Origin of the sequence: Paenibacillus aestuarii, from assembly GCF_027789125.1 — a bacterium.
GTDB lineage: Bacteria > Bacillota > Bacilli > Paenibacillales > NBRC-103111 > Paenibacillus_E > Paenibacillus_E aestuarii.
In genome coordinates this window covers 1-57671 of record NZ_JAQFVF010000079.1, presented here as the reverse complement: position 1 = coordinate 57671, position 57671 = coordinate 1, and the positions used below count along the sequence as shown (strand labels likewise).

The 57671-nt window shown below is 47.2% G+C and carries 50 protein-coding genes (1 of these 50 running past the window's edge); 10 read left to right on the top strand and 40 right to left on the bottom strand.

Annotated features, from left to right (window positions below; translation table 11 throughout):
- On the bottom strand, window positions 1-202 hold the start of the coding sequence (gene zwf / locus O9139_RS26710) for a glucose-6-phosphate dehydrogenase (protein ID WP_270884798.1). The gene continues 1373 nt to the left of window position 1, outside the view; the window shows 202 of its 1575 coding nt (coding positions 1-202); the start codon lies at window positions 200-202; its stop codon lies off the left edge, out of view.
- A 177-nt stretch (window positions 203-379) separates the two neighbouring features.
- Here zwf and O9139_RS26705 point away from each other — a divergent pair, with 177 nt between their 5' ends.
- On the top strand, window positions 380-1258 hold the full coding sequence (locus O9139_RS26705) for a LysR family transcriptional regulator (protein ID WP_270884797.1): 879 nt from the start codon (window positions 380-382) through the stop codon (window positions 1256-1258).
- A gap of 73 nt (window positions 1259-1331) precedes the next feature.
- Here the strand turns inward: O9139_RS26705 and O9139_RS26700 are convergent, their stop codons facing one another.
- Window positions 1332-1472 carry a hypothetical protein gene (locus tag O9139_RS26700; RefSeq protein ID WP_270884811.1) on the bottom strand — a complete coding sequence of 47 codons (141 nt, stop codon included), beginning with the start codon at window positions 1470-1472 and terminating at the stop codon, window positions 1332-1334.
- A gap of 22 nt (window positions 1473-1494) precedes the next feature.
- Between O9139_RS26700 and O9139_RS26695 the strand changes: the two genes are divergently transcribed.
- Window positions 1495-1758: a hypothetical protein gene (locus O9139_RS26695; RefSeq protein ID WP_270884796.1), complete on the top strand. Its 264-nt coding sequence runs from the start codon at window positions 1495-1497 to the stop codon at window positions 1756-1758.
- On the opposite strand, the gene O9139_RS26690 is transcribed toward O9139_RS26695, so the two are convergent.
- The 10 genes from O9139_RS26690 to O9139_RS26645 all read right to left on the bottom strand — a co-directional run bounded on the left by O9139_RS26690 (window position 1712) and on the right by O9139_RS26645 (window position 11863).
- Window positions 1712-2479 (bottom strand): SDR family oxidoreductase, encoded by a 768-nt coding sequence (locus O9139_RS26690; RefSeq protein WP_270884795.1) that lies wholly within the window; start codon window positions 2477-2479, stop codon window positions 1712-1714. The two genes, O9139_RS26695 and O9139_RS26690, sit on opposite strands and share 47 nt — an antisense overlap.
- 13 nt (window positions 2480-2492) lie before the next feature.
- Complete coding sequence (locus O9139_RS26685; protein ID WP_270884794.1) at window positions 2493-3968, bottom strand: acyl-CoA reductase; 1476 nt, start codon at window positions 3966-3968, stop codon at window positions 2493-2495.
- A complete protein-coding gene (locus tag O9139_RS26680) occupies window positions 3965-5086 on the bottom strand; it encodes a LuxE/PaaK family acyltransferase (protein WP_270884793.1) in 1122 nt (373 codons plus the stop codon). Before O9139_RS26680 ends, O9139_RS26685 begins: the two co-directional genes overlap by 4 nt.
- A 3-nt stretch (window positions 5087-5089) precedes the next feature.
- Window positions 5090-6427, bottom strand: a complete 1338-nt coding sequence (locus tag O9139_RS26675; RefSeq protein WP_377523494.1) for a uracil-xanthine permease family protein — start codon at window positions 6425-6427, stop codon at window positions 5090-5092.
- Window positions 6424-7113: a thiamine phosphate synthase gene (gene thiE / locus O9139_RS26670; protein ID WP_377523510.1), complete on the bottom strand. Its 690-nt coding sequence runs from the start codon at window positions 7111-7113 to the stop codon at window positions 6424-6426. Before thiE ends, O9139_RS26675 begins: the two co-directional genes overlap by 4 nt.
- Before the next feature lie 14 nt (window positions 7114-7127).
- The gene (thiD, locus tag O9139_RS26665) at window positions 7128-7967 is read right to left on the bottom strand and encodes a bifunctional hydroxymethylpyrimidine kinase/phosphomethylpyrimidine kinase (protein WP_270884790.1); all 840 of its coding nucleotides are present in this window, start codon (window positions 7965-7967) and stop codon (window positions 7128-7130) included.
- 35 nt (window positions 7968-8002) lie between these two features.
- The gene (gene thiM / locus O9139_RS26660; protein ID WP_377523507.1) at window positions 8003-8809 is read right to left on the bottom strand and encodes a hydroxyethylthiazole kinase; all 807 of its coding nucleotides are present in this window, start codon (window positions 8807-8809) and stop codon (window positions 8003-8005) included.
- A gap of 242 nt (window positions 8810-9051) precedes the next feature.
- Window positions 9052-10065, bottom strand: a complete 1014-nt coding sequence (locus O9139_RS26655; RefSeq protein ID WP_270884788.1) for a zinc-binding alcohol dehydrogenase family protein — start codon at window positions 10063-10065, stop codon at window positions 9052-9054.
- The gene (locus O9139_RS26650) at window positions 10062-11018 is read right to left on the bottom strand and encodes an aldo/keto reductase (protein ID WP_270884787.1); all 957 of its coding nucleotides are present in this window, start codon (window positions 11016-11018) and stop codon (window positions 10062-10064) included. Before O9139_RS26650 ends, O9139_RS26655 begins: the two co-directional genes overlap by 4 nt.
- Window positions 11015-11863 carry an amidohydrolase family protein gene (locus O9139_RS26645; protein ID WP_270884810.1) on the bottom strand — a complete coding sequence of 283 codons (849 nt, stop codon included), beginning with the start codon at window positions 11861-11863 and terminating at the stop codon, window positions 11015-11017. Before O9139_RS26645 ends, O9139_RS26650 begins: the two co-directional genes overlap by 4 nt.
- Window positions 11864-12001: 138 nt before the next feature.
- Between O9139_RS26645 and O9139_RS26640 the strand changes: the two genes are divergently transcribed.
- Window positions 12002-12874, top strand: coding sequence for an AraC family transcriptional regulator (locus O9139_RS26640; protein ID WP_270884786.1), 873 nt, complete (start codon window positions 12002-12004; stop codon window positions 12872-12874).
- Window positions 12875-13011: 137 nt separating this feature from the next.
- Here O9139_RS26640 and O9139_RS26635 read toward each other — a convergent pair whose 3' ends face one another.
- The 4 genes from O9139_RS26635 to O9139_RS26620 are packed head-to-tail and all read right to left on the bottom strand — an operon-like array spanning window position 13012 to window position 17899.
- A complete protein-coding gene (locus O9139_RS26635) occupies window positions 13012-14475 on the bottom strand; it encodes a sulfatase family protein (RefSeq protein ID WP_270884785.1) in 1464 nt (487 codons plus the stop codon).
- Window positions 14476-14519: 44 nt separating this feature from the next.
- On the bottom strand, window positions 14520-15371 hold the full coding sequence (locus O9139_RS26630; protein WP_270884784.1) for a carbohydrate ABC transporter permease: 852 nt from the start codon (window positions 15369-15371) through the stop codon (window positions 14520-14522).
- Complete coding sequence (locus O9139_RS26625; RefSeq protein ID WP_270884783.1) at window positions 15371-16321, bottom strand: carbohydrate ABC transporter permease; 951 nt, start codon at window positions 16319-16321, stop codon at window positions 15371-15373. Before O9139_RS26625 ends, O9139_RS26630 begins: the two co-directional genes overlap by 1 nt.
- Window positions 16322-16375: 54 nt before the next feature.
- Complete coding sequence (locus tag O9139_RS26620) at window positions 16376-17899, bottom strand: ABC transporter substrate-binding protein (RefSeq protein WP_270884782.1); 1524 nt, start codon at window positions 17897-17899, stop codon at window positions 16376-16378.
- 237 nt (window positions 17900-18136) lie between these two features.
- Between O9139_RS26620 and O9139_RS26615 the strand changes: the two genes are divergently transcribed.
- A complete protein-coding gene (locus tag O9139_RS26615; RefSeq protein WP_270884781.1) occupies window positions 18137-18934 on the top strand; it encodes an AraC family transcriptional regulator in 798 nt (265 codons plus the stop codon).
- 385 nt (window positions 18935-19319) lie between these two features.
- Here O9139_RS26615 and O9139_RS26610 read toward each other — a convergent pair whose 3' ends face one another.
- The 8 genes from O9139_RS26610 to O9139_RS26575 form a co-directional block, all read right to left on the bottom strand.
- Window positions 19320-20345: an ROK family protein gene (locus O9139_RS26610; protein WP_377523488.1), complete on the bottom strand. Its 1026-nt coding sequence runs from the start codon at window positions 20343-20345 to the stop codon at window positions 19320-19322.
- Window positions 20346-20494: 149 nt separating this feature from the next.
- Complete coding sequence (locus tag O9139_RS26605; RefSeq protein WP_270884780.1) at window positions 20495-22132, bottom strand: extracellular solute-binding protein; 1638 nt, start codon at window positions 22130-22132, stop codon at window positions 20495-20497.
- A 75-nt stretch (window positions 22133-22207) separates the two neighbouring features.
- A complete protein-coding gene (locus O9139_RS26600) occupies window positions 22208-23068 on the bottom strand; it encodes a carbohydrate ABC transporter permease (protein WP_270884779.1) in 861 nt (286 codons plus the stop codon).
- A 13-nt stretch (window positions 23069-23081) separates the two neighbouring features.
- Window positions 23082-24041, bottom strand: a complete 960-nt coding sequence (locus O9139_RS26595) for an ABC transporter permease (protein ID WP_270884808.1) — start codon at window positions 24039-24041, stop codon at window positions 23082-23084.
- A 179-nt stretch (window positions 24042-24220) separates the two neighbouring features.
- Window positions 24221-25321: a mannonate dehydratase gene (uxuA, locus tag O9139_RS26590; RefSeq protein ID WP_270884778.1), complete on the bottom strand. Its 1101-nt coding sequence runs from the start codon at window positions 25319-25321 to the stop codon at window positions 24221-24223.
- A gap of 66 nt (window positions 25322-25387) precedes the next feature.
- Window positions 25388-26467: a Gfo/Idh/MocA family protein gene (locus O9139_RS26585; RefSeq protein ID WP_270884777.1), complete on the bottom strand. Its 1080-nt coding sequence runs from the start codon at window positions 26465-26467 to the stop codon at window positions 25388-25390.
- A gap of 25 nt (window positions 26468-26492) precedes the next feature.
- Window positions 26493-27653, bottom strand: a complete 1161-nt coding sequence (locus O9139_RS26580) for a Gfo/Idh/MocA family protein (RefSeq protein ID WP_270884776.1) — start codon at window positions 27651-27653, stop codon at window positions 26493-26495.
- 19 nt (window positions 27654-27672) lie between these two features.
- The gene (locus O9139_RS26575) at window positions 27673-28359 is read right to left on the bottom strand and encodes a GntR family transcriptional regulator (RefSeq protein ID WP_270884775.1); all 687 of its coding nucleotides are present in this window, start codon (window positions 28357-28359) and stop codon (window positions 27673-27675) included.
- Between the two features lie 347 nt (window positions 28360-28706).
- On the opposite strand from O9139_RS26575, the gene O9139_RS26570 reads away from it, so the two are divergent.
- Window positions 28707-29606: an AraC family transcriptional regulator gene (locus tag O9139_RS26570; protein ID WP_270884774.1), complete on the top strand. Its 900-nt coding sequence runs from the start codon at window positions 28707-28709 to the stop codon at window positions 29604-29606.
- A 518-nt stretch (window positions 29607-30124) separates the two neighbouring features.
- On the opposite strand, the gene O9139_RS26565 is transcribed toward O9139_RS26570, so the two are convergent.
- The 11 genes from O9139_RS26565 to O9139_RS26515 all read right to left on the bottom strand — a co-directional run bounded on the left by O9139_RS26565 (window position 30125) and on the right by O9139_RS26515 (window position 46311).
- Window positions 30125-30442 carry an NIPSNAP family protein gene (locus O9139_RS26565; protein ID WP_270884773.1) on the bottom strand — a complete coding sequence of 106 codons (318 nt, stop codon included), beginning with the start codon at window positions 30440-30442 and terminating at the stop codon, window positions 30125-30127.
- Between the two features lie 78 nt (window positions 30443-30520).
- Window positions 30521-31474, bottom strand: a complete 954-nt coding sequence (locus O9139_RS26560; protein WP_270884772.1) for an aldo/keto reductase — start codon at window positions 31472-31474, stop codon at window positions 30521-30523.
- A gap of 53 nt (window positions 31475-31527) precedes the next feature.
- Window positions 31528-32769: an MFS transporter gene (locus O9139_RS26555; protein WP_270884807.1), complete on the bottom strand. Its 1242-nt coding sequence runs from the start codon at window positions 32767-32769 to the stop codon at window positions 31528-31530.
- A 646-nt stretch (window positions 32770-33415) separates the two neighbouring features.
- Window positions 33416-35608, bottom strand: a complete 2193-nt coding sequence (locus O9139_RS26550) for an alpha-galactosidase (RefSeq protein ID WP_270884771.1) — start codon at window positions 35606-35608, stop codon at window positions 33416-33418.
- A 125-nt stretch (window positions 35609-35733) separates the two neighbouring features.
- Entirely contained in the window at window positions 35734-38784 is a 3051-nt protein-coding gene (locus tag O9139_RS26545) for a glycoside hydrolase family 2 TIM barrel-domain containing protein (RefSeq protein WP_270884770.1), read from the bottom strand.
- Between the two features lie 40 nt (window positions 38785-38824).
- Entirely contained in the window at window positions 38825-39643 is an 819-nt protein-coding gene (locus tag O9139_RS26540) for a carbohydrate ABC transporter permease (protein WP_270884769.1), read from the bottom strand.
- Entirely contained in the window at window positions 39643-40509 is an 867-nt protein-coding gene (locus tag O9139_RS26535; RefSeq protein WP_270884806.1) for a carbohydrate ABC transporter permease, read from the bottom strand. Before O9139_RS26535 ends, O9139_RS26540 begins: the two co-directional genes overlap by 1 nt.
- A gap of 107 nt (window positions 40510-40616) precedes the next feature.
- The gene (locus O9139_RS26530) at window positions 40617-41924 is read right to left on the bottom strand and encodes an ABC transporter substrate-binding protein (RefSeq protein ID WP_270884768.1); all 1308 of its coding nucleotides are present in this window, start codon (window positions 41922-41924) and stop codon (window positions 40617-40619) included.
- 193 nt (window positions 41925-42117) lie between these two features.
- Complete coding sequence (locus O9139_RS26525; protein WP_270884767.1) at window positions 42118-43896, bottom strand: cache domain-containing sensor histidine kinase; 1779 nt, start codon at window positions 43894-43896, stop codon at window positions 42118-42120.
- Window positions 43897-43917: 21 nt separating this feature from the next.
- Window positions 43918-45459 carry a response regulator transcription factor gene (locus O9139_RS26520; RefSeq protein ID WP_270884766.1) on the bottom strand — a complete coding sequence of 514 codons (1542 nt, stop codon included), beginning with the start codon at window positions 45457-45459 and terminating at the stop codon, window positions 43918-43920.
- Window positions 45460-45660: 201 nt separating this feature from the next.
- Window positions 45661-46311: an MBL fold metallo-hydrolase gene (locus tag O9139_RS26515; RefSeq protein WP_270884765.1), complete on the bottom strand. Its 651-nt coding sequence runs from the start codon at window positions 46309-46311 to the stop codon at window positions 45661-45663.
- Window positions 46312-46629: 318 nt separating this feature from the next.
- On the opposite strand from O9139_RS26515, the gene O9139_RS26510 reads away from it, so the two are divergent.
- The 3 genes from O9139_RS26510 to O9139_RS26500 all read left to right on the top strand — a co-directional run bounded on the left by O9139_RS26510 (window position 46630) and on the right by O9139_RS26500 (window position 50298).
- Window positions 46630-47931, top strand: coding sequence for a DEAD/DEAH box helicase (locus tag O9139_RS26510; protein WP_270884764.1), 1302 nt, complete (start codon window positions 46630-46632; stop codon window positions 47929-47931).
- Window positions 47932-48225: 294 nt separating this feature from the next.
- Window positions 48226-49776, top strand: coding sequence for an SAM-dependent methyltransferase (locus tag O9139_RS26505; protein ID WP_270884763.1), 1551 nt, complete (start codon window positions 48226-48228; stop codon window positions 49774-49776).
- A gap of 120 nt (window positions 49777-49896) precedes the next feature.
- On the top strand, window positions 49897-50298 hold the full coding sequence (locus O9139_RS26500) for a VOC family protein (protein WP_270884762.1): 402 nt from the start codon (window positions 49897-49899) through the stop codon (window positions 50296-50298).
- Window positions 50299-50422: 124 nt separating this feature from the next.
- Here O9139_RS26500 and O9139_RS26495 read toward each other — a convergent pair whose 3' ends face one another.
- Complete coding sequence (locus tag O9139_RS26495; protein WP_270884761.1) at window positions 50423-50752, bottom strand: EthD family reductase; 330 nt, start codon at window positions 50750-50752, stop codon at window positions 50423-50425.
- 113 nt (window positions 50753-50865) lie between these two features.
- Window positions 50866-51561: a DUF899 domain-containing protein gene (locus tag O9139_RS26490; protein WP_270884760.1), complete on the bottom strand. Its 696-nt coding sequence runs from the start codon at window positions 51559-51561 to the stop codon at window positions 50866-50868.
- 441 nt (window positions 51562-52002) lie between these two features.
- Here O9139_RS26490 and rlmN point away from each other — a divergent pair, with 441 nt between their 5' ends.
- Window positions 52003-53085: a 23S rRNA (adenine(2503)-C(2))-methyltransferase RlmN gene (gene rlmN / locus O9139_RS26485; protein ID WP_270884759.1), complete on the top strand. Its 1083-nt coding sequence runs from the start codon at window positions 52003-52005 to the stop codon at window positions 53083-53085.
- A gap of 338 nt (window positions 53086-53423) precedes the next feature.
- Here rlmN and O9139_RS26480 read toward each other — a convergent pair whose 3' ends face one another.
- The 3 genes from O9139_RS26480 to O9139_RS26470 all read right to left on the bottom strand — a co-directional run bounded on the left by O9139_RS26480 (window position 53424) and on the right by O9139_RS26470 (window position 56176).
- Window positions 53424-54113 carry a glycosyltransferase gene (locus O9139_RS26480; RefSeq protein WP_270884758.1) on the bottom strand — a complete coding sequence of 230 codons (690 nt, stop codon included), beginning with the start codon at window positions 54111-54113 and terminating at the stop codon, window positions 53424-53426.
- 54 nt (window positions 54114-54167) lie between these two features.
- Complete coding sequence (locus tag O9139_RS26475; protein ID WP_270884757.1) at window positions 54168-54950, bottom strand: glycosyltransferase family 2 protein; 783 nt, start codon at window positions 54948-54950, stop codon at window positions 54168-54170.
- Between the two features lie 371 nt (window positions 54951-55321).
- The gene (locus O9139_RS26470) at window positions 55322-56176 is read right to left on the bottom strand and encodes an alpha-1,2-fucosyltransferase (RefSeq protein ID WP_270884756.1); all 855 of its coding nucleotides are present in this window, start codon (window positions 56174-56176) and stop codon (window positions 55322-55324) included.
- 293 nt (window positions 56177-56469) lie between these two features.
- Between O9139_RS26470 and O9139_RS26465 the strand changes: the two genes are divergently transcribed.
- Complete coding sequence (locus O9139_RS26465; RefSeq protein ID WP_270884755.1) at window positions 56470-57645, top strand: glycosyltransferase family 4 protein; 1176 nt, start codon at window positions 56470-56472, stop codon at window positions 57643-57645.
- The last annotated feature ends 26 nt before the right edge of the window (window positions 57646-57671 follow it).

The window sequence follows — 57671 nt, the reverse complement described above, 5'->3', positions numbered from 1 at the left end:
CTTGACGTCTCGAAAATTCACGAATCGATTGCTCGACGTTCGCCCGAAACGACGCGTCTGTCCATTCTCTCCGGCCAAGACCGATCAGCGAGAACGAAGACGGCAGCTTCTCGTCAAGGAAAAGATTAAACAGTGCCGGGTAAATCTTGCGTTTGGCCAAATCCCCCGTCGCTCCAAACAATACAAATGTTGTTGGTTCCATATTATCAATGCTCCTTCCTATAGAGCTAACTAGTTATTATTCATCCGCGAGAAAGCGACTTGAAGCGACACAACTCCCGCTCGGTAAGATCTTGTTTCTTATCCTTAAGTCCACTATAATACGATTCAAGGTCATATAAGTAATTAATATATTTCACAGGAGCTATATACCAGGTCTATGTCAATCAATTATGAATTGTACAAGGTGTTTTATTGGGCAGCGAAAACCGGAAGCTTCAGCCAGGCCGCCCAAGCGCTATACTTGACCCAGCCCAGTGTCAGCCATGCCGTCAAACAGCTGGAAGACAATTTCGGCATCACGTTATTTTACCGGAATTCCAAAGGCGTTGAACTGACGCAGGAAGGCGCTTATTTGTATTCTTTCATCGAACAAGCGCAAATTCTGATCAACCTGGCCGAAGAAAAAATGGCCGCGCTTAAAAATTTGGAAAACGGCGAGCTGCGAATCGGCGGCAGCGACTCTTTGTTCAAGCATTATTTGCTGCCTTTTTTGGAAAGCTTTCATCAGAACTATCCCGGTATCAATCTTCGCTTGAATCACGGGACGACGCCTGATATCATCACGTTCCTCAAAGAGGGCAAAATTGACCTCGGCGTCGTTCGCATGCCGATCGTGGATAGCCAATTGGAAGTACGCGAAACGTTTCAACTGATGGATTGTTTCGTTGCGGGAGAAAGTTATGCCCATCTGAAACATGAGGCGCTGTCGCTGGCGAAGCTGATGGAGCATCCGATCATTCTGTTTTCGCGTAACAGCCGGGCGCGAATGACGATCACGGAATTATTCCAGAGCTATGGGCTCAAGCTAAAACCGGAAATCGAAGTCGGGAGCGTCGATCTGCTCATCGAATTCGCCAAGCGAGGGCTAGGCATCTCGTATGTGACGCGGCAATTCGTGACCAAAGAGCTGGACGAGGGCTCCTTGTTCGAAATTCAGCTTGACGTCAAGCTTCCTCCTTCCCGCGTCGGCATCATGACCATGCGCAATATGCCTTTGTCCATTCCAGCTAAACGGTTTATCGATCTTGTGCGGTAATGGTTATAGAAATAAAAAAACGAAAGGTGAGCTTTGTGCTCACGCTTTCGTTTTTTTGTTGGCAGCATCGCGTTTACATACCCGGATACCGTCCGCCGAAAGCTTGAGGACTAACGGCATCCATGCGGGCTAAATCTTCTGAAGAAAGTTGAGTATCAACGGCCCCAACGTTTTCTTCTAAATATTTCCGACGTTTTGTCCCTGGTATCGGCATCATAAATGGTTTTATTGCGTACATGAACGAGATGACTTCCGGCAACTTGGAATCCGATCAAAGCTTCACAACCCGATTTCAGCAAATCTTTGAGCAGTCGATCTCGCTGATTGTGTATTTTACGGAAATCTTCTTAAAGGAGCTCGAAACCAGCTACCCGGATTGGTACGATCGTTTAATTGAAGCCATGAATCAGCGCGAAGAGCATGTATTAGCCTTTTATGAAGATCGAGCCGCTCCTATCCCATCACGAGCCCTCCATCGACACGCAGGCATTGACCCGTAATAAATCCCGAAAGATCGGATGCAAGCAGAACAGCTGCATTGGCAATATCCTGCGGAACGGCTAACCGCTGCAGCGGTGTGAGCCTGACGATGTCACGGCGCACATCTTCTTTGGTCTCCCGTGAGGAATCCGTTCCCTGTGTGAGGCCAGGTGCAAGGGCGTTGACCGTAATGTTGAATCGACCGAGCTCCGCCGCCATATTGCGTGTAAAGCCAAGCAGCGCACTCTTGGCGGTTGTGTAATCGTGATAAGGGACGACCGGGAAATCGATCAAATTGGTGACCACATTGATCATCCGGCCAGCCCCCTGCTTTTGCATATGAGGCAGTGCCGCTTTGCATACATGAAAAGCGCCACGCAAACTTCCATCCAATTGTTCCTGGTAATGTTCCCATTCGTGTTCCCAGACGGTACGGCGCTGAGCAGGATTAAAGCTGTAAGGGCTTAGGGCGTTGTTGACAACAATATCTAGGGCTCCATACCGATTTACAGTTTCTTCCACCATGCCCCTAACATCATCCATCGAACGGACATCTGCTTGGTGTGCAATAGCGCTCCCCCCCGCTTCACGAATCCGCTCAACCGTACGCTCAGCAGCATCCTTCCGGCTATGAAAGCCGACAACGATAGAGGCTCCATGTGAGGCCAAGGCAGCTGCGATTTCAGCCCCAATTCCTCGACTGGCGCCGGTGACGAGCGCCGTTTTCGATTTTAGCAGCATGAAGAAGTCTCCTTTATTCAAAGTCAGGATCGTATGACTCCAATCCGTCTTCCATCGTGCGTTCAATATCCGTGAAACGTAATAAATCGATCAGATTGAAACGCCCGTCGTGATGCCAGCCTGCCTTGGCTTGCAGCATCGAACCGATATGACAGAGGCGATTGACGCCGATATTCCCGAGTTCCTCGGCTAATGCGAACATTCGCTGCGGCCCTATCGCTGCCCCGCAGGACTGAAGAAGGCCCGATTGCCCTGCAGGCTCGAGTACGGGAATAACGTCCTCCAACCGGCTGCAGCGATAAATATGAAGCGTACGGTTTAGAGGTGAACCTTCAAAATAAGGTTCATCGTGGTAAACGACCGTCCATTGCGCTTCCTCTGCGCTAGCGTACACCACGCTGCCTTCCCCTGCCGCCTCTTCCAGCCAATAGCGGTTCCGCAAATCCAGGATCGCGTAAGCCTCACCATCTGAAAGCGAGGCGCGCGGCCAGCGAAGCTGCAAACGGCTGAGCTCGGCTGCGATCAAAGCGGCGAAGCTTTGGGCATCTATGCTGCCGCCATCTTCGACATATACGCATTGCGGCGACATACAGCTTTGCTGATCGTAATGGGTAACGTCTGCGGTTAGTCGCGCGATCGTATCATTCATCCGATCCGGCGTTAACGCTTCTCTGCCGATCATGGCGAAGCTTGCCTTCGGCCCGTAGGCTACGAATCTTTTTTCAATGGGCACATGAGCCCGTACGCTCTCGACAGCAGGACGTCCGCCATATACGGTCACAGTGTCCGCTTGGCGAACCGCCTCACGCTCGAGCTCCTCGCTGCCGCCTTTCCAAGGCACAATGGCGATGCTGTCCGCAAGCTTCGCGTCAACTTCTGCTAGCGATTGTGCAAACCAAACGGCCATCAGCGGCTCCGCCATCGATGTCTTTCCCAGCTGGGCGGAGCGAAGCAGCAGCCCCATCGTCATGCTCCAAAGCGAGACACCCGGCACGTTGCCGGAAAACACTTGAAACAAGAGCCTGGGACCGTAAGCTCTGCTAAAGCCTCCGCTCTTGCGCGGACGAAACTCATCCAAAACGAGCGGGTCATCTAATTCTTCACAAATAAAGCGGAGCAGCTCTTTGCGCCGAAATGTTCGCATGTAGCGCTTCAGCTGCAACCGAATCGAATCTGCAGCGTAACCCGTTATAGCAGGCAGCAGCCGTTCGGCGAGCACCCTTTGCGGGTATGAAGGGTTAAGCCATTTTTCGCTGGCTGCAGCAATGCGCTCGACAATATCAGAAGTCGATAATGTCAATAGATACTCGCTGCGATTACGGCTTAGGTTAGCCATAATGGCCTTCAGCTTCTCCCCATTCAATACGGGGATGAGCAGCTCCACCGGACCTTCGGGCGTCATTAACGGAGCTGACGTTGTGGTTTGGATATCCATACCGGCAGGCAAAAAGAATGCCTCGATCCGCGTTGTCTCTTGGTTTGCGTTCATGACGTTGCCAGACCATTGGATTGAATAAACTGCTCGACCGCCAGGGAACAGCCTCTGGCTTCGGATCCGGCAATTCGCCCCATAAGCTCAAAGCTTCCACCGCGCATGACCCCGATATCTTCCGTCAAAATCGCTACACAGGAATTCCAATTCGCCAGGTCAAAATGAGCAAGCACACCGACGGTCCCCTCTGCAGCTGGCAATAGCGTAGTCGGGTCGAGAACAAGCGGACGAAGCCAGGCCGGTCCGCGCTTCATGCTCGTAGATACGCCTGTGAGAATCGTCGTATCGTAATATTGCGAGCAAAGCTCCGTCATACCGTACATATTTACGCAAAGAGAGCGTGGCACTCCAAAACACTGCGCCAACTTCTCGTAAAGCCAGTCCATGGACACTTCCCGCGACTTCCCCTTAAATCCGCCGGTATCAAGGATCCGGCTGCCAGGTGCTAAGCGGAAGCGAATTCCTAATTTTTCCATAGTGTCTAACAGCGGGACGTAAGCAAAAGTAGCACCGAGCAGCAAGACCGGTTCTGCCTCCTCTTCACAAGCCCGCAAGTCCGCTAACAGCTGCTCGACCGCTAAACCGTCGTGCCGGAAGTAACTCTCCGAGCCGCTTGTTCCGAATAGGCGTATAGCTTGGGATAAATAACGCGAAAGCGAGGAGTCGGTATAGATATCCTCAGCAGGCGAAAGCGAGAATACCCTGAGTTTGGCGACCTCCCCCATAACGAAAGGGCGAAATCCCGTGCGCATGGAGGCATCCCAGACTTCAAACGTCGGATGATATTGACGGCCACGCTGTTCAGGATGGGTCGTTCCGCTCGTCATGAAAACAGCAGCCGCATGTTCAGGCGGTTCGCACGAAAGCGGTGAACGCTTGAATGCTTGAATGGGCATCGGTGGAATGTCGCGCCACGAAGCCAGCTGATGGGGCAGCTTTCGCTTCAATTTGGCATAATTGCGATAGGCCGCATTATATTCGCATTGGAAATTAAATATTTTTAGCGCTAACTCGCCGAATTCCTGCTCTGAAGCTGTGGAATCCTCACCCACTTCACTGTGACGATCTATGTAAGCTTTCACATCGTTGATGATCGCTTGGGATTCAAGTCTCATCCATCATTCAGCACCTTTCTTCTTTCGCAGCCATTTCGGCAGACTGGATAAAACCGTCTGCAGCAACAGGACACTACATGCACCGATTAAAATCTGATTCGACAAAATCGTTCCCCAAACGCCTGGCATATCCGTAAAATTGCCTGGCAGCGCGATGGCTAAGAGCAAAGACAACCCTACGATCGTAAAGTTCGCTTCTGTCTTCTCCATTCGCATAAGCAGCGAAATACCTGACATGAATAATCCCGCTGCAGCAGGCAAAAATAAACCGCCGACAACAGCCTCTGGTGTAAGAGCAAGCAGGGCGCCAGCTTTAGGAACGACTCCTAGCACGAGGAACAGGATACCCGCCGCAATTACGGGGTAGCGAGAGCCGCTGCCTGTTAAACGCAGTAAACCTACATTTTGCGCATAGGCCGTTGTCGGAAACCCGCCAAGGAACGCTGAGAGCATCGAGCCCGCTGCTTCACCTGCAAAACCCAAACGAATACGTTTGGCATCTAGACGAATATGAGCCGTTTCGGCAGCAGCCTGATACACGCCCATCGCTTCAATGACAGCGACGAGGTAGGCGATCAGGAAAGTGACAGTCATCCCTCCATTAAATGTCAAAGCACCGTAGGGAAGAAATTCTGGAAACCCCAACCAGCTTTTGCTTGACAAGCTGGAGGTATCCATGATGCCGAGCATCGCCGCAATGACATCTCCTGCCAAGAGGGCGATCAGAAACGCGTAGCGCCGTATCCACCCTCGGCCGAAATGGGAAAGCACAAGTACGATTAAAGCTGTCGGAATGGATAACGATAACGTGGTTGACGATAAGAAACTAGGTGTCCCGGGACTTCCCCCCAAAAATTCGTACATCGTAAAATGGGACAGCGCCACCCCTACGACGCAAATGACTGTTCCTGATACCGCAGGAGTAAACCAACGCTGCAGCTTGCCGATCAATCCGGTAATCGACATGATGAACACAATCGCTGCGCTAATCAGAATGCCTCCAGACGCCGCTGCCAAGCTATTTGCTTTGCCTGCGGAAATCATAAGAGAATCGAAGGCAGCCGAAGGGCCTTGGACAATCGGCAGCTTCGCAAGCCTCGTCGCTTGGGTAAGCGTCACGACACCGGCAGCGATAAAAATGGCATTGACGAGATTGGATGATGCTGCCAGCGGTAAACCAATCATCGCAGCAATAAACAAGGGATCGAGCCATACATTGGATACAAAGACGTGTTGTAAACCAAGCAGAAGGTTCGTAACTATTCGTGGCTTCTCATCCGTAACATCACTTATGTTCATTGGCCGCTCAGTCTCTATCTGGTTAACTGTATTCACGGTCATACCCCCCTTTTATCTGATAAGGCATTTTGAGCAGCGCACGATTCCTGCACAGCTGTATACAACGCGGATGCGGCTGCTTGCGGATCGGCTGAATGGCTAATTGCGGAGATGACCGATACACCGTCTGCCCCAGCTTGGATAATCTCCCACGCATTACTGAGATGAATGCCTCCAATGCCAACCATCGGCAATCCATATCCAGCCTGATGAATGAGCCGGATCACGCCAGTGCCAGAGGCAGACTTGGCATCTTCCTTGGTCCCCGTCGGATAGATCGGCCCAATCCCCAAATAATCCGCTCCTTCCTGTGCAGCCCGTTCCGCTTCTTCCAGATTGTAAGCTGATACACCCAGTATCATCGAGCTGCCAATGCGCTCACGCACACGAAATGCCGGCTCATCCTCCTGCCCAACATGAATGCCATCTGCTTGAACTTCAATCGCCAGATTTATATCATCGTTTACAATAAAAGGAATTCCGGCATCCATACACAATTGTCTTAGCTTTTGCGCCAATTCGTATCGTGCATGACCCTGAAGCGAGCCCTTGCCCTTCTCCCGGTACTGGAAACAGGTGATACCTCCAGCGATCGCTTTACGCAGTACCTCTACGGGATCTTCCTTACAGTTAACACTGCCCATGATAAAATACAGCTGCATGTGCTCGCGCAGCGCTTCCCGCGTCATTGAAACTCTCTCCATTACTCTAGCCTGCCTTTCTTTCGGCTCTCCGCCGAAGCATTCAGCCGCTGCCGATATGCCCAATGATTCGTAGGCCCATGCCCTGCTCCAAGTTCAAGCGAATCCTCAATTGCGGCGTGAATGAAGTTTTTCGCAATAGCCACCGCATCGATGACACTGCTTCCTTTGGCCACTTCGGCCGTAATCGATGCAGCGAACGTGCAGCCTGTACCGTGCGTATGCCGGGTCAGAACTTTGTGACTGGGAAACTCCACGAAAGCGGAACCGTCATATAAGAGATCGACTATTTGGCTCGTTCCTTCCTCATGGCCGCCTTTCATGACAACGTGCTTAACCCCAAGATCAACGAGTCGTTTGGCTGCCTCTTTACGATCATCAAGCGTGCGCACTGTCATGCCGGTCAATACTTCCGCCTCTGGCATATTCGGTGTCACAACCAACGCTTGCGGAAAGAGCTCGTTTTTCATGGCGGCTACAGCTTCATCTTGCAGCAGTTTGGACCCGCCCTTGGCTATCATAACGGGATCAACGACAAGGTTAGTCCACGCATACTCGCGTATTTTCGCTGCGACGCCATATATGATTTCCGGGCTGAATAGCATTCCCGTCTTCACGGCATCCGTACCTAAATCAAGACCGATGGAATCGATTTGTTGAAGTACGGCTTCTACCGAAAGCGGGTATATTCCCTGCACGCCAACCGTATTTTGAGCTGTCACAGCCGTAATGGCCGACATGCCGAACACATGAAGCTCTTGAAAAGTTTTCAAGTCCGCCTGAATACCGGCCCCACCGCCGCTGTCGGACCCTGCTATCGTTAAAGCTCTAGCTATTGTCATATTGAATCACCTCATTATGTAATAAACCTGTTGTCTTACAGCAATTCAACGCGACCCAAACGCACAACATCCTCACCAGTCACTTGGGCCAGCTTATTGAGCAAAGCGATCTGAAAACTGCCAGGTCCTTGGTCAGCCGATTCTTTGGCGGCCAGTTCAGCAGCAACGCCATACGTAACAATCGCAGCAACTGCAGCCTCGAGCGGATTGTTCAGGACGGCTGCGAAAGCACCGATCACGGACGTAAGCAGACAGCCCGTACCTGTCACCCGGGTGAGAATGGCTTCGCCATTCTGGCAGGCATAGGTCGTCGTGCCATCAGATATGATGTCTGTCTTTCCCGTGACAGCGACAACTGTGCCTAATTGACGGGCAGCTTCAATCGCCAGTTGAGTGACGTTCCCGTTACCTTCACCAGCGTCTACACCCTTAATCTCCCAATGATGGCCGACAACCTGCGCCACCTCTGCTGCGTTCCCGCGCAGTACGGAGACGTTCACTTCCTCCATGATCGAACGGGCAGTTAGGGTCCTATACGGGGTTGCACCAGCTCCGACAGGGTCAAAAATAACAGGGACGCCGTGTCCATTGGCCGCTTTACCGGCCAGCTTCATCGCTTCCACCTCAGTCTCATTCAAGGTGCCGATGTTCAGAACGAGTGCACCTGCAATTCTCGCCATATCCTCTACTTCTTGTTTGGCATAGGCCATTACTGGGGATGCCCCCAAGGCGAGCAAGCCATTTGCTGTAAAATTGGTGACGACGACATTCGTAATATTGTGGACGAGCGGATTCGTCTTTCTTACTTGCTCCAAAGCTTTAGCTATCATTTGCTGATTCAACATCCGGTATTGCCTCCCTTAGAAAATATAAAAAGCACTTTGCCAGCGCATAACGACAGGCAAAGTGCTTAAAGAAAACAAAGCTACACTTTATCAAGGATTCCTACGCTGGCATTATCCAACAGGTTCTACGGTCTACGGCGGGTTAGCCGTACTCTCAGCCCGCTTCCACAAGCTCCCGATACATATTTAATTGTTTTTAAGTGTAGTTCAAGTGAGATAAATTTGCAAGAGAATCATGATTACATTTCCACAACTGCTTTAATCACTTTAGATTCCGGTTGTAACCAAGTCAGAAATTGAGGGATCATTTCCTCCAGGGATGAGCGATGTGTGATATAACGGTCGATATCCACGGTGCCCTGCTGAATCGTTGCTTTGACGAACTCAAAGTCTTCTCGGGTCGCATTGCGGCTGCCCATCAGCGTGAGCTCACGCTTATGAAATTCAGGGTCATTGAAGGTAATATCCGATTTGACCAAACCTACGAAAACAAGAGTTCCCCCGTGTGCTGCGTATTGGAACGAATCGGCCATCGACTTGACATTGCCAGTAGCATCGAAAACGACTGTAGGCAGTTCGCCGTTCGTCAAGCTAACGATCTGTTCCATAGGTTGGTGCAGCGCATTCACCGTATGGTTGGCGCCTGCCCACTCCTGACAATAAATCAACCTTTCATCGTTAATGTCTAACGCAATCACAGATGCTCCACGTGCTCTGGCGAAAGCCGCAACCCCCAGACCTATCGGTCCTCCTCCAATCACCAAAGCTTTCTCGCCGGCACGCAGTCCGGAGCGACGTACAGCGTGGGCCCCAATGGCGAGAGGCTCCAGCATCGCAGTCTGATCCAGCGTCAAGCCGTCCGTCTTCACCAGCTGGGATATAGGGACAATAATCTTCTCCCGCATGCCGCCATCGACGTGAACGCCCATCACTTTCAAGTCCACACAGCAGTTCGTCTTCCCGCTTCTACACGCGATGCAAGACCCGCAATGCAAGTAAGGGATGACGCTGACTTGGTCCCCTACTCGTAATCCAGCTGCCTCATCCGCGATGGCTTCAATCGTGCCGGCTAATTCATGACCTAATATTCGCGGGTATGAAAAGAACGGTTGGTTTCCTCGAAAAGCGTGAAGATCGGTTCCACAGATACCGACTCGATGAACCTTAATGATCGCTTGCCCTGCGATTAATTCAGGCTCCGGCATTTCCAACAATTTAAATTGTTCTACTTGTGCACATACAATGCCCTTCATACGCTACCTCCCTGCGAAAATTCGTGATTATACTCAGCAAGACCGCTCAGCCATGTCTTATTATGTATAGGTTCGAGAATCGCCAGAACTTGGTTCAGCAATTCCTGGTCGATCGGCTCCTCAATCCACTGCAAATTGCGGACGATATTCGCCGGATTCGCTGAGCTGACCAGCGTAGTCGGAATGCTGTCATTATTTACCGAGAACTGAATAGCAAGTCTGGCCAAGCTCGCCCCCTGCTTGTCGCAGAACTCGTCCGCCTTGCGGCACACATCTTTGATTTCCTTCGTCGCCGGATGCCAGTCCGGAACCATCTTCGAGCCTAGCAATCCCATCGAAAGCGGCGAGGCATTTACCAACCCTACACCGCGCTGCTCAAGATAAGGTACGATACGGAGAAGGGAGGTATCGTTCAGCGAATAATGACAATAAGACAGGACGACGTCCAATTTCGTGTGCGCTAGAGCTTTTTCAAAAACGGCAAGAGGCAGACCGGATACCCCCGAGAAGCGGATTTTCCCTGAGGCTTTCAGCTTCTCCAAGGCACCGAAAGCTTCTTCTGCGACACGATCAAAACGAACAAATTCGATATCATGCAAAAAAAGCACATCTAAATAATCGGTTTGCAGCCGGCTCAAGCTCTCATCCACACTCTGCAGAATCCGCTTCTCGGAGAAGTCAAATTCATCATGTCCATAGCGTCCAGCTTTGGAAGAGAGAAGAAAGCGCTCACGTGGAATCTGAGCAATCGCTTGGCCAAGCACTGTTTCCGCTTTTGTTAAACCGTAATAAGGGGATACGTCAATGAAATTGATACCGCCATCAACAGCAGCGTGTACAGTCCGAATACTTTCAGCATCATCCGTTTCATGAAAGACGGAGCCTAGAGACGAGGCGCCAAAGCTTAAGATTGATACATCCAATCCTGTATTTCCTAATTTACGATACTTCATCGTGCAGTCTCCTCCTTTAGCTTATAGAATCGTTGCGCGTTGCCGCCAAATAATAACGCTCGCTCTCGTTCCCCCCATGAAGCCGGAATGGCTTGCAGGAGCACTTCAATGACTTGGTCATAATTGGCTGAAAGCAAACAAACCGGCCAGTCGCTTCCGAACATCACACGTTTCGGACCAAATATTTCCAGTATGGATTGGATATAGACCGTGAAATCCTCAATCTGCCAACGATGATGTTCAGCTTCCGTAACCATACCCGATAGCTTGCAATACAGATTCGGATGCTCTGCCAAACGCTTCATCTGACGAAGCCACGGCTCCAACTCGCCTTGGGCGATCTTCGGTTTGGCCAAATGATCGATCACGCCTCGGAGATCTGGTGTCAAATTGACTAACTTCACGACTTGCTGTAATTGATCGCATCTAAGCAGCAAGTCTATAGGAATATCAAGGGCCGCATATGTTCGAAGAGCATGAATATAGCTTGGTTCAAAAATGATACTTATGTCATGCATATCTTGAATCATCGTTCGAAAACCAACAAATTTGGGACGCTGTGTAAATCGCTGAAATTGGCTGAAATGATTCGGGTCATGAAGATCCAACCAGCCGACGACGCCTAGAATCGACGGGTTATCTTCTGCCAAAGCAAGAAGAAACTCGGTTTCTTCTAGTGTCGGCGCCGCTTGAACGACAATACTTCCGTGAAGTTGATGCGCTTTCAAATGAGGGGACAGATGCTCTGGCAAAAAGTCTCTGTACAATGCAGTCAGTTCCGGCGTGATCCATCCATAATCGTCGCGATGCATGACCCAATAGTGTTGATGTGCATCAATTCTCAGCATGCTAGGCCTCCTATTTTGTCGCCGTATATGTATCATTGTACCAAGAATAGGAAGCTTGTTAATTCTTTGTCTTTGCACAAACATACTCGATTTTGATATTCTATGTACGACATCTCATTATGGAGGTTCCACAAGATGCGAATTCCTATTGTCAAAAACTTTTTTAACGATCCTCTCCTTCCATTAGAAATCGTATATAAGGACAGAAAGCCTCCGAATCAAGAACTACCCGATCATCTTCACGATCGCTATGAGTTGGTCTATGTCTATGGGGGAAAGGGGACATTTTTCTTAAATCAAATGATCTATGAGATGAATGAAGGCGACATCTTCATTATTCCTGGCAATACGATTCATCGCGCCTTGCCGGATGGCGATTGCCCCATTACTTCGACAGCCGTTTTCTTTGCGCCACAGATGATCGGGCATCATGCATTAAGTGATACGTTTACGAATATGTTCATCTTCGAACGAGCTCGCAAATTAAAAAGATACAAGCTTGCAAGCCCGCTATCCTTGCGCCCATTCATCGAAGAAACGCTCCAACAGATGCAGCAAGAGCTGGAAAGACGCGAAGCAGGTTTTCGTTACGCGATACATTTGCACTTAAACAGCCTCTTACTAAGCTTAAATCGCCTTACGCTTCAGGAGTCCTATCAGCATCCTGCGGACGGAGGCGTGGGGCCTACATGGCTGCTGCATATGCTTCAACATCTGGATCAATGCCATACAGATCCTGCTGTAGGACTATCGTATTTGGCCAAACAAGCGTCGGTCTCAGCCGCACATTTATCTAGAGTTTTCAAACAATTAACGGGGATGAACATCACGGACTATGTGAATGCAAAAAGGATTTCGACCGCCAAAGAGCTGCTTATGGCAACCGATTTGGGTATCGATATCATTGCATATAATTGCGGCTATGAGAGCTTGCCGTATTTCCATCATTTATTTAAGAAATTCACCGGTGTCACACCTGGCGCTTATCGGAGAAGGCAGATCAATTGACTCCATGTTTCGCAATTCATTTCGGCGCTGAAAAAAGCAGCCCCCAAGAGATTTCTCTCAGAGGCCGCTATTCACGGATGCTATTTTGTGGAAATATATCGTCAAGGGAAGACGATGCTCGACCTTCATTCCTTTAATTACTGGAACTCTGCCGGATGCCGACGCTTAAGCTCAGGTATCGCGTACTCTCTTCCCGTCTGCTCCAACCAGCCGATGTAACCTTTTAGATGCCCTTTAGCATGGTAAGGACCGCCTTCCTTCATAACCGTCCAAAGAGGATCATTATCGAAAGGCATCGTGTCCATCATCTGATCGTGCCATTCATTTAAGTAGTAAACCGCTTCCTGACATAGACTCCGGTTTTCACCCGCCAGATTGACCTGCTCATGCGGATCTTCTTTTAGATTGAAGAGCATTTCCTTGTCAAACAAATGATAGCCGTCATGATAAGTCCGCACGTACAAATAATCGCCAAAGCGAACACTACGCTGACATACATGCGCGCATTGCGAGACTACCAAGTAGTCCCGACCACATGCGTCGCCTGATTGCAGAGCAGCCGCATAGCTGGTGCCGTCCCATGACGGAGCTTTAGACTTTCCGAGCAGGTCGGCTATCGTCGGTAGAATATCAAGATGGTAGTGCAGGCCTGTATCCTCATGGTTCTTCATCATGCCCGGCCAGCGGATGATCATCGGAATCCGGCAGGTGCCTTGATCAGCGGTTCCATGTTCACCATAGATGCCAAGTTCCCCCATATTTTCACCGTGGTCGGCTGTAATGATCACGACCAGGTCATCCATTACCCCCTGCCGCTCGAGCTCACTGAATAACATGCCGATATGATCGTCCATATAGCGAATGCCGCAATCGTATCCATCAATAACACGACGCAATCCTTCCCGGTCCGTGAAATCTCCAGGGTGTCGCGGGAATTTCGGGTTCGTTTTATTGTCGAACATACTGATCTCACGCGCGCTGTGCGGGCCCACCTTAAGCGTGGTATGCTGCTTGAGCACCTCATCTGTGATCCACGCAGGCAGCGGATCGTTCGCGAACGGATTCCCAAATTCCACTGGCGCGCGGTACGGAGTGTGTGGATCCCAATAATTGACATAGAGGAACCAATCATCCTGCTGCGCATTTTGCTGAATCCAATTCAGTACTACTGGGGTAACTTCTTCGGCGGATTCCATGCCCCCCTTGCCCGTATTATGAATTTCATTGAAGCCGGCATAAAACGTCCAAGCCGAATGTCTTTCACCGAAAGGGCTGACGAGCGCCGTCTTCATGCCGGCGGAGCGGAATAATGCCGGAAAGCATTCGCTCGTTAAGCGGCTTCGGAACTGGCGCTCCTCGCCTTCATGACGAACGTCGCCCGCTGTACCGCCATGTCCAACGACACCATTGTGAATGCCGAATTGACCGGTCATCAGGGCTGTCCTCGAAGGAAAGCAGGGTGCGTCTGACGTATAATAATTGGTAAATCTGACGCCTTCGGCAGCGATTTTATCAATATTAGGTGAAGTGTTCCGTTGATATCCGTAGCAGCCTAAATGATCAGGTCTTGTAGAATCCAAATCAAGCAACAATATTCTCATCTGTTCAACTCTCCCTATTTTTGAAATCAAGTATTCAGATACGCCTACCCTTTGACAGCTCCGGCGATGCCATCAACAAAATAACGCTGCAGAAACAAGAAGATGACAATGATCGGCACGATGGCGATCGTTCCTCCTGCAGCAATGCCGGTCCAATCCACAATGTTCTCCCCCCGCAGCGCATACAACCCGACTGCAAGCGGCCTGATCGCCGGATTGCTCAAGGTTAGAATTAGCGGTAGCAAAAAGGAGTTCCACGTCCAAATAAATTGCATAATGATGGCGCTTCCTACGATAGGCTTGGCAAGCGGCAGCATAATTTGGGTGAATGTCCGAATAAATCCGCTGCCATCGATAATCGCCGAGTCTTCCAGCTCCTTCGGAATTTGGCGAAAAAAACCGGCGAACAAAAGGACAAACACAAGATGGCTGCCTCCGGATTCGGCTAAAATAACGCCAGTAAGCGAGTTCATCAAACCAAGGTTTTTGATCAACTCAAAAATCGGAATAATCGCGAATTCCAACGGGACGAAGATGCTCGCTGCAAACAAGCCCACGACCGCCTTTTTCCCGAAAAACGTATAGCGGCCGAGTGCATAACCGCATGTAGCTGTTACGAATAAAACGATGACCGTCACAAAGAAGACAATAACGAGCGAGTTGATGAAATATTGTTCAAAATGCCCCTCTCTCCAAGCTCGGGTGAAGTTGGAAACGTCCAGGGAGGAAGGGATCAGACTCAAGCCCTTGGTAAAAAAATCGTCCTTCGACTTGAATGAAGCCGAAATCATCCAAAGAAACGGATATACCCAAATGAACGCCAGGCAAATCAAAATGGCATGAAGGCATAATTGTGCGGCGGTAGCCAAAGAACGCTTTACCGTTATGTCACGCATCACTCCCGCTCCTCCCCTGGCTTCTTAAATCTGCGACTGGTCATCGTCTGAATAACGGCAATCACGACAATCGTCAAGGCAAAGAACATGCCGGCAGCGGAAGCATAACCGAGTCTGGGTAATCCTAGTTCACTTGAAAAAGCGTAACGGTAAATGTACGTGGAAACGACATCTGTGGCAAAAAACGGGCCGCCGTCTGTCATGGTCTTAATGAGATCGAATACCTTCAGCGCACCGGCAATATTAAGCAGCAGAATGACGGCTCCAATTGGCAAAATAAGGGGGAGTGTAATATGTACAAATGTCCGCACATGATTCGCACCATCCACGCGCGCAGCTTCATAAAGCTCGCGTGGCACACTTTGCAAGCCAGCCAACCAGTACACCATGTTAATGCCGAGATTTTTCCAGACATAGATGATCACGACGGTGAACATCGCCCACTTGGCATCCGTTAACCAGTTGATAGGTTGTTGGATCACATGGAGCTTCATCAGCAAATAATTGACAGCGCCGTCCGCGCCCCAAATATATACCATGATAATCCCGATGATGGAGGCTGTTGTCACGACAGGAAGAAACACAAGGGTGCGGTATCCGCTCGCAAATCGCAGCTTAGGATTGTTCAACATGACGGCGATTAACAGAGAAATGATTAATTGCAGCGGAACCGCTCCCAGCATAAATTTGAAGCTGTTGGCGTAAGCTCCCCAGAAGTAAGAATCGCTCATCACTTCCTGGTAGTTTTGCAAACCGATGAACGTCTTCGCGCTAAGCCCTGACCAATCGAGAAGCGAGTAGTACCAACTAATGATGATTGGCCATCCGATGAACATCGTGTATAAGATCATATTGGGAGCGATAAAAAGCCAGCACCACAAATGTATTCGATTACGCTTAGCTTTTCGCTTACGTGTTTGTAAAGCGAGTCCCGCTGCGGGCAGCATCATACACATCCTCCTTCTCCGCTTGACTCAAGGATGAAGGTCTTCCATGTTTCATCCTTACTGTTTCAACGCCTTGTAGTCGTCCATGCTGTAGTTTTTCATGGCATCCCAGTTCGGGAACTCGAAGTCCTTAACTTCAATTTTGTCCCCCTTCTTTTGGGCTGCTTCGATCGCAGCTGTCCAAGCTTTATCCAACTGTTTGGATAGATCACTCAGCTTGCTTGGCTCATCCTTCACAGCTCCGGCCACAACTCCGGCGAGCAACTCGCCAAGATTCGGATGCACATCTTTAAACTCAGCAAATACATCCGCTGCAGCCCCGTTCAGGATGGCCGGGTCGGGAATGATGCGGCCGTACTCCATGCAAAGGTCATAATACTGCTTTAACTGTGCGGCTTTGGCATACTTCTCGTTGACCCCTTTAATTGGAGAAAACGAGTCGCCGGATTCGACCTTCTGCGGTTGGAACCAATCGCTTGAATAATATTCTTTCAAGTAGAGCGCCGCTTCTTTCTGATGCTTCGACTTCGCAGACAGACCGAGCCATGCCCCAGAGTTCGTCATAGGAATCGATCCGTTTCGACCGCTATCCGGTACTGGAGGCGGCATAACCCCGTAATCGAGATCAGGATTGTCCTTATTCCAAACCCCAATATTCCAAGCACCTTGGACGATAAAGCCCGCCTGCCCTTGAGCAAACAAAGCTCGGGCCTCCGGAGCTGTGAGACTCATCGTTTTCGGATGATAGCTGCCATCTGTGGCCATCCCTTTAAACAAATTAAACACATCGAGAACTGGCTTCGAGTCGTAGGTCGTCTTTTTAGTAACAAGACTGATCGGCGAGTTGGCATTTAAACCACTGCCGCCTAGAGAAGACCAATCTTGAGCGGTAGATAACCAACGGTTCGTCTGCTTGCCGCCTTCAATAATCCCGTAATACTTTCCTTTTCCGGCCATCGTTATTTTCTTAGCTGCATCGCGAAATTCGCTGTACGTCTTCGGAGGCTTCGCCGGGTCGAGCCCCGCTTCACTAAACAGCTTCTTATTATAAAAAACGAGCGTCCCCGGTAATGATAAGGCTTCAGGCGTGGAGTATATTTTTCCGCCTACCATTGTCGTACCTTCCAGAAACGTGCCGTCAACGAACATATTTTTGAAGCTGTCGTCAATGTAAGGATCAAGCGGTTGGTACCATCCGTCCTTAACCAGTGTGGCTAGTTTCATGCCTGTCGGAACAGGGAACAGATCTGGCGCGTCATCCGATTTTACGGCGGTCAGGATCGTGTTTTTGAATTGGTCGATCGTAAGCTGGGTGTATTCAATCTTAATGTTGGGGTATTTCTCCATGAACTTCTTGTGGAAATTCTCACGAATGGCCTTCGTACTGTCGCTCCAATCCATCACACGCAGCGTGATTTGCTGCTGCGTACCGTTTGACTGTTCGGCTGGCTTCGCAGCCTGCGTCGTACCGGCCGGTTGTTTGCTTTCTCCGGTCGAGCCCGTAGAAGTACATGCCACAAGCGACATCACGACCATGACGGTTGCCGTAGAGATCAAGGTTTGGCGGGCTAATCGCTTCAAGAATAATAACCTCCCCATCTTTTACTATTTTCGTCCGGAGATTTTTTTGAAAACGCTCTCCTTACTGTGAATAGTACTAAACGATCGTGAGAAGCGTCCATGCACATTACATGGATCATGTGTACAATTCTCTTGCGATCTTATGACGAAACGCCTTATTCCTCATAGGATTATTGAATTTTTTTATGTATACTGCTAATGTCTAGCTATACACTAACTGAAAGGAACATCGTACATATGTTGTCCCTTCATTCCGTGCACTTTGACAACCGCATTCCGAATTGGCGATCCAGTTTACTCTTGCTTAGTCATAACGTACTCGTGTTGATGATCGACGGAAAAGTCAAATACACGATTAACGATCGTACCGTGATTGGGGAAAAAGGAGAACTTCTGTTCATACCCGTTAACACATTGCGGGCAGGTGAGAATGTTGAAGGCGAGCATCAGAAGATCACCGTCTTGTTCTATCATGGGGAAGAGGATTCGCAGGAACTTCCTATTATTGGAAAATCCCAATTCGGCAAGTGTAAAATACGTAACTTCGAGTATTTCAAGCAGCGTTTTGAGAAGCTGTATCTCGAAATGGTTGGAGACGGCAAGTTCACTCGATACTTTGTTAACGGCATTTTACAGGAACTAGTCGGCATGGCTGCTCGTGAATTTGAACTTGTGGAAGCAACGCCTGTCAAGCTTAAGCTTGCGAACGAACTGCAAAAATATTTGGTCACTCACTACAGACAACCTATACATATCGATCAACTAGCTGCTCTCATCCATCGTTCGTCCAACTATACAATATCCATGTTCCGTGAAGTTATGGGGGTATCCCCCATTCAATATGTCCACCTCTTGAGGATGAAAGAAGCTTGCAATCTGTTGACGAATACCGACCTCTCGGTAACAGAGATCTCGAATTACTTGGGTTATTATGATCATTCCTATTTCTTCCGCATATTCAAGAAATATACTTCCGTGTCTCCCACAGTCTATAGGCATTCGGGATCCATCCCTCCGTCACTGCCATTTTATTAGCAAGAAGGTCAACGGTTCGCCCCTGACAGAAGGTGGTGTGGCAGCAGTCCGAATTAGCCCGACTAATTGCGGTCAGTACCGGTGAAGAGCGGCAGTCGTCAGGATTTGCCCACTTACAGCGGTTATTTGGGCTCGCTGACGGCAATTTCATGTCCATAAGTGGGCAAAATCGGACTGGAGGGTGGATGAACATAAGACGGCTCCGTTTGTACACCGTAGGTCAAAATGGATTGTGTAAACCAACCCATTTCAGAGCTACATACAAAGGAGCCGTTACTATGACTAAACGTATCCAAAGATACAATTGCTGTGGCTGTCGCCGACTTTGATGACGCCTTGGAGATAAAGTACATATTTCTCGTAAGGGTGTAGCACTAGATTACCTCTAATAATCCATAATCATTAAATTACGCGATAAATATTGCAAACCGCTTAAATAATCCTGCTTCAAATTACTCGTAACCAATAATGGCAGGTGATCTTGTGGGATATAATTCGAGCTTTTATTTCGGATACTGCTCAAAAGCGCTTCGTCTATTTCATCATTGCCAAAGACGATAGCCCGTGGGTTGAGGATAGCAGCGTATGTGGCGATTAAACGGGCAATGGCATCAATCTTGCCAGCACTTTCAAAATCCATCCGCTGGTTGCTCTCCCCTTGATGCAACGCTTCCAGGAAAGATCGGTCGTCATACAGGGGCACAAACGAAATTTCGCCAGTGAAGAACGTACTCCCCCTCACAACATCACCGTTGATCATCATACCCGAACCTGGTCCGTACGGACTAAAATACAGATAAACCAAAGATTCTTCCTCTAACTCAAAGTTTGATGCATAGCCAAGCACTGATGCATTCATATCGTTTTCAACCACGACCGGTATTTGGAATTTGGATTCGAATCTCTCTTGAAAATTATAGTTCAAGTATTGCTCATAGGGCGGACTAAAAATGACTCGTCCATTCTTCACAGCACCAGGCATTCCAATAGCGATGGAACGTATTCTTGGATATTTCTCGATCAACAACTCAACATGATTTTCAAGCAGTTGAACATTATGCTGTAGAACATTAGGAGTTGTCCCTTGCTCCTTGATCTCCCCGAAGCTATTGAATACAGCGTAATTGATCTCCGTTTTTTCGACGAATAGGGCAAGACCTGACATATATTCAGGGTTGTAAGCGTATCGCTTTGCTCGCCTGCCGCCACTGGAATCATCATCGCCTTTATAAAAGATTTCCCCATCTACCTCCATCTGATGAAGAAACTTGCTGATCGTGGGAAAACTAATGCCCAGCCGCTGACACAGTTCCGCTTTCGTCAGACTTCCCATCATCGTGAGCGCCCCACGAATGCGCTGGGTGATAGCCCTCTTTACTTCTTTGGGCGAAGTATACAAATCCGTCACCATGTTCAACCACCTTTCATCGTGTAGCTATCTTCTTTTACTTATTAAACACGTTTAATAAGTAAGGTCAGTATAGCAGAAATCTATGCCATTGCCCAGCTAACGAAAAAAAAGAAACCGCCGAAGCGGTTTCTAGACTACCCATTCACTTATTATTTACCATTCTGCGCCTTATAATTCTTAATAAACTCGTCTTCAACCGCCTTGCCGCCCTGATCCATGTACTGTTGAACCAATGATTTGTATAGGCCATCCACTTCAGTCGGTTTAGCAACAATTAGTTTGGCAAGCATTTGTGCTGAAAGATTTTTCAGCGCTGCGTTGTTTTTAGCATCAGCTGCATTCGGTATTGAATAGAAGTAGGTAGAATAATAGTCAACCATACTTACACTCAACGCCTTCTCTACATCTTTTTCATAACCCGGATATCCTGCAGAAATTGCGGAATCATTCTTTTTCTGATCGCCAAGTTCGATACCGTTGGAAAGAATATCATAGTCGAGGTTGTTCGCAACAGTCATCATCTTATCGCCTGAATTTGTCGTTCCTGTCTGTTTGGGAACCCCATTAACCATGTTGTAATCCACGCCTTCTTGACCGTTCTGGAGGAAGAGGGTTACCTTAGGGTCACTCATCCAGTTGAGGTACTGTATGGCAAGATCAACATTTTTACTTGTTTTAGGTATGATGATATACATACCATTTGGGCTGTATCCATTCTTTGGATGTTTGCCCGCATCATTCTGCCATGGATCGATCGGAATAAGCTGAGCTCCAGGAACATTTTTGACAAGGTTAGCGTAGTTGCCGGGAGCTGTTCGGTACGGACCATCCCAGTTCGTCTGGAAGGCTCCGACTTTACCATTGGAAATATCTGCATCCAACAGTTTTCCATCCTTGTCCGTTGCGAAATTCGGACTAACCAGACCTGCATTATACATCTTGTTTACATATTGAACAGCTTTATCAAATCCCGGCATACTCCAGTTTGACAACCAGATCGGTTGCGACTGAAGTGTAGCAAACTGTTCTTCAGTAAGGTTAGACGGTTTAAAGGCTTCCGGTATTAAGCTCAACCCCGGATTTAAAGGCTGCAGGGAAAAACCGTAAGGAATAACACCGCTTACATTTCCGGGATTCTTCTCTTTGAATGCAACCATCGTGTCATAGAACTGTTGTGGTGTAGTAGGAACAGGAAGACCCAGCTTATCGAGCCAGTCTTTACGGATAAACGTATTTGAGCTTGCGAGAACAGTTCGCTTGCCCGGTACGGAATACTGCTTGCCGTTAAATTTACCATACTTTAATACATCATCGCCAAGATACTTTGTTAGCGTAGGTCCATACTGCTTGAGCGCTGAATCAAGCTCTGCCAAGCCACCCTGTTGTACATAGTTATAAACAACACCTTGGTTGTACGTGTAGGAAATGTCAGGTGCCTGGCCAGCTGCCATCAATACGTTCAACTTATCTACTTCCTGGGCTCTTGGAACGGAAACAAATTTTACTGTGGCATTAAACTGCTTGCCAAAATTATCGTTAATATACTTCGTCCAGTAGTTATTATTCAAATCCGGCTGTCCGGGTTTACCTCTGTCGAAAACTTCGACAGTTAATGTTCGATGTTCTTTTGTAGCGCTTGCTGTAGCATTGGGTGTGTTACTTGTGCCGCTTGTTCCGCTAGTATCGCTTGTTCCGCTTGACGAATTACTCGAACAGGCGGACAATGTAGACGCAATTAATAGCGCTGCCAAAGAAATACTGATAGATCTTCCTGTCTTTACCTTCAAAGAACCCAACTCCTTTTATAAATTAATATTATAAATTCGCGAAATAGCTGAAATCGTCCATTTCACAAACCCATATTAGCCTTTAACAGCACCAATCATAATGCCGGATACAAAATATTTCTGGAGCCACGGATACACGAGAAGAATCGGAACTGTACCAAACATAATACTTGCCGCTTTCAATGCCTCTGAAGGCAGATTTACAAGGAGATTCTCGCCGGCCATTTGCTGCGAAACATTGATTACGTTATACAGCTTAAGCTGTATCGTATAAAGTTTCTGGTCTGTAATGTAGAACAGTGCATCCTGAAAATAATTCCACCGGAATACGGCATATAGCAAACTGACTGTGGCAAGCGCCGGCTTGGAAAGAGGCAGCACGATCTTAAGCAGAATCTGCAGTTCGTTGCATCCGTCCAGGTGTGCAGCTTCCATCAGGCTATCAGGCAAGTTCTGAAAGAACGATTTCAAGATGATCATATAGTAAACGCTCATCATACCCGGGAGAATCAGTGCCAATGGTGTGTCCAAAAGGCTCAGACTCTTTACATTTAAATAGTCCGGAATCAACCCGCCGCTAAAATACATGGTAAACAGCATCATTAACAAAAATACATTTCTGCCCTTGAGTCTTTTTTTAGTCAGCGGGTATGCTGCCAATATGGTTACGGTCAATGCAAGGAGCACAAATACGCCCGTCAAAATCACCGTATAGAACAATGAGTACAACATACCGGCATCCCCGAATACAACTTTATAGGCTTCAATATTAAAGTCTATAGGATAGATGGTAACAGCCTGGGATATAATCGCTTTACTAGAGCTAAGCGATTGCGAAAGAATATAGAGAAAAGGAACCAGGCAAATAAAAACCGCAATTAAAATAACAAATGCTGCTGTATAGTCAACAATTCTATTTTTTAAAGTTTGTGCCATTGTCAATGCCTCCTCACCATATTCCGTTTTCTCCGAATTTACGAGAAATAAAATTGGAGGTTACCAAGAATATTAAGCAAATAACAGACTGGAACAGACCGACAGCTGCACCAACTGAAAAGTTCGCAGATTGAATGCCTACACGATAAACATAGGTGCTGATAACGTCAGCATAATCCATAACAAGGTTGTTTTGAATGTTGAATGGACGGTCGAAGTTAATCGCCATAATATTACCGAGCTGCAGGATCAGAAGGATCACAATGGTTGGTCTGATACCTGGCAGCGTAATATGCCAAATCTTCCGGAATCTTCCCGCTCCATCTGCGTCGGCAGCTTCATACAATTGCTTGTCAATCCCCGTCATAGCAGCCAGATACAGAATTGTACCCCATCCCGCGTTCTGCCATACGCCAATTAATGAATAAGTGGCCACCCATGCAAATTTGTTCGTGAGGAACGGTAACGCTTGCCCCCCCATATGGCTAATTAAGGAGTTTAACATCCCTGTGGGAGAAAGCAGCTGAGCAACAATTCCGCCGATAATAACCCAGGAGAGGAAATGCGGCAGATACAGTATCGTCTGGCTTATTTTTTTGAACTTCTTCCATACCAGTTCATTGATTAAAATAGCCAAAATAATCGGCGCTGGAAATCCCAAAAGCAAATCCAAAAAGTTCAGCAGCAAAGTGTTTCTAACAACTTGAAAAAATTGTGGTGATGAAAAAATTTGCTTGAATGTGTCAAAATGATTCCATGGACTCATGCCAACACCCTGGAAAATGTTGTAATCCTTAAAAGCAATCTGTATGCCATACATGGGTGCATATTTAAATATCACTATATAGGCAATAGGGACAAGCAGCATCAAGTAAAGCAAAAAATCTTGTTTGATATAGTAAAACAGCCCTTTCTTTTTTTGCAGCGGTATTTCAACGCTTTCCTTCTGATCCAGAGCAACACTACGATTCATTGCCTGCATATACTACAACCTCCATTCTACTGGTTTCTCAACTCGCTCAGCGCATAAGCATAGAAGAAGTATCCTAATCGGAGACCGCTTCCCTGCTATGCTCCCAAGTAGGCCATAAACCCGCGTCCTCTACTGGCACCATGATACCGGTTACAAAATCGGACATTGATCGTCGGTCATCAAACTGTCGTTGATTGCAAGCATGCTTCCGCCCGCTGCTGTGTTCTTTCGAGCGAGTCCCAAATCCCCCACAAATACATAATGCCGAGAGCCCTGTCATACAGCCCGTATCCAGGACGGCACTGCTCGTTCCAGATATGCCTTCCATGGTCCGGCCTGGCATAACCCGTAAAGCCCTTCTCATGATAAGCCTTGACAATATCGCAGATGTCGATTGTACCGTCCTGGGATCGGTGAGAAGTTTCAATGAAATTTCCGTTGTCGTACAGCCTCACGTTTCGGATATGGGCGAACGGAATGCGGTCCGCAAACTCCCTCACCATAGCCGCTACATCGTTGTTCGGGTTTACACCGAGCGATCCGCTGCACAACGTGACGCCGTTATAAGGGCTATCCACCAATGTCAGCAGCCTCCGGATATTGTCCCGGTTCGTGAGGATTCTCGGCAGCCCGAACAGAGACCACGGCGGATCGTCCGGATGAATCGCCATTTGGATGTCGTTGATCTCGCAGACCGGAATGATCTGTTGCAAAAAGTATTTGAGGTTGTTCCACAAGTCCTCTTCCGTAACGTTCTTGTACGCCTCAAACAGCGCTGGCAGTCGCTTCATTCTTTCCGGTTCCCAGCCCGGCATCGTGAAGTCCGGATTCTCGTTGATGACGCGAACCAGCTCCGCCGGATTATTCATGCTATCGATCTTAGCCTTTTCATAAAAGAGTGCAGTGGAATTGTCCTCCAACGGCTCAAATAAATTCGTTCGGATCCAGTCGAACACCGGCATAAAGTTATAGCATATGACCTTCACGCCGACCTTTGCCAGCCTCTCGATCGTTTTTTTATAGTTGTCGATATATAGGTCCCTCGTAGGCAGGCCCAGCTTGATATCCTCATGTACGTTAACGCTCTCTACAACCTCAGTATGAAAGCCGTATTCGTCAGCCTGCTTTTTGATCTCCAGCATTCTTTCGAGCGGCCACTCTTCTCCTGCAGGAATGTCATGCAGCGCCCAGACAATGCCCTCCACGCCGGGAATTTGTCTGATTTGACCAAGTGTAACCGTATCATTGCCTTCGCCAAACCATCTGAATACCATTCTCATCGCCAATTCCTCCAAGCTTCCAGTATCCCTACGAGAAAGGTAAAACCGTTGGGGTCACTTGGACCCCTATACGCCTTCGATCAATCTGGCATCTCGCTGCGCCGTCAAGCAAAGCTCAGCCGCTTTAAAGGCGTGCTCCTGCGTCATCGCGATCTCCGTACGGTTCAGACAGTCCGTAATCAATTCCCCGAAAAACGGATATCCAACTTTCCCTTTGACGTCGAAATGATACTCGCCTTCATGATTAACGAGGTACACGTGCCCGCCGCTTTTTTCTCTGGCTATATCCACGTATTTGCGCAATTCGATATAACCGTCGGTGCCCAAAATAATCGTACGTCCGTCGCCCCATGTGCTGAGGCCGTTCGGCGTAAACCAATCGACACGGAAGTATCCCGTGGAACCGTTGTCGCCCACCATGTTGCAATCGCCGAAATCCTCGAACGTCTGAAATTGCTTGTGGTTATAATTAGCCACCTGGCTGTTCACCACTTTTGCGTCTTTCGAACCTGTGTAAAACAGAAATTGTTCACATTGATGGCTGCCTATATCGCATAGAATGCCGCCGAATTGCTCGCGATTGAAAAACCAATCCGGTCTGGACGGCACATTGATCCGGTGCGGACCATATCCGCTCACCTGCAGCACACGCCCGATCGCGCCCTGCTCGATCAATTGCCCGGCATAGACCGCGCTTTCCACATGCACGCGCTCACTGTAATAAACCGCATATTTCAAGCCGGTTTCAGCAGCTTTTTGCCGGGCCTGTTCCAGCTGCGCGAGCGTTGTAAACGGCGCTTTGTCGGTAAAATAGTCCTTCCCGTGGGACATGACGCGCATGCCCAGGGCACAACGTTCTGATATGATGGCTGCGCCGGCAACCATTTTCACATTCGGATCCTGCAGCACCTCCTGTTCAGATCTTGCTGCCTTGACTCCAGGATACGTTTGAATGAATTTGTCCACCTTGGCCGGGTCCGGGTCGTACACCCATTCCAGTTGTCCGCCTGCTTCGATAAGACCATTGCACATTCCGAAAATGTGCCCATGGTCGAGCCCGATCGCCGCAAACTTAAACGCTCCCTTTTCACAAACCGGGGCTGGCTTTCCTTTCGGAGCGTAATTCATGCCGTCTTGTGTTTGCATAGCATTCATCTCCTCCTTCTTTGTGTTACTTCTTATATTCGCTGCCCAGAGTGATGTCGTTCTTCGCGAAGGAAACGACCGACGCAGTCTTCTCGTAAAAATGCGGTGCGTTCGCGAGCAAGCTATCTCTCGAATAGAATAAGTTGTCTTTCGTTAAAGGCAAGCTCACGTTCTTGCCTGTAGCCGCCGCTTCATAGATGGCTGTAATCAGCTCAAGCGTTCGGCGTCCTTCTCGGCCGTCAATGAGCACCTCCAGCGATCCGTCTTCGATCGCCTTCATCACATCGTCAATTTGTCCGGCGTGCCCGGTATATGCGAGATCCGCCATGCTGTTGTACGTGTTCTCAAGCTCCTCTTCAAGCACGGTGTTCCGAATCGGAAATCCGTTTTCCTTGGAGGTGGATGCATAAACCTTCCATGGTGCGGAAATTCTTGCCTTTTCCCCTTGGAAAATGAGCTGCTGTTCTTCTCCGTGATGTACGACAGAACTTGTAATTTGCGCCAGGCTTCCGTTGCCGTAAGAAAGAATAGCTATGGAGATATCCTCGACTTCCGCGTTATCGTGCGAAGTATTGCTCATCACCGCATGGACTTTGTCTGGCATCCCCATCATCCACTGCAGCATGTCAATATGATGAACGGCGTGGTTCAGCGTACAGCCGCCGCCTTCTTTTTCCCAAGTGCCTCTCCACCACAGATCGTAATAGCAGTGCCCTCTCCACCAGTGGGAATCAACTTGTGCATGCACGATTTTGCCTAACTTTCCGGTGTCGAGCGTGCGCTTCAGCTTCATGATCGGATCCCTGAACCGGTTTTGCCCGACTACGGACAAAATGCGCTTCGACTCTGAAGCCGCTTCCAACATGCGGTCGCATTCTTCCAAGGAAGAGGCCATCGGCTTCTCTACCAATACATGCTTTCCAGCTCGCAAAAAGTCGATAGCGATTTGAGCATGCGTATACGGCGGGGTGCAGACCGAAACCAGATCAATATCGCTGTCCAGCAATTCACGGTAGTCTTGTTCGACCCTGCAATCGAGCTGATATTTCTCTTTATCCTGAACGGCCTTATCCATATAAATGTCACATAACGCAACAACTTCGCATCTTCCCTTAAACGAGTTCACATACGCTTCCAAATGCGCATTGGCGATACCGCCGGTACCGATAACAGCTACTTTTATCAACGTCTTCCACTCCTTAAATTTATTTGAAAAATTTGGTATGCTTCTGTTTTAAATTTTCTTTTTCAATCAAGACCAGCTCCAAATGATCCTTAATCATTTTTTCCGCTTGGTCGGGATCCTTCTCCTTAATGGCACGAACAATTCCATGATGCTGGGCTAGTATGACTTTCCAGTCGGAATCGGAAGCAAGCCGTAAAATCCGGATGCGGTTGTCATGCGTTGCCATTTGTTGAATAAGTCCCCACGTACGACCCCGGCCGCAGCCGATCATAATCGTTTTGTGAAACTCTTCATCGAGCTCAAACAAACGCCCATAATTTTGTTCGGATTCGCACAGTTCTTGCAGTGAGACGAGATTTTGCAGATGAAGCACCTGTTCCTTGTCAAGCAGCTCACATGCTTCTCGAACAACAGCGGATTCCAAGGTTTTTCTGACAAACCGGGATTCTTCCGCATGCTGCAAATCGATAAGCGAAATAATGGAGCCTTTCTGAGGCGTGGTTTCGATTAATTCCTCCTGAGTGAGTTTTACCAATGCTTCACGGATCGGTGTCCTGCTCACTTGGAGCATTTCGACCAGTTCTTTCTCCGAGATAAACCGCCCCGGCTCGAGTCGTAACTCCATGATGTTCTTCTTCAAGGTTTCGTAAACGAAATCTCGGATAAGTCCTCTTTTGTCTCTTGAAATGTCAATCTGAATACTCATAAGATTCCTCCAGCCCGACGAGCACCTAAAAAAGCGCTTACAAAAAAGTTAGGATGACTAGTTACCCTAGTATACCAGCTTGAGTGGAGTGAGCCTGATCGCTTTGCAGCTTCATCGGCCGCCCTCTTTGCATGGATTCATTCTTCCAGCCACCATATGCTGATGACGGCTTGCAGATACATGGTTTGCTACCTTTGCCCTGTGATAATACTAACATACCACTCCTGCAGCCGAGTTGACGATGCGCTAATCGCGAAAAACATTTACCCATTTCTTGCATTTTCCTCTCAAATGAAAGCGCTGTATAATGGATATAGAATAGTACGAAGAACAAGGGGGACGATTTTATGTCTGAAATGATCGCCGATACTGTTGACTTAGGCCGGCTTCCTGACGTTCGAATGTCCTTTCAACTGATGGGGCTGCATGTTCGCGATGTGGATTCCCAATGGACCTATCCCTCCCATGAACATTCCATGTACGAGCTTCACTGGGTGATCGAAGGGGACATGAAGATGAACGTCGAGGGTCAGATTTACGAACAAAAAAAAGGAGATCTCCTATTCATACGTCCGGGAATCATCCATTCGTGCAAGTCAGCAGGCTCTCATGGCTTCACTTATTTTTGCGTGCATTTCAGCGTAGCCGATCCCACTTTCTCCAAGGAACTTGAGCGTCATCAAGCCGCCTACTACGAAGCAGCCTCTCCCCTTGTCAAAGAATTGACTCCCTTCCTAACAGACTTATGCAATCTTGCGACTGAATACAGGAGTCGCTCGCTTTCCGCTGCCAAAAGCATGAAGGTGTACGCAGCCGTATTTGAGCTTTTGGGAACGTTCGTGGAACAGCTGTCCCAAACCGACAACGTCGTACTAACAAAAAAGGAATTACTGGCCGGCCGCATCGCCGAAAATATTGAGGCTTCGATACGAAGCAGCCTGCTCCATGGCCAAATGGAAGACAACGAAAGAAAATTCGTCCAAGATATAGCCGAATCCTTAAAATTAAGTCCATCCCAGGTGAATCGGGTCTTTCAACAGGTTTACGGAAAGGCTCCCCGCAAATATATGTCGGAAATTTTGTTAAGCGAGGCCCAGCGCCTGCTGCATCAGACCGATCTGTCCATAGATCATATAGCCATGATGCTCGGGTATAAAACAAGCGCCCACTTCAGCCGCCAATTTAAGCGTTGGATCGGGATTGCGCCGTCCGTCTATAGAAGCAGCCTCGAAACGGACGAAGGGTAGGATCGGATCTCGGTTTTCGATTCATTTCCCTGAGTCAAGCTAGCGCTTGCCATGTAATACCATGAGCAATCGAAATACAGGAATCCTCGTAGCGCTGCGAGTCGTAGACATATCCACGTAAGTCAAAAAAAGGAGCGTCTGCTGTGAGGTGCACCCCAATTGTTAGACACACATCTAACATTTGGGGGTCACTTCACTGTCGCAGACTACTCCTATGTTTTCGCTAAACTAGCGTGGACTGCTTTCGCTTCTCCCTCGCAAAAGACAGCATCACGATGCTCATCTGTTTCACCGGCTAAAAGCGGCAACAGCGACCGCCCGAAATGCGTGTGCTCCGGTTCCATTTCAAGCAGCGCCTCTACCGTAGCTGGAAAATCGATCAACTCCACTAGAGCATCACTGACACGCGGTTCAATGGGGATGTGCTTCGGCGGCTTAATAACGAAGGGTATGTTAATAAAAAAGCGCTCACCTAATTTCGGTGAACGCCTTAGAGCAATACTTAACGCCTCGTGGATCTATCCTTTAAAGTAATCCGCTTTTTTCAAAAAAATCTGTTCGACGTGTTCAACAATTTTTCCGTCCAGCTCAGACTTTTGTTTCACTTCGTTCCATTCCTTGTCCTGCGAAAAAGCTTCCCATTGTCGTGTTCGTTCTTCCATACTTTCATATTTCATCGTGTAATAGAGCTTAGGCTGTTCCTCCAAATCCTCCCAGAAGTCACATACCTGCATACCGAGTCTGGAAAAAATACCAAATGTGTGATCGGAAAAACGCTTTCGAATCGCATCGATTCTTCCAGGCATAATGGTATAGATTCTCAATTCGTAAATCATAAGTCTCTCACCCCAAATTATAAGTAGCTGTTCCTGTCATCAGAAAGTTAGGTCGAAACAAAATTTTTTCCATGTTTTTTAAAACGAAGGTGCATAAATAAAGTCTTTACTTATTTCATCGAGCGCTTTCAGAACGTCTTCAGTAAGCTCAAGGTTAACTGCCTTCACATTCTCATCGATTTGGGATTCACGGGTCGAACCAGCGATAACGGTGCTTACCGCAGGCTGATGCAGCAACCAAGCCAGCGAAAGGGCCGTGGCAGATGTACCGATCTCCGCAGCAATTTTTGCCACCTGTTCACCCAGTTCCACTCGTGCGGAGTCGACACGCCGCACAAAGTTAGGGTTCAAGTCCAACTGTGATCCTTTTGGCACAGAACCGCCCGAATACTTCCCTGTAAGAATTCCTCCTGCCAGTGGGAAATATGGAATGATTCCGATCCCCTGATCCACGCAGAATGGAATCAGCTCCCTTTCCACACCACGATCAGCCAGTGAATAACCGGGTTGAACCGAAACATACTTGATCAGACGTTCCCTTTCGCTTATGGCTAACGATTTCATCATTTGCCACGCTGCGTAATTCGATGCCCCTACGTATCTCACTTTTCCGGATGTCACTAGATCATCCAACGTACGGAGAGTCTCCTCAAGCGGTGTCTTCGGATCAAAAACATGGATCTGATACAGATCAATGTAGTCCGTCCGTAAGCGGCGCAAACTATCTTCGATTTCCTTTAGAATATGCTGGCGCGAGGAACCTCTAGTGTTCGGACCTTCTCCTAATTGTATGCCCACTTTTGTCGCAAGGATCACTTCATGACGCCGTCCTTCAAACGCTTCTCCGATGATCTCCTCCGACTTCGTGCCCGTATAAATATTGGCAGTGTCGATGAACGTAATTCCACGATCAACAGCATGGTGCAGTACTCGAATTGATGTAGGTTTATCAGCGCGTCCACCAAACGCATTTGTACCCAAACCTAACACCGAAACTTCTAACCCGCTAGTCCCCAAATTCCGATAACGCATAACAAATCCCTCCGGATCCTATTTTTTCATATGAAAATAGCTAAGTCCTAACATCATTGTTCGAGTACGATCGAATTCTTCCTATTCGATCCTTTTTCTTTGTACAGCACCACTCCGATGATGAGTAATGATAGCGCTACCAGAAGGCTTGGTATGATAAAAATTTTCGGCGTTATCCCCTGAATGAACAGAGGTAAGAAATAACCGATTAAAGAAGCCGTCTGCGATATGAACACGTATAAGCTTGCCCCGAAGCCTGTTCGGCTTAAAAACATCCGCTGCACATATCCCATGGCAACGCCGTACAGAATCGAAACAAAGAACGAATACAACGGCTGGACAACAAAGAAGACAGGAAGTGAGGTACTGCTTGTATAAGTCAAATAAGTGATAAGCGCAAAACAACCGCCAAGAAAAATAATCTTCTTACTCCCATACCGTGCCGCCAAATATCCGCCTAGAGTCATGAAAAACAGCTCAAAAACCGCCTGAGTGCTCCATATATAGGACATAATCTCCGGCTTACTGAACAGCTTTAAGACGACGAGCTGTAAATATAGTCCTCGTATGGCATCAGCACAAGAAAGCATAAGCAGTGCAACCAGCATTACAAGGGAGAGCGGTTCTCCTTTCACCGCTTGCTTTGCTCCCGGTTCCCCCGTTGTTTCCTTGTACAACAACAAGAGAATCACCAAGCTCACATAGCCCGCCAAATTCCCCCACAGTACGCCCTTAAACGTTGCAAGGAGGAAGATGTTCGCTCCAAGCAGCAGTCCCGCAAAAAATCCAATACTATAGCAGGCCCGAAGCCATATTTGGGCGATCTCCACAATGTCACTGGCGTACCTGGAAAAATGATTTCTAGCCATGCCAAACAGCTGTCCCATAATCAATCCCGACGGTGCAACGGTGATCGTCATACCCATGAGTGCACTTCGAAATCCAGAAGCATTCATGTAAATGAACAGCCCGATTATGCAAAATAAGGCCGCTATGATCGGTAGCTTCTTCTTGTTTTTCAAACTGTCGCTGATCCATCCGATTGTAATCGTAATGGCTATATTGCAGAACAGTGAGACCGCGAAAACTACAACGATCTGTACCTTAGAAAGCCCCACGCTCTCGTTGAGATACACCGCGTTCATAGGTGCTAAAATGCCTGTTCCAATACCATAAAAAAATAACATGGTAAGCAGCGTTCTCGCTCCGGGAATTGAAACAAACCTGCTAACGTCACGAATGATTTGCATGAATACCTCTTCGCCGATCCATACCCGGATCTCGGTTGGATTCATCAAGTTTTAGATAGGCCATCCTCCCTCACCCCCTTGTAAAAAATTACCAAGAATTTTGCCTACTAACTTTAATTATAGTTGGTCAATCCTGCCATGAGAAGGAGTGAATAATATTATACTTAGTTACCTGAAGTAAACCCTCCAATCGCATTTAAATAAAACTATAAAACCAGCCGATGATTCATTATCGACGACACGAACTCCGATTCGGACTAAATTTATATACAGGTTGAAACAATGTGGTAATTCGTATATTCTGTTATCATTTGCACTGGGAGGTTATAGACACAATGTATTTACTAGGAAAAATTATAACGTTTGGTTTTTATTTATCACCATGGCCAATCCTATATTTACTGTACCGTTTCTTTAAAGTATATGAATTAAAAATTAAATCAAATGATATCTTAGAGTACAAAATCAGCGAGTTAAGTAATGAGGTTTCTCTATTGAAAGCTAAATTAAATAAGCAAGTAGACTAAAAGGAGCTGACCAGCTTCTTTTTTTCTTTCGATCAATAAAATTTGTAATGATTTACACATGATTCATATCAGATGGAAATAAAAAGATCCCCGCCTAATGGCGGGGAGCACAAAACTGGTTACAACAAAGCTATTACATTCGCTGAGATTGGGACTACGTATCGTTACTCGGCATCCAGCTTAAACCAGGTACTAGCATAATCGCCGTCGATCTGCGGCAGATTCAGCCCGAAGTGCATCAGCCTGTCTCCGCGGTAGCTGGTGCCGAGCTGACTGACGCGATAATCGAAGCCTGCATGCAGACCGCGAAGCTGCAGCCTCCGCAGCGGAGCGTTAGGCTCAGCCAGAACCCGGAAATAGAACACGACCGCTTTCTTCTTATCTTCCGAAACGAACATCCAAGCCGTTTCATTTCCGGTAAACGGACTTTTTAAGCGGTACAAATCACCGCTCTGAACAAGCCCGCGAAGTTCTTTGTAATCACTCACTTGCCGCTTCATGACCGCTTTCTCTTCCGCTGACAGCTTAGTCAGGTCCAACTCGTATCCAAAGTTGCCGGACATCGCCACGTCGCCCCTGGTCGTGAGCGGCGTGATGCGGCCCACCTGATGATTCGGTACGGCGGAAACGTGCGAACCCATCGCGCTAACCGGGTAGACGATGCTGGTTCCGTATTGGATTTTGAGCCTTTCGACTGCGTCCGTATCGTCGCTTGTCCACGTCTGCGGCATATAATAGAGCATGCCCGGATCGAATCGGCCGCCGCCGCCTGAACAGCTCTCGAAGAGGATGTGCGGAAATGATCCGGTCAGCTTCTCCAACAGCTCATACAGTCCCAACATATACCGGTGCGCGACTTCGGTTTGGCGCTCTGCCGGCAGCGCAGCGGAACCGATCTCCGTCATATTACGGTTCATATCCCATTTGACATAGGAAACCGGGACGGTCCGGAAGATCTCGCTGAGCGCATCAAAAATATACGCCCGGACATCTTGTCTGGAATAGTCAAGAACGAGCTGAGCGCGTCCTTCCGTTCTGCGGCGGTCCGGCACGTGCAGGCACCAGTCCGGGTGAAGGCGATACAGCTCACTCTCAGGCGATATCATCTCCGGCTCAAACCATAGACCGAACTGCAGCCCAAGCTTATTTACACGAGAAGCCAAATCTTCCAGACCGTTCGGCAGCTTGTTGCGGTCGACCGTCCAATCCCCCAGAGAAGTCGTATCGTTATCGCGCTTGCCGAACCAGCCGTCATCAAGCACGAACAGTTCAATCCCAAGCTCAGCGGCTTCGCCAGCGATCGCTTCAATTTTGTCAGCGTTGAAATTAAAGTATGTCGCTTCCCAGTTATTCACCAGAACCGGCCGTTCCTTATCGCGATGAACGCCTCGGCACAGCCTGGTACGGTACAGCTTATGGTACGTTCTTGACATGCCTCCCAAACCTTCGGGCGAATAGACAAGCACCGCTTCAGGCGTTTGGAACGACTCGCCCGCCCCTAGCAGCCAATTGAAGTCAAACGGATTGATGCCGATCGACACCCGCACCGTAGCGAATTGATCCACTTCGGCCCCGGCAGCGAAATTCCCGCTATAGACGAGACTGAAACCGAACACGTCCCCCTGTTCTTCGCCTGCGTCCGGCCGGAGCAAGGCGATGAACGGGTTGGACTGATGGCTGCTGGAGCCGCGACGGCTTTCAATCTTTGTCGTCACGCCCTTCGCGAGCGGACTTCTTTGGATGTGCCTTTCCCTCACCCAAGCGCCTGTTAAAACCAAACTGTCGTACTCGGCATCGGCAAAGTCGACACTTGCGCTCAAGGCGCTGCGTAAATTCAGCGCTTGCTGCCCTTTATTGACAAAACGTACAGATCGTGTAATGGCACTGAACGCTTCAAAAACCGTGTAGCTGATAATAACCAGCAACCCGGAATACGCGTCGGTTAGCTCCAGCTCCAGTGTCATCGCTTCCTGTTCCGACTCGGCATAGACAGCCGGCAGCCCCTCCAGCGCAGGCTTGCCCCTTACGATTCGGTGCGATTTATATAACAGCTCCGTAATCCGGCTCCCATCCTCCAGCTGCACTTGATAAGCCGGTTGGCGGAAATCGCTAGTTCCATATTGCGGATATTCCTGCGGCAACGTATCGAGCGAGATGCGCCTGTCGTCCGGCACCGGATTAGGGCTGAACGAGCACCGCTCCAGCAGCATCAGAAAATCGTCTAAGTTCCCATTGTGATCCAGTTTCTTTCCCCAGTAGGCATGAGACGGATATCCGTTTACCAGCTGAATGATGTAACTCATATCTTTAGATTGCAGATGAAACAGCTGCTTATTTTCGCTGTAAAAAATATTCATGGTACTTCTCCCTCACTCCGATTCCGATATTAGATTCTCCACAAATGGGCTATGGTGAAAAGAAAAGAGCGAGATGGGGCGGGGAATCTTACCCCCAAGTCTCGCTCTTTTTAGCTCGATGCCTGTCATTCCTTCACAGTAAGCCCGTTAATGTAAAATTCAAATTCCAAATCCTGGTTTGACGGTATCAGATATTCATCGTGCACAGGTGCGCCCCAGCTGTCGTCTCCGCCTACGCCCATTTGTCTGCCCGCCACGGTTACGACTGTGTAATGCACCTCCGGCAGCTCCCAGTGATGATTAGCCTGCTCCAGCTCAAAAGCGGTATAAGGAGATACATTGCACTCTACCGGCGCAAGCGGATCTGCTTTAATCATAAGCCCCAGTCCATTCGCATCCGTAATTTTCACGCTTCGGACGCCAGTGCGGTTGCCCGATTCCTGCGGAACGAGATAACGTGATGGCAATTGATCAACCGGGCTGCTGAAAACAGCTAAGCGCGCCCCGCAAGCGCGGTCGATATAGTTTTCTTCAGGCCCCATCGCATACCATTCGGATTGGTTGTAATCAGACGCCATCTTGAAAGAGAGAGCCACGATAGGCAGATTCGGAAGCCCCTCGGCTCCTTTGTAGCTAGTGTGCACACGGATGGTTCCATCCGCATACACCGTGTAGGCCGTTCTAACCCGTAGTTCAGCATGGATGCTGAACGTGTACTCAAACGTGACGGTTGCCGTATCCGACGTTTGCACGAGTTCGACTTTTGTGCATTTTCTCGCTAAACTCGCCGCATACCAAGCGCCAGCCGTGAAGCCAAGCGATGTCCCTTTATCATTATCGGTGGTAGCCCTCCAAAATAACGGCGTCGGCGGTACGGCGATCATTTCGCGGCCGCTGTATTTGATGGATACGACCGATCCGACTTGCTTGGAAAATAGAATGGAAAAGTCCTGGCCCGTAACGCCGATATTTACATCGCCTTCAACCACTTGAAGAGCTCTGGATGGCAGACAGCGGTCGGATGAAGTCTGGATTGCCACAATTTTTTGTCCAAAAGCGATCTCAAATCCGGCCTCGGCCCATAGGAGCGCCTCTTTAAGCTTCAGCGAAGCTTGCAGACAATACTCACCGGATACCTCTTCCATAAGAGGCAGTTCTATCGGGACGCTAATTTGGCTTTGCGCTGCTACGTCTACATTGGTTTGCCAAATCCCTATCTGCTTGCCATCACGATACAGGCTATACTCCAGCACGAGATGGTCCGTCCCTGTGAACAAGCTGTCATTGATGATTTTGATCTCCGTACGGGTCGGCTCCAGCTTATAATTTTGATAGAGGAATTTCACTTCCTGCATTTTCGGTGTGATTTGCCGATCAGCGTATACAAGGCCATTGCCGCAGAAGCTATAATCGGACGGGCGATCTCCGAAATCGCCGCCGTAAGCTAAATATTCGCGGCCAAAACGGTCTTCTTTCACCAACGCTTGGTCGATATAGTCCCAAATAAAGCCGCCTTGATACATCGGGTACTTGGCTTCCAGTTCCGTATATTTATGCAAGCCGCCTACAGAGTTGCCCATGGCATGCATATATTCACAACTGATGTAAGGTTTCTCCGGCTGGCTTTGAAGATAGGCTTCAATATCCGCCGGCTTCGCGTACATTCTGCTCTCCATGTCGCTGGTCGCATCATATTCGCGGTTATGGAACACGCCTTCGTAATGGACAAGCCGGCTCGGGTCGGTTTCGCGGAAATAATTCGACACGTTCAGAATGACCTGCCCCGCATAAGACTCGTTGCCGCACGACCAGATCAAGATGGAAGGATGGTTCTTATCCCGTTCTACCATCGAACGCGCACGATCGAGCACGATGTCCTGCCACTGCGGATCGTTACCCGGAATGTTCCAAGAAGGCTCAACGGCACCCATTTTTTGCCAGGATCCATGCGTCTCCAAATTCATCTCATCGATGACGTAGACGCCATATTCGTCGCACAGCTCGTACCACATCGTTTGGTTCGGATAGTGCGAAGTGCGGACGGCGTTGATGTTGCTCCGCTTCAGCGTCTGGATATCCCACAGCATGTCCTGTTTCGTGATCGCCCGCCCGCTGCGGCAGTTGAACTCGTGGCGGTTGACACCCTTAAACATAATTCGTTTGCCGTTCAGGCACATCAGCTTGTCCTTCATCTCAAACCGGCGGAAGCCGACCTTTTGCACGATCGCTTCGACCAGTTCCCCATGCTCATCCAAAATCGAGATGTATAGCGAATACAAATACGGGCTCTCGGCACTCCACAGTTGCACGCGGCCTGCTTCAGCAACCACTTCCAGCTTGCCGCTCTGGAACTCGTTCTTTTCCGTAAGGCACGTCCTGCCCGCGGCGTCTTTCAATTCCAGCAGCGCATGTACGCGAGCGGACGGCTCTGCGCGCAGCGCCAAATCCACCTTCAAAGTGCCGTTTTCATAGCGGTCATCCAGTTCGGCTTTGACATGCAAATCCCAAACATGGTGCTTCGGAACCGTAAATAGATATACATCGCGGAAAATGCCGGAGAAGCGCCAAAAATCTTGATCCTCCAGCCAGCCTCCGGTGCTGCGCTGATAAACCTCAACAGCCAGCTTGTTCGACCCTTCGCGGATATACGGAGTCAAATCGAATTCGGAAGGCGTAAAGCTGTCTTCGCTGTAGCCGACAAATTCGCCGTTCAGCCAGACGTAAAAAGCCGATTCGACGCCTTGAAAAGAAATATAAACGGGCTTGCCCTGCATATCGGCTGGCAGGTCAAACTGCTTCACATAACTGCCCACCGGATTATGCTCCTGGGAAATGTGCGGAGGACGAAGAGCTTCCAACCCGTCCCACGGATACATCGTGTTCACGTACTGCGCCTGGCCCCAGCCTTGAAGCTGAATATGGCCCGGCACTTGAATATGCGCCCAAGCGGCGGTATTGTAATCCATTTCGTAAAATGCGGCAATCCGGCTTGCCGGATTAACCGCATAGCTGAATTGCCAGCTGCCGTTCAAGCTATGGCGCATGTCCATCGGCAATCCGGCCGTGGCGGACGCCATTGAGCTATAGTAACGGTGATCTGAGTGAGCATCCAGCCTGTTCACTCTAAAAATGCTGACATCTTGAAGCCAATCCAGGCTTGGTTTCGTATGACCCATTCGATTTCGTCTCCTAAACATTCATATTTTGCCATTTACTCTATTTTACAGATCCAACCATACCCGCGACAAATTGTTTTTGCATGAGGAAGAAAACAAGTGCAGTCGGCAGTGTTGAAATGACGATAGCCGTCATGATCACACCGAAATCCGGCGAATAACTGGAACCTAAGTTCGAGACTAAGAGCGGGATCGTTCTTTTTTCCGGGGTCTGCAGCACGATCAGCGGCCACAAGTAGTTGTTCCAGCTGGACATAAATGTAATAATCGACGCGGCGGCGAAAGTTGTCTTCATCGTCGGTACGTAGATGCGGAAAAACAGGCCGAGCTCGGTCAGCCCATCCATACGTCCGGCCTCCAGCAGCTCCTTCGGAAACATTTTCGTGCTTTGGCGGAAAAAGAAAATGAGAAACGCAGTCGTAAAGGTCGGGAGCACAACCGCCACGATCGTGTTGACGCCCAACGCGGGAGCCGTTCGCGACAGCTTGGAAAACATTTGATAAAGCGGCACCATCATCGCCGCGAATGGAATCATCATCGACAGCAGCAAAATGTTGAATACGACGTCTTTGGCCTTGCTGCGGTAAATTTCAAAGCCGTAACCGGCAAGCGAAGCAATCAGCAGCGCCAGAACTGTCGTCCATATAGAGATTTTGAGTGAATTGCCGAAAGCTTGGAACAGGTTGACCGAGCTCACCAGCTTGGTGAAGTTTTGCGCAAAATGGCTGCCCGGCAGCATTCTCCCCTGCGTGACATCCACGGAAAGATTCGTCGAGCTGATGATCATCCAAAGAAACGGGAATATCGAAATGATCGCCGCAGCGGTCAAAAACACATAGATGAAGGTCTTTTTCAACATTATTTATTCTCACCTGCCAGTTTGATTTGAAGGACGGACAGCACGATGATCATGACCACGATCGAATAAGAAACGGTAGCGGCATAACCAAAGTCGGGAGAGTATTTGAACGAAAGATTATAGATGTATTGTGAAATTGAAAGCGTTGCATTGCCTGGTCCGCCTTTTGTAATATTAACAATTTCGTCAAACAGCTGCAGCGTTCCGATCGTCGAAGTAATCGAAGTAAACAAGATAATCGGCTTCAATAATGGCACCGTAATGCTGAAAAACTGCCGGATCGAGGAAGCACCGTCGAGGCGGGCGGCCTCATAAATCGAGCTGTCGATGTTTTGCAGCGACGACAAGTAAAAAATCATATTATAGCCGGTCCAGCGCCAAGTAATCGCAATAATAATGGTTACCTTTGCCCAGAACGGATCAGAAATCCATTGAATCGGTTGCGTGAGAATATGCAGCTTCAACAGTGCCAGATTGACCAGACCGTCGTTGCCAAACAAATATTTGAACACAACTGAATAAGCGACAAGCGAGGTGATACATGGCAAAAAAATTGCCGTGCGGAAAAATCCCTTGAACTTCAGATTGCTGTCGTTAAGCAACACGGAGATGATCATGGCCAGCAAAATCATAATAGGCACTTGAATGATCAAAAAGATAAACGTATTTTTGACAGCAGTGAAGAACGTCTTATCGCTAAACAGCCGTTTGTAGTTGTCGACTCCATTGAAATGCAGGTTTGCTCCCGCTCCGGTCTTAAAGGAGAGCAGCAAAGCTTGAATCATCGGATAAAAGTAAAAGATACAGATCAAGATTACGGCAAGCGCAATAAACAGCCATCCCGTCAACTGAGCTCGGTTTTTCATTGTATAGTTCAAGGCTACCAAACCTTCCCTTTAAAAAAATGGAAACGCTGACCTCCGCCATGCGCATCGGCAAAACGAAGGTCAGCGTTGATCGGAAATGCAACGGGTTACTTAATTTGCGACTCCGCTTGCGACTGCGCGTCACTCAACACTTTATCCAAATCTGTACCTTTCAAATAGCTCTGCGCTCCTACTTTGAGAATATCTTCAATCTCATACGTATGCATGCCATAGTTGACCTTAGGAATTTGTGTCGTCCAGGTTGCAAAATCAGAGCTGATCTTTTGACCGCCGAAGAAATCGTCCGCTTTCGTATAAGCCTCACCCGTAGCTGCAGGCTTATAGGTGCCGATAACTCCGATATTGGTCAGCATTTTTTGATACAAATCTACGTTAGAGCCAAGCGTTTTTCCGAGGAAGTCCGCGGCAACCTCTTTACCTGGGCTATTCAACACATACCAGGAGCTTCCTCCAAGGTTCGAGGCGTTGACCGAGCTCGCTGTGTTCTTCAGTTTAGGGAACGGAACGACGGCCCATTTGCCGGATTGATCCGCTTGCGCCTTGATTGAAGGCGTGATCCAGTTGCCTGTTGGCACGGTTGCGACAGCGCCGCTGTTAAAGCCAGCCAGGAAAGAGTTCCAGTCGGAAGTAATCTTCACGATATTGGCGGACATTAAAGTTTTGTAAGTTTGGAAAGCGTCCTTCAGCGCTGCATTGTCTTTCAGATCCGGCGTAGAGCCGTCGCTTTTCAGATACCAGGAGCCTGCCGACTGAATCATCATGCGGATTAAACCAAGGTCGTTCGGATCCTGTGTCAGCATATCTTTGCCGGTTTTGGCTTTTACCGCTTTACCGATCTCAATAAATTTATCCCAATCGATGTTCTTCATATCGTCGACTTTATAACCGGCTTGCTCCAGGTAGTCTTTGCGGACATACAATCCAGTTACGCCGGAATCGAACGGAAGACCGTACTGTTTACCGTTTAGACTCGTCGCTCCGATTTTGTAATCGGCAAAATCAGAGGCTTTAATGGAAGTCGACAGGTCTTGGAAAGAATCAGGATACGCTTTCAAGAAGCTTTGGGCACGGTAATCTTCGATCAATACGACGTTAGGTAAACCCGAGGTCGTGCCGGAATTAAGTCCCGTGTTCAGCTTTTGGATGATGTCATCCTGGGCGTATTCCACGATGTTGATTTTCACATCAGGATGATCTTTGGCGTACGCTTCTTGCGCCAACTTCATTGCAGCAATATTGAAGTTCTTGTCCCATGCCCAGACAGTAATTTCCTTCGTGCCGGACGCCGCTTGTTCCGTAGGTTTCGCGGTATTCGTTGTGTTGCCGGTGTTGCTCCCGCATGCCGATAGCAGCAAGAGGCTCGACAGCAGGACTGCTGAAAGTGTCTTTTTCATGTTGCTCCCCCTGTTTGTTAAGGTTATGAAAATGCTTACAAAGTAATCATAACATCCTTCCAAAACGGCCTGTTAGGAATTACTTTTCCTCAATTAGTGTTATTATTCGAAGTTGCAACCGTCCTTATTCTAATTATTTTCGATAAATTTGTACTTTCTTTAGAATTTGCACTTTTTTTGGAATTGCATGTCCTTATACCGGCTGATCGGTCATCCACGGAAGCCTAATCGTAATTTTGGTACCCTGGCCTAATCCGCTCTCCATCGAAACGCCGTACTCTTTGCCGTACAGCAGCAATAAGCGGTCGTGAACGTTGCGGATGCCGATGCCTGTGAACGGCTGCTTCGCATGGGTCGAATTCGTGGTTGTTTTCACATCAGATGCCTGCTCCATTCCGTCGCCATTATCGACGACCTCGCAGACAAGCGTTTCCCGGTCTCTGGTGATGATGACGTAGATATAGCCTGTATGTTTTTTATGAAAAGCATGAAAAAAGGCATTTTCGATAAATGGCTGGAGCATCAGCTTGGGCACTTGCGCCATCAAGCAATCCGGTGAGACGAAGTAATCCACTTTAATTCCGTGGCCATATCGCACCTGGTTAATAAACACATAATGCTTCAAGCTCTGCAGTTCCTGTTCAACCGTAATCGTTTCTTTGACATTACTGATCGTATTTTGCAGCAGCGAAATGAGCGCATGAATCGTTTCTGTCGCCTGCTCATTGCTGCCCCGCTGGACTAAAAAGTTCACGGAAGCGAGCGTATTATACAGAAAATGAGGATTAATTTGCTGCTGCAGCGCGGCCAGCTCTGCCCTTCGCTGCTCCTTCTGGGTTTCAACCAACCTGCTGACATAGTCATTAAGCTCGTCGAGCATGTAGTTGTAGGAATTGCTTAGCTCCCTCGTTTCGTAGCTGCCGGAGACGGTCATATAGTTGTTAAAATTGTTTTTGGTTACGTTCGACATCTTCTTAACGAGCGTTCGCAGCGATTTGGTCAGCCTGCGCGTAATAAAGTAAACGACCAGCACGGCAGCCGCCACAATGCCTGTACAAATAAGTACGATCGCCTGCGTGTTGAGCATATGGCCAAGCACCATATTCTTATCGATCACATTTACAATGTAAAAATCAAACAACGGCAAATAATCGGCAAGCACGATAACGTCTTTGCCGCCCATTTCGAGTTCGAGATTAGCCCCGCCCTTTTGCTGCAACGTCCTGGCGCTAGTTAGCAGCTCGTCGGATGCCGTCCCGACAAGCTCCGTCCGATTGCTGGAGACGATGACTCCGGATTGATTAAGAATCATCACATCGTTGCCGGTGCTTGTAAAACTGTTGTAAATGCCGCTAAATTCGCTTTCCCTGATCATCATGTACAGCGTGCCGTAAATTTGTTCGCTTCCCGGTGTGTACAACGCTTTCGAGGCGACCAGACAAGACTCGCCGCAACCCGCCGCCTCTGCATTCATGAAGCTGTATAGCAGCTTTCCAGGCTGACTGAGCGTACTTTGCGTAATCGGATTTTGCTGCAGCTTTTGCAAGGAGCCGGACCAATAGGAACGGTCGCTGATATAGCTTTTGCCGTTTCCGCCGAGCAGCAAGATCCCAATGCTTTTGGTGCCGATTCGCGATTGGATCCGGTTCATCTGCTCCTCCATGCTGTAAACGGTCCTGTTGTCCGTTAAAGAGTTCACATCCGGCGCGGTCAAATAATTTTTGATTGCAGCGCTTTGCGCTGTATTAATCGCTATGTTTACGTTGGAGTAGTGGAACGCTTCCAAACCGCTTTTGATTTGGTCGATAATCTTCGAATTTGTGATACTGAAAGTTTGTACAAACAGCTTTTTAGACATTTGCACAGTCACCCATGAGGTTAAGATCGTGATGGAGATAATACTGATGACCATGACGAAAAAAATTTTGCTAAATAAGCTTTGTTCTGCGATTTTCCGTAGACGGGTTCCCATTGTCAGCCGATTGTCCCCTCCTTATTTTTTACGGTATAGACTGGGCGAAATCCCCTTCAACTTGCGAAATACTTTTGTAAAATAGCTGTGGTCGGAGTAGCCGACTAGGCTGCCTATTTCTGCAATCGAAAGCGCCGGGTTATCCCGCAGCAGCTCGCAAGCCTTGTCGATGCGAATGCGGTTTAAGTACTCATTAAAGCCTTCTTTATTATGAACGGCAAAATAATTGGATAAATACGAGGCGTTAAAATGAAACAACTTCGCCACTTCCGTTAATGTCAGCGGTTCCGCAAGATGCTCGTCGATATACTGTAAAATTTTTTGAAAGGCCGGCGAGCTGGCTTTTTTGCCTGTGACACATTCCATCGCCTCGTTCAAAAATTTTTCTACCAGCGCAATCACGTCCGTTATATGATCCGCTTCATGGATGGAACGAAAATACTCATACTTGCTTTCATCCAAGGAAGCCGCCTCATAGTGAAAATGCAGCAAAGAAACGATAATGTTGAAAAGGCTGTGGCCTAAAGACGATTTCAACGCGAACATGTCCATATCCATCCGCCCGGGCATCGACTGCACATAGCTGCGCAGCCGTTCAAACGCCTGAGGATACTCTTGGCGATTGAGCCCGGCATTAAAGGCTTCCATATCAAAACTGACGCTTTCCCCTTGCTCCTTCAGCTCATCCAAAATCAAGTACTGCCGGTTTGACAAAAAGAAGCGGTGGTTGACGATTTGCATAATTTCATTGGAATAGACTTCATGTATGGCTTCAATATTTGTAAAAAATCGGCTAAGCGCGAAAAACAAGCCCATGCCCGAGCTGGTCCCGGTTTCCGCAAGCTGTCTAACCAAACGAGCGGCGTCCGCTTTAGCCTCCGGATTCAGGTTCAGCAAAAAGCGGATTTGCCCGTCTTGTTGAGACAGCAGCCGCACGGTCAGCGGGCTTTGCATATGCTGCACAGTGGCTCCGATGACGGCCTCGGCCCATTCTTCGCCACGTTGTAACGTTGCCGAACCCATCTGTGCATCCGCGATCAATAGCGCAAAGCCAGTGTAAGGAAGAGCGCTTTCCAGCTCCTGACGGTCGTATGGGATGGAATAGCCGGAAATCAGCTTGTCCAGAATATAATCCAGGGAATGCTTGCTATCACCGGTCGGCTCCATACCCCGCAGCTCGGGGATGCGCTGAGCCGTTTTATGCAACACGGCCAACAGAGAAGCAGCATCGAGCTTCGGCTTCAGCATATAATCGGCAACGCCACTCTGAAAGGTCGAGCGCACATATTCAAATTCGCCGAAGCTGCTCAACACGACGATTTCAATGTCCGGATACATCGCTTTTACGACTTTCGCCAGCTCTGTGCCGTCCATCACCGGCATCACAATGTCGGTCAAAATAATATGCGGCCGGTGCAAATGAACCAGCTCCAGCGCCTCCTTGCCGTTGGCGGCTTCGCCGACGATTTGAAACCCTTCACTTTCCCAGTTCAACAAATGGATAATTCCTTGACGTACCAGCATTTCATCGTCAACCACGAGGATTCTGCCCTTAGCCTCCATGTTCCGCTCCTTCAATCCAAATATAATTAGTCTCGCAATGACATCCATTTTTATACAATGAAAAAAACGAGAGAGGATGCTTCGATGTGAAGCGTCCCTCTCCCGATTCTATTAGCAATTCATTCTAGCAAAAAACATATGAAATTTCAAAAAAACGAAACAGCAGCAGCATTTGCATGCGAGCCTTTGTCTCTTACGCTTCTACTCATATTGCATAGTAACGATGCCAGCAAACTGGGCAAGGCTTTCCTTGGATACGTTCAACGTCTTCACGTCTGTTGTCCGTGTCCCGGCAGCCTCTAGGAATTTGTCCAGCTTAGCGAAGATTATCCTTCCGAGAATGCCCAATGCCTTCGTGCTATAATGCATTGGAATCGCTACAGTCGCTTGCAATTGACGCATCACTTGAACGGCCTCTGTCCCATCGAGCGTCATCCTTCCTCCTACGGGCACGATGAGAATGTCCACTTTGCCAATTTCATTGACTTGTTCTTCTGTAAGCAGATGCCCCAGATCCCCGCAATGACAGATCGTCAGTCCGTCTATCTGGAAGCGGAAAATAAGATTAGGCCCTCTTTTCTTCCCGTTCACCTTATCGTGGAAAGTTTTGAACCCGTGAATGATCACATCGTCACGGCTGTATGCTTTCGGCTCTTTCACTAGCAAGTAATCGCCCGATGCAGCGTTAATTTTATTGTGATCGCCATGATTATGCGTAACCACGACAATATCCGATTCAACCGGAACCGGCATGCGGTAGCCAAGAAACTTAAAGTAGGGATCGATGAGAATTCTCGTTCCGGCATCCGAAATCAGCAGAAACGATGAATGGCCATACCATTTAATCTGCATAACGAACGCACTCCTTCCGTTTATTGAATGACAGCTGTTTTCCTGCTGTTTCTTAACCACTAGTGAGGGTCCAAGAATATATGTAGAACCTCTTTAAATTGATCTAATTCTTTCGTATGAGTAGCCTTAGCCTGTCTATCTGCATTAATGTCATCTATATCATACCACAGTTTGGATAGCGGGGTTGTGCTAAGCTGCCAGCTATCCATCATAAGTAAAATTTTCCGATACAGATAATACAGCGCTCCACCTCGTATCTGGTGTATACTGCAAGAAGTGAAACCTCCGCATCGACGGTGGTATAAAGAAGGAGATTTTATGGCATTTGAACAATTGAAACTGATTCCCCCTATACTTAGAGCACTGGCCAAAGAAAATTATACAAAACCAACCCCCATACAGGAGCAGGCGATTCCGTCAGTACTGGAGGGCCGTGATTTGTTCGGCTGCGCTCAGACGGGGACCGGCAAGACAGCAGCGTTCTTGCTGCCAATTATCCAACTGCTGAGTAAGCAGCAGGAGCAAACGAGCGGCAAGCACGTCATTCGTTCGCTGATCCTGACACCTACGAGAGAGTTAGCCATTCAGATATCTGACAACTTTAAATCTTATGGACGCTTTTTGAACCTACGAAGTGGGGTAATTGTAGGTGGAGTCTCGCAAAAAGCGCAGGAGCAGGCACTGGAGCAAGGCATGGATCTTCTCATAGCGACGCCGGGACGACTAATTGACTTGATGAACCAAGGGTTCGCCGATTTGCGTCACGTGCAAATTCTCGTGCTGGACGAAGCAGACCGCATGCTAGATATGGGCTTCATTCACGACATGAGACGGATCATCGCCAAGCTGCCTGTGAAACGACAAACGCTGTTCTTTTCGGCGACGATGCCACTCGAGATCACGTCTCTGGTTGACTCGCTGCTGACGAATCCGGTGAAAATCGAAATTACGCCCGTTTCCTCGACGGCGGAGCGGATCAAGCAGACGCTCTACTTTGTGGACAAGCCGAATAAGCTGTGGCTGTTGATTGACCTGCTTCAAGAGAAGTCGATCGAGAGCGCGCTTGTGTTCACCCGTACGAAGCATGGCGCGGATCGACTGGTGAGGGGCTTGACGAAGGCGCAGATTACCGCGCAGGCGATTCACGGCGACAAGTCGCAAAATTCCCGCCAAGCTGCGCTAAAAAACTTTAAGCAAGGTGTGACTCGTATACTGGTGGCGACAGACATTGCGGCCCGGGGCATCGATATCGAGGAGCTGTCGCACGTCATAAATTACAACTTGCCGAATATCCCGGAAACGTATGTGCATCGGATTGGACGTACCGGACGAGCGGGATTAAGTGGAATCGCAATTTCGTTTTGTGAATACGAAGAGATTCCTTATTTAAAAGATATTGAGAAGCTGATCAAATTGAAGATTCCGGTGACCGAGGATCATCCGTATCCGATGACAATAAATGAGTCGACTCCAAACGCAGTTAGCGTGATCAAAACCAGCGTCACATCATCCGAACACGGTGTCACCCCAGGCCAAGGCGACAACTCCACTCGGAGCGACTCTACTGGGAGGAAAGGTACTTCCGAAGGTTCCAGCCGCCGCTGGAGACGGCGTTCCTAAAGAGCAAAAATAATAGCAGTTCATCAGAAGTTAAGGAATTAAGATTAAAAAAAAAGGGAATGTACATGATACACTTATCGGTTCCAAAACCAAAAATTACCTACACGTACAGAAAGACCCTTTCAAGAGAAAAAGCCAGCTTTATATGCTGCAATCTTCGAGATGAACATTTTGAAGATACAATTTGGATAGATAAAGTGTTATACAATAAAGATTAACGATAACACGTTTGAGCCTCACCTCATGAGGCTCTTTGTTCATCGAAAAACTTCCAGAGAACAGGAAATCGTTTAAATGACAATTCATACTTCTTACCGCTTTAGTGAAGCACCGATATGGAATATTCAGAGGGCATATTATGAACAAGAAGGCTTAAAGGCTTGGAACAACGACCAAGTTCCTCAATATATCACAAGCAATCCAATGATTGCTGCGGCCTATGCAGAAATGATTTTCGGCTTTCTACAAGATCGGGCAATGAAGCAAGCTAGCACAGAGCCCGTTCTTATTGTAGAGCTTGGCGCAGGAGCGGGGCGTTTTGCTTTTCATGTGTTACACGAGTTATGTCAGTTAATTGACTATGCAGGATTAACGTTACCTTCGTTTCAATATATCATGACGGATCTGGCGATGAACAATGTGTTGGCATGGAAGGAGCACCCTGCTCTAAAGACTTTTATCGCTAAGGGAATACTCGATTTTGCACGATATGATGCTGTGCATGACAAAGATTTGCATTTAATTATCTCAGAGACAACCATTAGAAAAGGTGATTTAAAACAGCCTTTAGTCATTGTGGCTAACTACTTTTTTGATAGTATTCCGCAAGAATTGCTTTATGTGAGCGAAGGTGAAATTTACGAAGCAGATGTTTTCATCGATTATCCTAAGCATAAGGATTCACTTAAACCGTCCGAATTACTTGATCAAATTTCTTTACATTATGAGTATCGGCATGCACCGGAATACGAGCAAGAAACTTATGCTTACCGTGATGTCATAGCTACCTATCAGGAGCAATTGGAAGGTTCGCATATTTTATTTCCACTCGCTGGCTTATCTTGTATAGAGCGCTTAAACCAATTGTCAGAAAAGGGATTTGTATTAATAACGGCTGACAAAGGAGATCACTTACTGGAAAACTGGAAATTGGCGGAACCACCAGAGTTGATCCTACATGGAAGTTTTTCTTTAACGGCAAACTACCATGCACTTCAGCAAGTTTGGGAGCAGAACGGAGCCCTCGTGTTATTTCCACCGCATCATTATCAACATATAAATGTTGGTTGTATGATCAATATGGATACACCGATGGACTACTTCCAGACAAGATTAGCTTATCGCCGATTTTTTGAACGCTTTGGTCCGGACGAATTTTATAGTTTGAAGGTATGGGTAGATGAAAATCTAGAGAGCATGGAACTTCAGCAAATATTAAGTTTTTGGCGTCTAGGTGGATATGATGCGGAGTTCTTCATTCAGAGCACGAAGCAGATCTCAAGCCTGTTGCAGGACGCAGAAGTTGAGGAAAAGCAGGATATTCTTCAGGGTATACAGCTTATGTGGTCGTCGTACTACGTCATGGAGCAGCGTTATGACATTGCGCTTGAGGCTGGTTTGTTACTGTTTGAGATGGAAATGTACGAGGACTCCAAACGGTATTTAGAATTATCGATACATGAAGACCAAGAGGAGATCGTATCCACCGTCTATTTTTGCTTAGCCATTTGTTGTTTCGAGTTGGAACTGGAAGAAGATGCCTTGAATTACACTAGACAATTATTAATACTTGAACCAGATCACGAAGAGGCACGGGCGTTGTTACATAGATTTGAGACGGAATAGTTTCGCCATAGCCATGTTACGGTGAATCATGCCATAATCCATAATGGTTAAGATTCGCTTCTGCCGTAGAAGTAACGTATAGTAGGAGGAGTTGAGAATATATTCCAGGAGGCTACAGCCATGTCACAGGAGATTTGGATTAACCTGCCGGTCAAAGATGTTAAGAGGTCAACTGCCTTTTTCAATGAGATTGGATTCCATGCGGTGAACGTTGGTAACGAAAGAGCCAAGCTGGCCATCGGCCAAACAACGATTCTGCTGTTCCCGGATGCGGCGTTCGAGAAATTTACAGGTTCAAACATCGCTGATACTTCCCATAGCGCAGAAGTGATATTTTCCATTGGCGCTGAAAGCAGAGAAGAAGTAGATGCCTTTATTCAAAAAGTAGAGTTTGCCGGAGGAAGCATCTTTGGCAAGCCGAGTGAAACGGACGGCTGGATGTACGGCGCAGGATTTGCCGACCTGGACGGTCACCGCTGGAACCTGCTGTACATGGATGAGAGCAAAATGCCGAAACGCTAAGATTAGAAACGCCGGTCACCTGCTTAAGGTCATCGGCGTTTTTTTACACCCCGTACCCTCTCATATCTGACATTCCAATCAAAATCGTCGCTTAGAAGGAACAATTCGTGGGTCCTCCGTTAGCTTAGCCAGCACTAGTGAACGATGTGACAATTTCTTCTATAAAAATATCTTGCTTTCCGATGTAATAGTTAGAAACATCGTCTTGCAACGCTTTGATTCTAGGATCACCGATAAATCTTTCTAGTCCTTCCTTAGTCTCAAAATACAGATGAAAGATGTATGAATAAGGTACCGGGGAACCGTCTGCTGAAGATAGTATCTTTTTCACCTCGTATTTTGTTGCACCCATTTCAAGAACAGCCTTCATTGACAAATTTGGAAGATGTGAATGGAAGTAATACTGATCGTCAAATGGGATATCTCGTTTATAACAAAATGTCAGTACGATCATCTCATCAACTCCTTTGGGTTATGATGACATGATAAAGCATGACATTAGTGGTACGGTCAAGAACTGATTTGTTATATCGCATCATCGAAGTGGTAATGGTACGGGTGTAAAGCTTATATTTTTGCAACGTATTGGTCATGATGCCTCAGTCCACGATCGTCTTGCCGCCCCTTCGGTACTAAGTCGAGAAACTGATACGTGATGTTCATCATATCAATGCCCCTAGCGTATGTCGAGTAGGTATGGGAAATATTGCCATCCCCATCTTTATAGAAGACGCTTACGCCTTCTCTATCTGTCGTCATTGGATTCTGATGCGTATAGTTGTAAAAGGCTTCATTCTTCTCCACTTCTTCATCCGTGAATGAAGCCTGAAAATCATAATTAAAATCTGAATTGCCCGAAGAATACCATGGAAATGTCCAGCCCATTCGATTTTTGAACGCTTCCAGCTTTTCCAATGATGCACGTGAAATACATATGAAAGTCACATCACGGTGATTTAAGTGAGGGATCATCCCGCTATAGTGATCCGCCCAAAAGGAACAATGTTTGCAGCCTTGATCCCAATTAGGATGGAACATGAAATGGTACACAATTAATTGACTTCTCCCTGCGAATAAATCCGACAGTGACATCTTACCGTTTGGTCCGTCGAATGTGTATGATTTGCTGACGGCTTCCCACGGAAGATCACGCCTCTGCTGTGTGAGTTCATCCCGAAGTTTCGTGAATTCCTTTTCTTTACGTAATAGTTCCTTCCTCGCCTCAATCCACTGATCTTTAGGCAAGATTCTGTGTTTTTCCATAAGGATGCCCCTATCCACATTTTCTATTATTAGATCATTCTACCCGATATTGGAATACACTATGCTGCCCGCTATCGTGTCGCGTCATCCATTGTTCTCAGCGAAAACGAAATAAGAAAAGGCTCCCCGATTATTGGTGAACCTTTTCTTATTTTTCCACATTATCCTGTGTTAGCCTTACCGTTACGCAGCAATTGGGGTGATAAAGTTTTTTTCGGACATCCAGCTTTCGCGATGAATTCCAATTACAAGGATGGTAGTCCTGGTGGAAAATATTGAACGTATGTTTGTTATTTTAAGAAAATCAATTTGAGTTATGACGCTGGAAGTGCACTCCTCTTGTGTTCATGGATGATTTTTGGCACAATAAGAAACAATGATAGGCTTCAGCTGCTTAGTAAAACTAGGACAGCATGTTACAGTCTTGGAAAGAGGATAAACATGAATAAACCATCCATCTATGGATTAACATTTGATCAATTGGTCGATTGGCTAGCTGATAAAGGATTCAAGAAATCGCGCGTGCAGCTAGTTTGGGATTGGCTGTACCGCAAAAGAGTGACGGCATTTTCGGAAATGACGGACGTGAAGCAGGACTGTCTGGATGTCCTGGCTGAGCATTTTCAGATTCAGACGTTGACGGAGCACATGAAGCAAGAGTCTGCGGATGGAACGATCAAATTTTTGTTTAAGTTGCAGGACGGCAATTTAATAGAAACGGTGCTGATGCGCCATAAGTACGGGCTATCGGTCTGCGTAACGACACAAGTCGGCTGCAATATCGGATGCAGCTTCTGTGCGAGCGGTCTTCTAGCCAAAAGCCGGGATCTCTCTGCCGGGGAGATTGTCGGACAGATCATGAAGGTTCAACTTCACCTGGACAGCAAGGGCGCTGGCGAGCGCGTCAGCCATATCGTAGTCATGGGAATCGGCGAGCCGTTCGACAATTTCGTCAACATGGAGAATTTCATCCGCATCGTGAAGGATCAGAAGGGGTTGGATATTGCCGCCAGACATATTACCGTCTCTACGAGCGGACTGGCCGATAAAATCCGCGAATTCGCAGACTCCGATTTGAAGACGAATCTGGCGATTTCGCTGCATGCTCCGACGAACGAGCTGCGTACGCGAATCATGAAAATCAACAAAGCGATTCCGATTGAGAAGTTGATGAGCGCGATTGAGTACTATTTGGAGAAAACGAAGCGCAGAATTACGATCGAGTATATTCTGCTCAGGGACGTTAATGACGGTCACGAGCATGCGCTTCAGCTGGCCGATTTGATTCGTCATATCAGCCAGTTGGCGAACGTAAACCTTATTCCGTACAATCCGGTTGATGAGCACAGCCAATATCAACGGAGCGACAGGGATACGATACGCGCCTTTTATGATACGCTGAAAAAGCAGGGCATCTCTGTCAGCGTCCGCTTAGAGCACGGGACGGATATCGATGCGGCTTGCGGTCAGCTGCGAAGCAAACAGATCAAGAAATCCAGTGAGGATAGTTTGGTAGCTCGGTAAGCGGTAGGATTCGGCAAACAGCAAGAGCGTCAGGCATTGGCCTGGCGCTCTTTTTTTGAATTTTGGCTTGGCAGGATTACGGCCAACACCCAATTGTATCCTCTTTTTCCTATAGAATCAGACGGCATCATCCCCGTTTCCGACACCTCAAACAATTATTAGGAGGTCCCAGCTGTGCTAAACTAGGTTCCAGATACGGATGAGCTGTACACAACCTTAAGGAGGGGGAACCACTATGAAATTACATCAAATATAGAGCAAGCGCTTGGCTATCTTCTTGACGTTCTTCTTTTGAGGTATAGGTGTTTTTATTTAATGGGATTCGTGAACAACCTTTCTCACCTATTTTTAGCTATAATAAACCTTCTATAATCGTCAGTTTTACAAATAAATGCGCTATTTCTCATGAACTCATCCTCTGATATTTTCCAAGTATGTTTTTTTGAATCTCTCCTAACGTAAGCAAAATTTTTTATACTACTAGAATAAATTTTAAAGCCATGGCGGCGGCAATCTTTTTGAAATGCCTTATCACTTCCTGGGCACATGTCATTGAATTGCACTTTATCAAATACCCTTTTTCTAAATACCAATGTGGCATCACATACTAGTTCTACGAATTTGTTTTCATTTTTTTCGCCTCTGATAACAAGGGCCTTGTTTTTTTCTACATAAGAATAATACGATCTTTTACCAATTATATCCGCGTTTGTTTTTTTAATTGCATCTAGTGCTTCTCTTAAATAATTTGGCGCATAAAAATCATCGTCATCAAATTTTGCAATAACACTATAATTGGCTTTTTTTATTGCGAAATTTTTACATTGACCTACACTGACATGACTAGGAAGTTGAAAAATTGAAACATTCGGATACTTTTTAGCTCTTTCTCTCCACATTTTTATATCCATATCATCACGATTCAAAATAATAAATAATTCCTTCTTCTTTACAGTTTGCTGATCATAATTATTAAAAATATTATTTATACATTCCGGTTTTATTGTGCATGTAATGACTGAGATCATAACTTACCTCCTTTCCCCAACTATGAATTGTGTGTGAATGACGACCACATTTAGCTAAAAGTAGGTTTCCATCGTTTCCTTACTCAAGTATTTCTTTACTGCGCTGATAGGTTGGAAAAATTGTTCTCTTTTTATTTCTGAGATACCGTGCTTTTTCATAAACATAGGTTCAAAAACTTTTCTGCCCCTTGTACGATATCGTTTGTACAATTTATTTGTACGGTCATTTGTATGGTATATAAATATTTTGGGGTGTAATGCTACTTTAAGTTTTCCTTTATGACTCAAGAAAAAGTCTAAATGTTGTCCACCGGTTTTTAAGCGTTCATCCCATCGAAAGTGTAGCAATCGATCAGTTCTTGCTAAAAAAAAGTTGGCAACCATGTCAAATAATTTCACACCATTTTGTCTTCCGTACGGGCTAGATTCACATATGAGTTGCTTATTCTTTTTCTTAAAGACTGCTTGCGAGTTCCTTAAACCTTTTTTCTCAACACATCGGCCTCCTATGATGTCAATGTCAGAGTTTTCTAGAGTCTCCAGCAGCTTTTCTATTTTTGTCTCCTTAATAAAACAAAAGTCATCATCAAGAAGTAAAAAATACGGGGTTTTTACCTGCTTGATTAAGTAATTTCTGCCGAAGGATACACCACTATCAAAAGGGAGAACATGGTACTCTATATCAGAGCGAGGGTTTGGATGCATACTATCATCTGCTACAATAATCTGTATTTTTTGATAATACTTCCTAATGCTCGTTATAAGCATATCTAAGCAGTTTGGACGTTCGAAAGTTTTTATAATTACTGTAACTTTCTTTTCTACTATATTCTCCAATATAGTCAACTCCTTTTTGTGCTAGAGCTATAGACTCTATAACCGTTCAATGTTAGCCATAGATTTATTAAACCGTTAGGTAAAGCGATAAAATCGGTTAAATCATTCGGGCGAATTAAAATTTTTTTACCTTGACCACCCCTCTATCAACCGTTTTGCAATATAGTATGAATGAATAGATGCTTTTGTATAGACCTTATCATCAGTCGCTTGGATTGATTGGTAATGTAAGTAAAAATAAGGAAACATTACACTTCCCTCCTATAAATTAATAACATTGTTTTGCTCCCCATCTTTGATTTGACTTCCGCCATCTTCCCAATCTGAGAGCAAAGTATTAAAATATGGCCTTTAACTAGATAGAGTTCGGTTCAGTCTTGACCTTTGTTGGCAGATGGATAAGAATTTTTTAAATGAGTGTTGCTATTCCAGGGGTCATACGTAACGAGCTTTCGCTTATGGGGATCAGGTCTAACAAATACTTTGGCGTTGCTATTTAGCATGCTGGCTGAGTATGAGAACGTACTATTTGAGATAGCTAAGAAATCACATTGGGTTAAGAGAAAGTAATCCGGATAGATGGATGCATCTAGCTTGGAAGGGACATCTAAATGAAAATTAGGTATGATTTCTTTTGAAGTTATTGGGGAATACCGCCTAAATTCAGGCAAGATGTTCGTCAAATCATCACTGGCAATAAATAATACCGGATTTTTCAATGTCGGCCACACGACTTCAAGCCAGCGTAAATACCAAGCCGTAGGAGCTATCCAATGATTCGGATGATTTCGGTATTTGGCATAGTCGCCACGGCGAATATGAATGCCGATCCATGATTGATTCAACCTTTTTCGTCGCTGAAGTACGGGATAGACGGTTTTGTGCACATACTGACCCGGTTGAAACAGGGAGATAAACTGATTTTTAAACGGCTGATAGTAGCTTGTATGGAAATGAAAGTGCCCGCGAAAGTCTACGTTATAGTGCGGTGGCTTTTGACTTTTAAATAATTGATCAATATTCACGTCATCTTTGGTGATTGAAGGAAAGTGATGAGTTACTGGAGGATCCTTGAGGTCAAACAAATATTGTCCAACCCATGGACTCGTCTCTATTTTTAACTGATAATAAGTCGCATAAAGGTTTAGAAATGCATAATTAAAGATTTGATTGCCAAATCTTCCTCCTCTTTTGGCTCCAATCTGCGTCATTGTAATAATCTTCATAGTCTTCTCCCCATGTAATCTTCTAAATTTACTATTATTCTATGCGCTTTGAGAGAAAGAGCACATGATAAATATCTAGATGAAAGTGGAAAACTTGAAAACACCCCAATATTTTTCCATAAAATGCTTTAAAATGAATTATGATCTGTACTCCCACCATTTTATGCCATCTATTCTATTTGCCCCAAAAATAGAGGTCCATCCATCTAAGCCCTGTCAAAGCTAGCTTCCCTTTCATATCCTACATACAGACATGCTTCTTCGTTGAAGAAGTGAAAGGAGAGAAAGTGCATATGAAACTTGTGCTGATCTGCCCGGACTCTTTGCCCTGCCCTCCGATTCGTAGCGGAGCTATCGAACTGCTGATGGCCCGTAAATCACCCTATTTGGCCAAGCTTGGATTTGACGTAACGGTCCTTTCGATTCAGGACCCCATGCTTGCAAATAAGGAGACGATTCATGGTGTCAGATATATTCGCTTCCCAAAGAAGAATTATCTGGAGAATGTCATCTCTTATGTACAGGCTGAGTCTTTTCCTGTCATTCAGGTGTATAACAAACCGGATTGGGTGCTGCCAATCAAGCAAGTGTGCTTCCATTCCCGGGTGGTGTTGTCGCTTCACAACCAGGTATTCGGATCTCATCTTGAACAAAGCGAGTTAGAGGAGATTGTGCAAGCTGTCGATCACATGGTGGCCGTCAGTCAGTTTCTAGCAGACTCGATTGCGAGGCGCTGTCCCTCCGCCAAAGCGAAAATAACAGTTTTATATACAGGAGATGAGCCGAGCATCTACACACCTCATTACACGCTGCAGGGGCAGCGGATTGCGCTGGAAATGAAAAAAAAGCTGGGTATTCCGGCAGATTACTTTGTGGCTCTGTTCGTGGGAAGGCTAGTCCCCAAGAAGGGCTGCCATCTTCTCATCACAGCGATGAAGAAAGTCTTGCAGCAGCAGCCCAGGACAGCACTAGTTATTGTAGGAAGCAAGTGGTTCGGCAATTTCAGCGAGAATGGGTACGTCAAAATGCTGAGAGAACAAGCGAAGCCCATTTCGGAGCATATCTATTTTACGAGCTTTTTGCCCGTTTATGAGCTGCCGGATTATTACACAATGAGCGATGTTTTGATCTGTGCGTCTCAATGGAAGGAGCCTTTGGCTAGAGTTCAGTATGAAGCGATGACAGCCGGTATTCCGATTATCACGACAGGGAGGGGCGGGAATACGGAAATCATCAAGCATGGCCAGAACGGAATTGTCATTAGCCAGTATGAACACCCGGATGCTTTTGCCGAGAGCATGCTTTACATGATTAAAAATAGAGGCAAAAGAGAGATGATGGGCATAACGAATAGAGGGTTAATTGAAAACTGCTTTAATTTTGAGCAATATGCGCTCCGCATTGCGGAAGTCTACAAACGCTTTGACTTATCCGAAGGAGATACACATAGCAAAGTCCCCGCTTCCTGATTGGAAGGCGGGGACTTTATTCGTGG

Excerpts from the sequence above, each read along its gene's own strand:
- O9139_RS26705 (WP_270884797.1), top strand. The coding sequence starts at position 380 with ATGTCAATCAATTATGAATTGTACAAGGTGTTTTATTGGGCAGCGAAA.
- O9139_RS26700 (WP_270884811.1), bottom strand. The coding sequence starts at position 1,472 with ATGCCGATACCAGGGACAAAACGTCGGAAATATTTAGAAGAAAACGTT.
- O9139_RS26695 (WP_270884796.1), top strand. The coding sequence starts at position 1,495 with ATGAACGAGATGACTTCCGGCAACTTGGAATCCGATCAAAGCTTCACA.
- O9139_RS26690 (WP_270884795.1), bottom strand. The coding sequence starts at position 2,479 with ATGCTGCTAAAATCGAAAACGGCGCTCGTCACCGGCGCCAGTCGAGGA.
- O9139_RS26685 (WP_270884794.1), bottom strand. The coding sequence starts at position 3,968 with ATGAACGCAAACCAAGAGACAACGCGGATCGAGGCATTCTTTTTGCCT.
- O9139_RS26680 (WP_270884793.1), bottom strand. The coding sequence starts at position 5,086 with ATGAGACTTGAATCCCAAGCGATCATCAACGATGTGAAAGCTTACATA.
- O9139_RS26675 (WP_377523494.1), bottom strand. The coding sequence starts at position 6,427 with ATGACCGTGAATACAGTTAACCAGATAGAGACTGAGCGGCCAATGAAC.
- thiE (WP_377523510.1), bottom strand. The coding sequence starts at position 7,113 with ATGACGCGGGAAGCGCTGCGCGAGCACATGCAGCTGTATTTTATCATG.
- thiD (WP_270884790.1), bottom strand. The coding sequence starts at position 7,967 with ATGACAATAGCTAGAGCTTTAACGATAGCAGGGTCCGACAGCGGCGGT.
- O9139_RS26655 (WP_270884788.1), bottom strand. The coding sequence starts at position 10,065 with ATGAAGGGCATTGTATGTGCACAAGTAGAACAATTTAAATTGTTGGAA.
- O9139_RS26650 (WP_270884787.1), bottom strand. The coding sequence starts at position 11,018 with ATGAAGTATCGTAAATTAGGAAATACAGGATTGGATGTATCAATCTTA.
- O9139_RS26640 (WP_270884786.1), top strand. The coding sequence starts at position 12,002 with ATGCGAATTCCTATTGTCAAAAACTTTTTTAACGATCCTCTCCTTCCA.
- O9139_RS26635 (WP_270884785.1), bottom strand. The coding sequence starts at position 14,475 with ATGAGAATATTGTTGCTTGATTTGGATTCTACAAGACCTGATCATTTA.
- O9139_RS26630 (WP_270884784.1), bottom strand. The coding sequence starts at position 15,371 with ATGCGTGACATAACGGTAAAGCGTTCTTTGGCTACCGCCGCACAATTA.
- O9139_RS26625 (WP_270884783.1), bottom strand. The coding sequence starts at position 16,321 with ATGATGCTGCCCGCAGCGGGACTCGCTTTACAAACACGTAAGCGAAAA.
- O9139_RS26615 (WP_270884781.1), top strand. The coding sequence starts at position 18,137 with ATGTTGTCCCTTCATTCCGTGCACTTTGACAACCGCATTCCGAATTGG.
- O9139_RS26610 (WP_377523488.1), bottom strand. The coding sequence starts at position 20,345 with ATGGTGACGGATTTGTATACTTCGCCCAAAGAAGTAAAGAGGGCTATC.
- O9139_RS26600 (WP_270884779.1), bottom strand. The coding sequence starts at position 23,068 with ATGGCACAAACTTTAAAAAATAGAATTGTTGACTATACAGCAGCATTT.
- O9139_RS26595 (WP_270884808.1), bottom strand. The coding sequence starts at position 24,041 with ATGAATCGTAGTGTTGCTCTGGATCAGAAGGAAAGCGTTGAAATACCG.
- uxuA (WP_270884778.1), bottom strand. The coding sequence starts at position 25,321 with ATGAGAATGGTATTCAGATGGTTTGGCGAAGGCAATGATACGGTTACA.
- O9139_RS26585 (WP_270884777.1), bottom strand. The coding sequence starts at position 26,467 with ATGCAAACACAAGACGGCATGAATTACGCTCCGAAAGGAAAGCCAGCC.
- O9139_RS26575 (WP_270884775.1), bottom strand. The coding sequence starts at position 28,359 with ATGAGTATTCAGATTGACATTTCAAGAGACAAAAGAGGACTTATCCGA.
- O9139_RS26570 (WP_270884774.1), top strand. The coding sequence starts at position 28,707 with ATGTCTGAAATGATCGCCGATACTGTTGACTTAGGCCGGCTTCCTGAC.
- O9139_RS26565 (WP_270884773.1), bottom strand. The coding sequence starts at position 30,442 with ATGATTTACGAATTGAGAATCTATACCATTATGCCTGGAAGAATCGAT.
- O9139_RS26560 (WP_270884772.1), bottom strand. The coding sequence starts at position 31,474 with ATGCGTTATCGGAATTTGGGGACTAGCGGGTTAGAAGTTTCGGTGTTA.
- O9139_RS26555 (WP_270884807.1), bottom strand. The coding sequence starts at position 32,769 with ATGAATCCAACCGAGATCCGGGTATGGATCGGCGAAGAGGTATTCATG.
- O9139_RS26550 (WP_270884771.1), bottom strand. The coding sequence starts at position 35,608 with ATGAATATTTTTTACAGCGAAAATAAGCAGCTGTTTCATCTGCAATCT.
- O9139_RS26545 (WP_270884770.1), bottom strand. The coding sequence starts at position 38,784 with ATGGGTCATACGAAACCAAGCCTGGATTGGCTTCAAGATGTCAGCATT.
- O9139_RS26540 (WP_270884769.1), bottom strand. The coding sequence starts at position 39,643 with ATGTTGAAAAAGACCTTCATCTATGTGTTTTTGACCGCTGCGGCGATC.
- O9139_RS26535 (WP_270884806.1), bottom strand. The coding sequence starts at position 40,509 with ATGAAAAACCGAGCTCAGTTGACGGGATGGCTGTTTATTGCGCTTGCC.
- O9139_RS26530 (WP_270884768.1), bottom strand. The coding sequence starts at position 41,924 with ATGAAAAAGACACTTTCAGCAGTCCTGCTGTCGAGCCTCTTGCTGCTA.
- O9139_RS26525 (WP_270884767.1), bottom strand. The coding sequence starts at position 43,896 with ATGGGAACCCGTCTACGGAAAATCGCAGAACAAAGCTTATTTAGCAAA.
- O9139_RS26520 (WP_270884766.1), bottom strand. The coding sequence starts at position 45,459 with ATGGAGGCTAAGGGCAGAATCCTCGTGGTTGACGATGAAATGCTGGTA.
- O9139_RS26515 (WP_270884765.1), bottom strand. The coding sequence starts at position 46,311 with ATGCAGATTAAATGGTATGGCCATTCATCGTTTCTGCTGATTTCGGAT.
- O9139_RS26510 (WP_270884764.1), top strand. The coding sequence starts at position 46,630 with ATGGCATTTGAACAATTGAAACTGATTCCCCCTATACTTAGAGCACTG.
- O9139_RS26505 (WP_270884763.1), top strand. The coding sequence starts at position 48,226 with ATGACAATTCATACTTCTTACCGCTTTAGTGAAGCACCGATATGGAAT.
- O9139_RS26500 (WP_270884762.1), top strand. The coding sequence starts at position 49,897 with ATGTCACAGGAGATTTGGATTAACCTGCCGGTCAAAGATGTTAAGAGG.
- O9139_RS26495 (WP_270884761.1), bottom strand. The coding sequence starts at position 50,752 with ATGATCGTACTGACATTTTGTTATAAACGAGATATCCCATTTGACGAT.
- O9139_RS26490 (WP_270884760.1), bottom strand. The coding sequence starts at position 51,561 with ATGGAAAAACACAGAATCTTGCCTAAAGATCAGTGGATTGAGGCGAGG.
- rlmN (WP_270884759.1), top strand. The coding sequence starts at position 52,003 with ATGAATAAACCATCCATCTATGGATTAACATTTGATCAATTGGTCGAT.
- O9139_RS26480 (WP_270884758.1), bottom strand. The coding sequence starts at position 54,113 with ATGATCTCAGTCATTACATGCACAATAAAACCGGAATGTATAAATAAT.
- O9139_RS26470 (WP_270884756.1), bottom strand. The coding sequence starts at position 56,176 with ATGAAGATTATTACAATGACGCAGATTGGAGCCAAAAGAGGAGGAAGA.
- O9139_RS26465 (WP_270884755.1), top strand. The coding sequence starts at position 56,470 with ATGAAACTTGTGCTGATCTGCCCGGACTCTTTGCCCTGCCCTCCGATT.